The sequence below is a fragment of the Oceaniglobus roseus genome (assembly GCF_002869745.1).
GTDB lineage: Bacteria > Pseudomonadota > Alphaproteobacteria > Rhodobacterales > Rhodobacteraceae > Oceaniglobus > Oceaniglobus roseus.
In genome coordinates, this window is record NZ_PNOS01000039.1 from 1 (window position 1) to 46,648 (window position 46,648).

A 46,648-nucleotide genomic window follows, 5' to 3' on the forward strand; every position below is an offset into this window, starting at 1 on the left:
GCTGCGCGCCTGGCGGCCGAGGAAGAGGCCCGTGCCGAGGCCGAGCGGGTGGAGGCGGAAGCCGTGGCAGCGGCCGCGGAGGCTGCGCGCCTGGCGGCCGAGGAGGAGGCCCGCGCCGAGGCCGGGCAGGCGGAGGCCGAAGCGGCGCCGCGGAGGGTCACGCCGCAGCGGCCCCATGCACGCATCATCAAGCTGAAGCGGACCGAGTTCGAGGCGGCCCTCGCCGCAGGCGAGATCGAGGAGATCACGGACGACGAGGACGAGGGCGACGACGAGACCATCGCCCAGATCGACGTGGAGGACGAGGACACCGTCCCGACCGATGCCGGCGACGAGGAGGGTGTCGCCCTTGCCGCCACCCCGGAACCGGCAGAGGACGATGACACCGCCGCGACCGCGCAGCCGCTCGATCTCTCCGGGCTCGAACTGGCCGACGCCGCGGCCGGCGCGGAGGACGCGGACAGCCTGCGCGCCGACCAGGACACCCTCGCCGACCTCTCGGGCGACGATACGCTGGGCGAAAGCCCCGACCGCTCCAACGTCTTCGCCGGCGCCAGGGCGGCGGACGACTCGGCGGACGACGAGGAGTTCGAGGACGACGTCAGCCTGACCGCCGGGATCCGCGAGCTGATTGGCGACACCTCGCTCGACGAGGAAGACGAGAAGGACCTGCTGCGCGAACTGGCCGAGGTCGAGCGTCAGGCCGCGACCCGGGTCGAGGATCCCGAGACGGCCAAGCTGCGCGAGCGTTTTGCCGACCTGATCGAGGAACCCGCCGGGGACGACACCGCCGGGACCGCCGCCGGAGACACCGGCGCCGAGGTGCCGGAGGACTCGGACGAGAGCGCGCTGAACCGCCTGCTGGACGAGACCAACGCCAAGCTGAGCGACACCGAGGGCACCCGCCGCCGCTCTGCGATCGCGCACCTGAAGGCCGCGGTCGCGGCAACCCGGGCCGAAATCCAGGCCCTGGGCGGGCGGAAGGCGACGGACCACGAAGACGACGTGAGCCGCTACCGCGACGATCTTGCGCAGGTGGTCCGCCCGCGCCGCCCCGGCGCGGCGGGCGAAACCGCCGTGCCGACCCCCTCGCGTCCCCGCCCGAGCGAGCAGATCGCCGCCCGGCCCGCCCCGCTGATGCTGGTGTCGGAGCTTCGGGTGGACAAGCCGTCGGCGTCGGCCGGCCCGGTGCGCCCGCGCCGTGTCTCCGCGCCGCGCCCGGTTGCCGCGCAGGAGGCGCCGCAGGGCAGGACGCAGGACAGGACACCGGCCCCCGCGACCCCGGACCTGAGCTTCGAGGAATTCGCCGCCGCCCGCGGGGCGAAGGACCTGGACGCCGTGCTGGAAGCCGCCGCCGTCTACACCGCCGAGATCGAGGGGCAGGAGACGATGTCGCGCCCGCAACTGTTGCGCCGCGCGGCCAGCCTCGACCCCGAGCGGGAGATCGGCCGCGAGCAGGGGCTGCAGAGCTTCGGCCACCTGCTGCGCACGGGTCGCATCCGCAAGCTCGGCCGCGGGCAGTTCGCACTGGGCGACGGCGGCGCGGCCGAAGAGAAGGACGAGGACACCCGGCCGGAAGCCGAATCGAAGCGTTTCGTGGGCGAGTGACCGGACGGGGCGTAAGGCCCGGATCGAACGGGGCGGCCGGAGCATCTCCGCGCCGCCCTTTCCTTTTGCGCGAACGACCTCGTGGCCGGACCGGCGACGCGGGATCGGCCCGGCGCGCGGCCTGCGCTCAGCGATCCTTCAGCCGTTCGTTTCGCCGGACGAAACCCGCGCGTTCCCTGTCGTTCCGATGCCTGCGAAGGGGGCGAGGGCGAACGCGCCTGCGGACCGAAGCGCCGTCACGCACCAATCCCGGCCGAGCGGCAAGGCGCCCGGGGCCGGGTGCCGCAGGGACGATCCCCTGCCGCGCGCCCGTCAGCGGCGCGCGTCAGGGTCCGCCTGGCCGATGCCCTTGAAGATGAACCTGAACGGCAGCGCCCAGACCACGCCGAGAACGACATAGATCAGCAGTTCGACCAGCAGGTTCTGGCGGCCGAAGGCGGTGGCCAGCCAGCTTGCCACGAGGACATAGACCGGCAGGCCGATCAGCAGGATCACCAGCGCCCAGCGGCGCCGGGCCTTGTAGCTCAGGGTCATGGCGCCTCCGGGCCGTGTCGGGTCGGGCAGTCAGTCGGCGAAGGGGTCGGTCACGAGGATCGTGTCGTCCCGCTCCGGCGAGGTGGAGAGTAGGGCGACCGGGCAGCCGATCAACTCTTCCACCCGGCGGACGTACTTGATCGCGTTGGCGGGCAGGTCGGCCCAGCTGCGCGCGCCCTCGGTCGATTCCGACCAGCCCGGCATCTCCTCGTAGACCGGCGTGCAGCGCGCCTGCCGGTCGGCGGCGGTGGGCAGGTGGTCCAGCATCTCGCCGTCCAGCTCGTAGCCGGTGCAGATCTTCAGCGTCTCGAAGCCGTCGAGCACGTCGAGCTTGGTCAGCGCGATGCCGTTGACACCGGAGGTCGCGCAGGTCTGGCGCACCAGCACCGCGTCGAACCAGCCGCAGCGCCGCTTCCGGCCCGTGACGGTGCCGAACTCGTGCCCCCGCTCGCCCAGGCGCTGGCCGATCTCGTCGGTCAGCTCGGCCGGGAAGGGGCCCTCGCCCACGCGGGTGGTATAGGCCTTGACGATGCCGAGGACGAAGTCGATCGAACCCGGCCCGATCCCCGTGCCCGTGGCCGCCTGGCCCGCGATGACGTTTGACGAAGTCACATAGGGATAGGTGCCGAAGTCGATGTCAAGAAGCGCGCCCTGCGCGCCCTCGAACAGGATCCGCTTGCCGCCGCGGCGCGCCTCGTTCAGCACCTTCCAGACCGGCGCGGCGTAGTCCAGCACCGCAGGCGCGATCGCGCGCAGGTCGGCCAGCAGGCGGTCGCGGTCCACCGGCTCCAGCCCCAGGCCCTTCCGCAGCGCGTCGTGGTGCACCAGCGCCCGGTCGACACGCAGCTCCAGCGTGGCGTCATCGGCAAGGTCCGCGACCCGGATCGAGCGGCGGCCGACCTTGTCCTCGTAGGCCGGGCCGATGCCGCGGCCGGTGGTGCCGATCTTGGCGATGGAATTGGCGGATTCGCGGGCGCGGTCGAGCTCGCCGTGGATCGGCAGGATCAGCGGCGCGTTCTCGGCGATCATCAGCGTCTCGGGCGTGATCTCCACGCCCTGTCCGCGCAGCTTCTCGATCTCGCTGACCAGGTGCCAGGGGTCCAGCACCACGCCGTTGCCGATCACCGACAGCTTGCCGGGCCGCACGATCCCCGAGGGCAGCAGCGACAGCTTGAACACCGTGCCGTCGATCACCAGCGTGTGGCCCGCGTTGTGGCCGCCCTGGAAGCGGGCGATCACGTCCGCCCGTTCGGAAAGCCAGTCGACGATCTTGCCCTTTCCCTCGTCGCCCCACTGGGCGCCGACGACGACGACATTGGCCATGTTGGATCCTTTCCCTTGCTGCCCGTTCCGCATCCCCGGGACGCGGCCCGCGCCGGTATACGCGCAGCCATCACGGGCCACAAACATATTCCCGCAGCCGAAGGTCGCGCCGGGCAGGCGCGCATGCCGCGCGCGCGATAAGACTTTCTTCATCGCGGAGGTGCAGAGTGGCGCCATGGCCGCCACGCCGTCCGTGGACGGTCGCGCGATCTGAACAAGGAAAGCCTCGTGCAGAGAAAAGTCCGCGAATTCTGGACGTTGGGCAAGGAACCGATCGACCTGTTCCTCGCCGATGCGCCGTTGATGATGCATTCGATCGACCGGGACGGGATCCTGACCCGCGTCTCCGGCGTCTGGGCCGCCAAGCTGGGGTATGACCCCGGCGATATGATCGGCCGCCCGCTGGTCGACTTCATGACGCCCGACTCGCGGCACAAGGCCAGGCAACGCGTCCTGCCGCGATTCATGGCCGACGGCGTGGTCCACGACGTCGAGTACGACTTCCTCCACCGCGACGGCCACGCGATCCCGGTGCTGCTGACGGCCGTGGCGAACTATACCGAGACCGGGGAGTTCCACCGCTCGCTCGCCTTCCTGTTCGACAATTCCGGCGCCCGCAGGGCGACTGCGGTGATCGCGCAGAAGACCCGGCTGGAGGTGATCGGCAATCTCGTCGGCGGGGTCGCGCACGATTTCAACAACCTGCTGAGCGTCATCATGGGCAACCTCGAACTGCTGCAGGACATGCCCGACCATCCGGACCGCGCTACCATGCTGCGCGATGCCATCGGCGCCGCGCGGCGCGGCGCGACTCTGACCCAGCAACTTGTCGCCTATGGCCGCCGCGCGCAGCTGTCGCCGCGGCCCCATCCCGTCGGCGATATCCTGGACGATCTGGCGAAGATGCTGCACCGCCTGCTGCCCGCGAACATCCGGCTGGAATTCGGCGTCGATCCGGACCTGCCGCGGGTGATGATCGACCGGCCCCAGCTGGAGACGGCGATCCTCAACATCGTCGACAACGCGCGCGAGGCGATGCCCGAGGGCGGCAGCATCCGCATCTCGGCGCGGGCCCGTCGACTGGACGGACGGCTGCCCGGCATGGTGGGCGAGACGCCCGCCCCCGGTCCCTATGTCGAACTCGCGATCCGGGACGAGGGCAGGGGCATGGTGCCCGACGTCCTGGAACGCGCCTTCGATCCCTTCTTCACGACCAAGGCCGTGGGCCAGGGCTCGGGGCTGGGCCTGTCCATGGTGATCGGCTTCCTGCAACAGTCCGACGGGGCGCTCCGGATCGACAGCGCGCCGGGCGCGGGCACCGCGCTGTCGATCTTCCTGCCCGCGCTCCAGGTCAGCCGGAAGGCGATCCGGCGCGGTGCCGCGCCCGATCCCGGACACCACCTGCGCAGCGAGCGGCCGACGCAGATCCTGCTGGTCGAGGACGAGGCCGACCTGCGCCGTCTGCTGGCCCATCGGCTGCGCCTGTCCGGCCACGGCGTGGTGGAGGCGTCGAACGGCGACTCGGCCATGGCCCTGCTCGAGCACGGGCTGACGCCGCAGCTGATCCTGAGCGACGTCAGCATGCCCGGTCGCGTCCAGGGCCCGGAGCTGGTGCGGCTGGCGCGCGCGCGCCTCGGCGAGGTGAAGACCATCCTGCTGAGCGGCCACGCCCCCGGTGACGGCCCGGAGGAGGCCGACCCCGCCATCTGCCGCCTGGTCAAACCGGTCTCCCACGCCACCCTGCTCGCCACCATCGCCCGGCTGACCGAGGGCGGCGTCGCCCCCGCAAGCGGGGATGCGGCCGGCACTTTCGACGGTGCGGTGGGCATGGGATGACCCCGAGCGCACCCCTTCAATGCACCGCTCCGGGGCCGTGCGGCCCTGCGCATTGAGGGGTTGCGGCGCGCGGCGACCGCTTCTAGATACGCCCTGTCGCAACGCCAGGGGTCGTCACCATGGAAAACATCGTTCTCATCGTCCACCTGATCCTTGCGCTCTGCCTGATCGGTGTCGTGCTGCTCCAGCGTTCGGAAGGCGGCGGCCTCGGCATGGGCGGCGGCGGCGGTGCGATCTCCTCACGCGGGGTGGCGACGGCGCTGACCAAGCTCACCTGGATCTTCGCGGTCTGCTTCATCGGCACCTCGATCTTCCTGACGATCCTCGCCGCGCAGAACTCGGCCCAGACCTCGGTGGTCGACCGGCTGGGCGCGACGCCGCCCGCGACCGAAAGCGCCCCGGCGCTTCCCGGCGGCTCGGACCTGCTGCCGCCCGCGACCGACAGCGAACCGCTGACGCCGCCGCGCGCCGACTGAGCCGTCCCGGCGGCGCCCCGTCCGGGGGTGCCGCATGATTCTTCTGTAACCACAAGACCTTGCATGTCCGTGCGGATTTCTCTGCCGGATGTTGTGTCTGGTTGCGCCACGCCGGGGTTCGGACTATAGGTCAAATCCCGTGATACTGCGGATTCGGACCCTGCGCCGACCCGTAACCAATGATCAGTTCGCGGGAGAGACCCCACATGGCACGATACGTTTTCATCACCGGCGGGGTCGTTTCGTCGCTTGGAAAGGGGTTGGCCTCGGCCGCGCTCGGGGCGCTTCTGCAGGCCCGCGGCTTCTCGGTCAGGCTCCGGAAGCTGGATCCCTACCTGAACGTCGATCCCGGCACGATGTCCCCCTTCGAACACGGCGAGGTCTTCGTGACCGACGACGGCGCCGAGACCGACCTCGACCTCGGCCATTACGAACGCTTCACCGGCGTGGCGGCGCGCGCCACCGACTCGGTCTCGTCGGGACGCATCTACTCCAACGTGCTCGAGAAGGAGCGGCGGGGCGACTATCTCGGCAAGACCATCCAGGTGATCCCGCACGTCACCAACGAGATCAAGGACTTCCTCAGCATCGGCGCCGACGAGGTCGACTTCATGCTCTGCGAGATCGGTGGCACCGTGGGCGACATCGAGGGGCTGCCCTTCTTCGAGGCGATCCGCCAGTTCGGCCAGGACCGCCCCCGCGGCGAATGCATCTTCATGCACCTGACCCTGCTGCCCTGGATCGCGGCCAGCCGCGAGCTGAAGACGAAGCCGACCCAGCACTCGGTGAAGGAGCTGCGCTCGATCGGCATCGCCCCCGACATCCTCGTCTGCCGGTCCGAGAAGATGATCCCGCAGAAGGAACGCGAGAAGCTCGCCCTGTTCTGCAACGTCCGCCCCGACAGCGTGATCGCCGCCTACGACCTGAAGTCGATCTACGAGGCGCCCCTGGCCTATCACCGCGAGGGGCTGGACCAGGCCGTGCTCGACGCCTTCCAGATCTCGCCCGCGCCGAAGCCGAACCTGTCGCGCTGGGAAGATGTCTATGACCGGATCTTCAACCCCGAGGGCGAGGTGCGGGTCGCCATCGTGGGCAAGTACACGCAGCTGGAAGACGCCTACAAGTCCATCGCCGAGGCGCTGAGCCACGGCGGCATGGCCAACCGGGTGAAGGTCCGGATCGACTGGGTCGATGCCGAGCTGTTCGAGCGCGAGGATCCCGCGCCCTACCTCGAAGGCTTCCACGCCATCCTCGTGCCCGGCGGCTTCGGCGAGCGGGGCACGGAGGGCAAGATCAGGGCCGCCGAATACGCCCGGACGCGGAAGATCCCCTATCTCGGCATCTGCCTCGGCATGCAGATGGCGGTGATCGAGGCGGCGCGCAACCTCGCCGGCCTGCCCACCGCGGGCAGCGAGGAGTTCGACCACGAGGCGGGCAAGAAGCGGTTCGAGCCGGTGGTGTACCACCTGAAGGAATGGGTGAAGGGCAACCACACCGTCGCGCGCAAGGTCGACGACGACAAGGGCGGCACGATGCGCCTTGGCGCGTATACGGCGAACCTGGCCGAGGGGTCGAAGGTGGCCGAGGTCTATGGCACCACGGTGATCGAGGAGCGGCACCGCCACCGCTACGAGGTCGATACCCGCTATCGCAAGGCCCTGGAATCCCACGGTCTCTGCTTCTCGGGCATGTCGCCCGACGGCCGCCTGCCCGAGATCGTCGAGGTGAAGGACCACCCCTGGTTCATCGGCGTCCAGTTCCACCCCGAGCTGAAGTCGAAACCCTTCGACCCGCACCCGCTGTTCAAGGATTTCGTGCGCGCGGCCAAGGAGGTCTCGCGCCTGGTCTGAGCCGCGTCTGAGCCGCGTGTGAACCGCGGCCGATCCGCGCGCGGCGCCGAGGCGGCGCGGCCAGGACACCAGCCGCGGACCCGCGGTGCGGGGGGCGAGGGACAGGATGTCGATGTGGGGACAGTGGACGGGATCGCCCGGGAGGAACTTGAAGCCGTGGACCATCACGATCACCGGGGCCGCGGACGGAAGGGCCGCGAGGGCCGCGTCGAGCGCCGCGCCGTCGTCCTGGCCGCAGGTGTGGTGCAGTATGGGCATCGCGGGCTCCCCACATCTTGTGGGTGTCGGGTAGACGGACCATACGACAGGGTCGTGAAGCGGGTGTTACAGCCGCGTGACGATGCTTGACCCCCAAACGCAACGGGTCTACTCCGCTTTTCGTGGCGATTTGTACACCGGATTGCGGGCCACGTTAAAAATGCCGCTAAAGAGGTCGGGACAAGTGCCCCCGGCGTCGTCGACGGTGGGGGTTTTTTGTCGGGAGACACCCATGAGCGAGAACTGGAAGACACGGACGAAGCTGGTGCACGAGGGCATCCGGCGGTCCCAGTATGGCGAGGTGTCGGAAGCGATCTTCCTGACCCAGGGCTTCGTCTACGACAGCGCCGAGGCCGCCGAGGCGCGGTTCCTGAAGGCGGGGGAGGACGAGTTCATCTATGCCCGCTACGGCAATCCGACCGTGCGGATGTTCGAGGAGCGGATCGCGGCGCTGGAGGGGGCCGAGGACGGCTTCGCCACGGCCTCGGGCATGGCGGCGGTCAACGGCGCGCTGATGTCGATGCTGCGCGCGGGGGACCACGTGGTGAGCGCGCGGGCGCTGTTCGGCTCCTGCCTCTACATCCTAGAGGAGATCCTGCAGCGGTTCGGGGTCGAGATCACCTTCGTCGACGGGACCGACCTTGGCGCATGGCGGGACGCGGTCAGGGAGGACACGAAGGTGGTGTTCCTCGAATCGCTGTCGAACCCGACGCTGGAGGTGATCGACCTTCAGGCGGTGGCCGAGATCGCCCATGCGAAGGGGGCGAAGGTGGTGGTCGACAACGTCTTCGCCACCCCGATCTGGTCGCGGGCACTGGACCTTGGCGCCGACGTGGTGGTCTATTCCACGACCAAGCACATCGACGGACAGGGGCGCTGCCTTGGCGGCGTGGTGCTGGGAACGCGCGAGTACGTCAGGAAGACGCTGGAACCCTACCTGAAGCACACCGGCGGCGCGATGTCGCCGTTCAACGCCTGGGTGATGCTGAAGGGGATGGAGACGCTGGACCTGCGGGTGCGCGCGATGACCGAGGGCGCCACGATGATCGCCACGGCGCTGGAGGGCGACGCCCGGCTGGCGCGGGTGATCTATCCGCATCTCGACAGCCATCCCGACGTGGCGGTGGCGCGGCGGATTATGGAGAAGGGCGGCACGATGCTGTCGCTCGACATCGCGGGCGGGCAGGCGGCGGCCTTCCGGTTCCTGAACGCGCTGAAGATCGTCACCATCTCGAACAACCTCGGCGACGCGAAATCCATCGTCACCCACCCGGCGACGACGACCCACCAGCGGCTGTCGGACGATCAGAAGCAGGCGCTCGGGATCACGCCGGGGCTGGTGCGCATCTCGATCGGGCTGGAAGATGCCGAGGACCTGCTGGCCGACATCCGGCAGGCGCTCGACGCGGTGTGACGACGGGGGCCGCGCAATCGGCGCATGAAGTGCCGCTCCGGGGCGGGTGCCGGTGGACGGAATGTCGCAGGAACCAAACGAGATGATCCATGGTGTCCAGCGGGACGTAAATGCCGGGTAAATGGTGGAACGGTCCGCAGTGCATCCTACATGTCCGCCCGGATCGCGCCTGAGAGGAAGGGCCTGAGCATGAACATCCATTCTCCCGACATCGAACGCGAACCGACCCGCGAGGACGCGGCGCGCGCGCTGCGGCTTCTGAAGTCCTGGGCCGCCGGGGCGAGCGAGACCGAGATCGGCACCCTCGATCCGGCCATCGCGCGGCTGCTGCCCGAGGGGACGGGGACGGCCTATCCCGCGCTGTCGCGGGACTATCCGGCGGATTTCGCGGCCGATGCGGCCTACAAGGACACGCTGCCGGACCTGCAGAACGGCCCGCAGTCGCTGATCCGCGGCGCGCGGCGGCAGATCCAGCATGTCGGCATCTCGAACTTCCGCCTGCCGATCCGCTATCGCACCCGCGACAACGGCGACCTGACGCTGGAGACCAGCGTGACCGGCACCGTGTCGCTGGAGGCCGAGAAGAAGGGCATCAACATGTCCCGGATCATGCGCACCTTCTATCGCCGGGCCGAGGAGACGTTCAGCTTCGGCGTGATCGAGGCGGCGCTCGCCGACTACAAGAGCGACCTCGAAAGCTTCGACGCGCGGATCCAGATGCGGCTTTCCTTCCCGATGAAGGTCGAAAGCCTGCGCTCGGGGCTGTCGGGATATCAGTACTACGACATCGCGCTGGAGCTGATCGAGCAGGCGGGGGTGCGGCGCAAGATCGTGCACCTCGATTACGTCTATTCCTCGACCTGCCCGTGTTCGCTGGAACTGTCCGAGCACGCGCGGCAGTACCGCGGCCAGCTGGCGACGCCGCATTCGCAGCGCTCGGTCGCGCGGATCTCGGTCGAGCTGGATCCGGGAGCGCCTGTGCTGTGGTTCGAGGACCTAGTGGAGCTCTGCCGCTCGGCCGTGCCGACCGAGACGCAGGTGATGGTCAAGCGCGAGGACGAGCAGGCCTTCGCCGAGCTGAACGCGGCGAACCCGATCTTCGTCGAGGACGCGGCGCGGTTGTTCGCCGAGGCGCTTCAGCGGGATGGGCGGATCGGCGATTTCCGGGTGGTGGCGAGCCACCAGGAGTCGCTGCACTCCCACGATGCGGTGTCGGTGCTCACTGAGGGCGAGACCTTCGCGCAGGCGAGCCTCGACCCGCGGCTGTTCGCGAGCCTGTTCCACGTCGGCTGAGGCGGGCTCCGTTCGCAGATCCTGGAAGGCCGGGCAGGGATGCCCGGCCTTTCCTGCCGGGCGCGTGCCGGGCTGAGGACCGGCACCCCCGGCCCGGCGGCCGGCGGGGGGCGGGACATGGCGTGGCCACCGCTTCGCCATTGACTCGCATCGCGGGCGCGGCCAAGCCTCTGCCATGATCGACCTGCGCCCCGTCGGATATGTCATCGGCCTGCTCGTGGCTGCCCTGGGGGGGACGATGGTCGTCCCGATGCTGGTCGACCTTGCCGCGGGCAACGGGCACTGGCACGTCTTCCTGCAGAGCGCCACGATCGTCGGGCTGGTCGGCGGGCTGATGGCGCTCGGCTGCGCCAACGGGGTGGTCGAGCGGATCTCGATCCAGCAGACCTTCCTTCTGACCACTGCCGTCTGGGTCTTCCTGCCGCTGTTCGGCGCTGTCCCCTTCGTGCTGGGCGAGACCCGCGCCAGCCTCACCGACGCGCTGTTCGAGGCGATGTCGGGGATGACCACCACCGGCTCGACCGTGTTCACCGGGCTCGACGCGCTGCCGAAGGGGATCCTTTTGTGGCGCTCGATGCTCCAGTGGTTCGGCGGCATCGGGATCATCGTCATGGCGATGGTGTTCCTGCCGGAACTGCGGGTGGGCGGGATGCAGATCTTCCGCTCGGAAGCCTTCGAGACCATGGGCAAGATCCTGCCCCGCGCGGCCGAGATCGCCTCGCAGATCAGCGGCATCTACGTCGTGCTGACCTTCCTCTGCTTCCTCAGCTACCTCGCCCTCGGGATGACGTCCTTCGAGGCGGTGAACCACGCGCTGACCACGCTGTCGACCGGCGGCTTCTCGACCACCGACCAGTCCTTCGGCGCCTTCCAGGGCCTGCCGGAATACGTCGCGGCGCTGTTCATGATCTCGGCCTCGCTGCCCTTCGTGCGCTACGTGCAGCTTCTGGGCGGGACCGCGCGGCCGCTCTGGCAGGATTCGCAGGTGCGCGCCTTCCTCGCCATGATCGCCCTCGTCAGCCTGGTGCTGGCGATCTACCAGATGGCCGCCGACGAACGCGCGTTCGAGCCTTCGGTGCGCGAGGCCCTGTTCCACGTCACCTCCATCGTCTCGGGCACCGGGTATGCCAGCGTCGACTACCAGCTCTGGGGCAGCTTCCCGGTGGTGATCTTCTTCTTCATCGGCCTCGTGGGCGGCTGCGCGGGGTCGACCTGCTGCTCGGTCAAGATCTTCCGCTACCAGATCATGCTCTCGGCCATGGTCGCGCAGATCCGCCGCATCCACTCGCCCCACGGCGTCTTCTCCGCCCGCTTCGACGGCCGGCCCGTGTCGGAGGACGTGATGAGCTCGGTCATGGGGTTCATGGTGCTGTTCGTCGTCTCGCTCGGCGTGCTCTCGGTGCTGCTGGGGATGACCGGGCTCGACTTCGTGACGGCGCTGAGCGGCGCGGCGACGACCATCGCCAACATCGGCCCCGGCCTCGGCACCGTCATCGGGCCGGCGGGCACCTTCGCGCCGCTGAACGACGTGGCGAAGTGGCTGCTGACATTCGGGATGCTTCTGGGGCGGCTCGAGCTGATGGCGGTGCTGGTGCTGCTGACCTTCAACTTCTGGAGAACCTGATGACCGGACGACCCCTTGGCGCGCAGATCTCGCACATGCTGAAGGCGCGGGGCGTCGACACGATCTTCGGCATCCCGGGCGTGCACAACATCGAGATGTACCGCGGGATCGAGGAGGCGGGGATCACCCATGTCCTGGCCCGGCACGAGCAGGGGGCGGGGTTCATGGCCGACGGATACGCCCGCGCCACGGGGCGGCCCGGCGTCGCCTATGTCATCACCGGCCCCGGCCTCTGCAACGCGATGACGCCGCTCGGGCAGAGCTATTCGGATTCGGTGCCGGTCCTGATGCTGTCCTCCTGCCTCGACGAGACGGCGGCGGCGCGGGGGCAGCTCCACCAGATGCGGGACCAGCGGGCGGCGGCGGCAACGGTCTGCGACTGGTCGGAGGAGGCGCTGTCGGCGCAGGCGGCCTATGCGCTGATCGACCGGGCGCTGGGCGAGTTCCGCAGACAGCGGCCGCGCCCGAAGCACATCCAGGTGGGGATCCGGCGGCTGGGCGCCGCGGCGCCCGGTTTTCCCGCCGCGCCCGCGGTCCCGGACGGCCCGCCCTTCGACCGGGCGGTGGCGCAGCCGCGCCAGATTGCGCGGCTGGTGAACGAACTGGCGCAGGCCGAGCGGCCGGCGATGATCTTCGGCGGCGGCGCGCGCGAGGGCTGGCAGGCGGCCCGCGCGCTGGCGCGCCGGGCGGGCGCCGTGACCTTCACCAGCTACGCCGGGCGGGGGATCAGCGATCCGGACTCCGCGCTCGACTTCGGCGGCATGCTGGCGCGGCCCGGCAGCGCCGCGGTGCTGGGGGAGGCGGACGTGGTGGTGGCCGTGGGCACGACGCTGTCGGAGGTGGACCTCTGGCGCGAGACGCTGGGCCACACGGGCAGGCTGATCCGCATCGACCTCGACCCCGAGGTGCTGGGGCAGCCCGCGGCCGACATCGCCATCCTCGGCGACGCGGGCGACGCGCTGGCGCGGGCGCTGGAGGCTTTTCCCGCAGGCGACAGGAAGAGCGGCTGGAACGCCCGCCAGATCGCGGCGCTGAAGGCGCAGTGGCGCGCCGACGTCGCGGTCGAGCGCCCCTGCATCGTGCCGGTGGCCGACGCCCTGCGCGCCTGCCTGCCCGAGGACGCGATGATCTTTTCCGACATGACCCAGTTCGCCTACGGCGCGAAGGAGGTCTGGCCGATGGCGCGGCCCGGCCACTGGCACCACCCGTTCGGCTTCGGCACCCTCGGCTATGCCCTGCCCGCCGCCATCGGCGGGGCGGTGGCGCGGCCGGGCAGGCCGACCGTGGCGATCGCCGGCGACTACGGATTCCAGTACACGGTGCAGGAGCTTGGCACGGCGGTCGAGCTGGGGCTGCCGCTGCCGATCCTGCTCTGGGACAACGGCAAGCTGGGCGAGATCGAGGATGCGATGGTCGGCAGCCAGATCCGCCCCACCGCCGTGGTCGCCCGCAACCCCGACTTCCCGGCGCTGGCCCGCGCCTATGGCGCCCACGCCGAGACGCCCGACACGCTGGAGGCGCTTCGGCAGGCGGTCACGCGGGCCTTGGCCGCCGACCGCCCGACGCTGATCCGGATGACGCCCGCGCTGGCCGGGTGAGGGGCCGGGCGGCTACTGCCAGCAGCTGACCAGCACGGTCATGTCGGTGGCGATGTCGCTCAGCACCCCGGCCTTCAGGCGGGACGAGGCGTCCGACGCGGCGGCGGACAGGCCGTTGGCCGACAGGAACCCGGCGATCGCGTCGACGTCGGCCAGGAAGGACACGTCGTCGGGCAGGGCCTGGCCTTCGGGCGCGCGGCCCGGCACCAGCATGCCCAGCACCGCGCCCGTCTCGTCCAGCACCGGACCGCCCGCGTCGCCCGCCCGCGCGGCGAGCGCCAGGCGCTTGACCTCCTCCTCGCCCTGGAGGCCGCGCAGGTCGGCGAGGGTGCCGAAGGTCAGGGTCGGCGCGCCGAGGATCCCCTCGTAGGAGTAACCCGCCAGCACCACGTCGCTCTGGAGCCGCGGCACGCGGGGCTGGAACCGCGCCCAGGTGCGCGGCGCAAGGGCCTGCTTCGGCTTCAGCAGCGCAAGGCCCAGGCGGTCGTCGACCGCCGTCACCTCGGCCTCGATCTCCTCGTTGAGGGTGATCCGCTTGCACTGGCCGACCGCGGTGCTGGTGGTCAGGACGTTGCCGCGCGGGTCGATGTAGAAGCCCGAGCGCGAGGTTTCCGGCATCCGGATCTCGAGCCCGGCCAGCAGGTTCACGCTCTGGTCTTCTCCCGGTTCGCCCGCGAGGTCGCCCATGACGGTGCCGGGGATCGAGGTGAAGCTGCGGCGCATCTCCTCCAGAACCCGCTGGCGGCGCTTCTCGTCGCCGGTGGGCCAGATGAGGGTGAAGCCCTTCACCGCGCCGTCGTTCACCGACGCCTCGGTGTGGGAGATGAAATCGGTGCCCTCGCCGACCAGCACGAAGCTGTTGCGACCCTTCTCGCGCGCGCCGGTCTCGGGGACGATCTCGAGCGTCTGCATGATGTCGTAGAGGCCGAACAGGGTGTCGGTGTCGCCGCGCTGGCTGATCAGCAGGACCTTCGGAAACTTCGTGCCCCCGTCGTGGGGGCCGTAGTGGGCGAAGGGCGGTTCGTAGCTGTCGAAACCGACGAGGGCCGTCGGCATGCGGATCTCGATCCCGGCGGTGTCGTCGCGCACCTCCTCCATGCCGAGCCCGGCGAGGATCTCGTTGTAGGCCGCGAGGAGCGCCGTGCGCTGGCGCGTCGTCAGGATGCCGGTGACGTCGTAACCGTTCGCCGCCTGCCATTCCCCCATGGCCGAGCGGGTGCCGCGGCCGAAGTCGCCGTCGATCGCGGCGTCGTAGAAGCCCGCCCACTGGAGCGCGACCTGCAGGAGCTTGCGATCGCTCTCGCTCAGCTGGGATTCGCTCTCGCGCGCCTCGCGGGGGGTCTCCTGCACCGGCTCGGGATCGGGGGTCGGGGCGGCGGCCGTTTCGGGGGCCGTTTCGGAAGCCGCTTCGGGGGCCTCGGCCGCTGCCGTCGCCTCGGGCGCCTCGGGGTCCGCCGCGGGCGCGGCCTCGGCCGCAGGGGTGCCGCCTTCGGGCCAGAACTGCGCGCTGAAGGCGCCGCCGTCGGTGACGAAGCTGTCGCCCGGGATCAGGCCGCGGCCGCGCAGCTCGCTGCGCAGGTTCGCGGCCCCGGTCGCCGTCGCCGGGCCGATCACCACCGCGTACCAGTTGGTCGAACCCAGCCGGAACCCCGCCACATCCTCGATCCGGCGGGCATAGCGCGCGGCGCTGTCCTTCGCCCGCTCGAGGCTCGGCTGCGCCTCGATCTGGAGCCAGGCAGTGCCCTGGGCCACGACGGCCCCCGCCTGGACGACGAACAGCGCGACGGCTGCGATCCTGATAAAGACTTGCATACTGACGCGACGATCTCCTGGTGCGGGCGGTGGGGCCTTTCGGGCGCCGCCTATCAGATGCATGTCCGGGACAAGGTCAATAATCATTCCCGGGCACCCGGCCCGCAATTGACCCTTGTTGCCCTTCTGCCTATGCAGAAGCCGCCTGCCGGTCAGGTCATCACACAGAATTGACGGAGTTCCGCCGTGTCCCGCGACGCCCAAAGCCCCCGCAGCTTCCAGGAGATCCTCCTGCGCCTCTCGGCCTACTGGGCCTCGAAGGGCTGCGCGGTGCTGCAACCCTACGACATGGAGGTCGGCGCGGGCACCTTCCACCCGGCGACCACCCTGCGCGCGCTGGGGCCGAACCCATGGGCCGCCGCCTACGTCCAGCCCTCGCGCCGCCCGACCGACGGACGCTATGGCGAGAACCCGAACCGGCTCCAGCACTACTACCAGTACCAGGTGCTGATCAAACCCTCGCCGCCGGACATGCAGGAGCTCTACCTCGGCTCGCTCGAGGCCATCGGCATCGACATGGCGCTGCACGACATCCGCTTCGTCGAGGACGACTGGGAAAGCCCGACGCTCGGCGCCTGGGGGCTTGGCTGGGAAGTCTGGTGCGACGGAATGGAGGTGAGCCAGTTCACCTATTTCCAGCAGGTCGGCGGCCACGACTGCAAGCCCGTCTCGGGCGAGCTGACCTACGGGCTGGAGCGGCTGGCGATGTATGTCCTCGGCATCGACCACGTCATGGACATGCCCTACAACGACCCCGACGCGCCGATCCCGCTGAAATACGGCGACGTGTTCCGCCAGACCGAGGAGGAATACTCGCGCTGGAACTTCGACGTGGCCGACACCGCGATGCTGCTGAAGCATTTCGAGGATGCCGAGGCGGAAGCCGCGCGCATCCTCGCCGCCCCCGCCGAGGATCCAAAGACCGGCAGGCGCATCGTCATGGCGCACCCCGCCTATGACCAGTGCATCAAGGCCAGCCACCTGTTCAACCTGCTCGACGCCCGCGGGGTGATCTCGGTGACCGAGCGGCAGGCCTACATCGGCCGGGTCCGGGCGCTGGCGAAGGCCTGCGCCGACGCGTTTCTGACAACCGGAAGCGGGGGGTGGCGGGCGCCATGACCGAACCACGCAAGATGATCCCGTTCGACCTGCACCGCATGAAGATGGAAGAGCTTCAGGCGAAACAGCAGGAGCGGCTGGCGCAGCAGCGCCGCAACCTGTTCGCCCAGTTCCAGAAACGCCAGGGCGACTTCATCGAACAGGGTAAAAGGGCAGGCACGCTCGCCTATGTCGCCGCGACCGCAGCGCGGTTCATGCGCCCGGGCGATGTCGTCATCGACTGCGGCGCCAACATCGGCAGCTTCACCGACAGCTTCGCGCGCACCCCGGCGCGGGTCATCGCCTTCGAGCCGAACCCCGATTGCACGGCGTTCATGCGCAGCCGGTTTGCCGACCGGCCCAACGTCGTGATCGAGGAGGCGGCCGTGGGGGCGGCCGCCGGGGAGGCCGACCTCTATTATCACGGCCACTACACGAGCGACGTCGCCAACGACAAGAGCAGCGAGGGCAGCAGCATCGAACCGTCCATGGCCCGCCTTCTCACCGGCAAGTCCCACCGCGTGCCGGTGATCGACATCGTCGCGCGTATGCAGGAGCTTCTGGCGGAAGGGGCGAACATCGCGATCCTCAAGCTCGACATAGAGGGCTCCGAACTGGAAGTGCTGGAGCGGCTCTTCGAGCTGGACCTGTTCGCCCGGATCACCATGAGCCTCGTGGAGACCCATGAGCGCAACTTCCCCGACCGGGCCGAGCGGTTCGGCGCCATTCGTGCAAGGATCGCCGGACGGTACGATCCGATGCATGTGTTTCTCGATTGGGTATGACCGTGATGCGCCGCACGCCTTGCCCTTCCCGCCCGCCCGCGTGCCGCCGCTTCCGGCTCCCGGCCCGGACCGTGTCGACATGAAGGGAAAACACGTCGTGATCGCCATGCTCGCCCCCATCGCCCTTGCCGGGGCGGTGATGTATTACCTCCAGGTCTACGGCTATTACGAAGAGGTGACGCTGGACCCCGCCACGGGGATCGAGCTGACGGTCGGCGTCACGGGTGAGCCCGAGCCGATCCTCGCCGAGGGGATCGAGGCGATCGACGCCGACAGCTCGCCCCTGCGGTTCCGCGCCTGCTTCCACACGCCGATGAGCCAGGCGATGCTGACCGAGACCTACGAGGTCTACGAGGATCCGGTGCCGCTGACCGCGCCCGGCTGGTTCTCGTGCTTCGACGCCGGGAAGATCGAGGCGGCGCTGGAGACCGGCGAGGCCATCGCCTTCCTCGGGCAGCGCAACATCCACTACGGCGTCGACCGGGTGATCGCCGTCTTCGGCGACGGCCGCGCCTATGCCTGGCACCAGTTGAACAACTGCGGCGAAACACGTTACGACGGCACGCCCACCGGACCCGCCTGTCCGCCCCGCGAAGACTGAACAGCAAAGACATCCCATGCCCGACCTCCTGATCGAACTCCTGTCCGAGGAAATCCCAGCCCGCATGCAGGCCCGCGCCGCCGCCGACCTGAAGGCGCGCGTGACCGACGGGCTGGTCGAGGCGGGGCTGACCTATGCCTCGGCCGGGGCCTTCGCGACGCCGCGCCGCCTGACGCTGTCGGTCGAGGGGCTGCTCGCCGCCTCGCCCGCCCAGGTGGAAGAGCGCAAGGGGCCGAAGACCGACGCGCCCGAGAAGGCGGTGGAGGGGTTCCTGCGCTCCACGGGCCTCTCGAAGGACCAGCTGGAGGTCCGCGACGACAAGAAGGGGCAGGTGTATTTCGCGGTGATCCGCAAGCCGGGCCGTCCCGCCGCCGAAATCGTGGCCGAGGTGCTGGAGCGGGTCGTGCGCGGCTTTCCCTGGCCGAAGTCGATGCGCTGGGGCGCGGGCGAGCTGCGTTGGGTGCGTCCGCTGCACTCGATCCTGTGCCTGCTGTCCGACGATGCGGGGGCCGAGGTGGTGCCGCTGGAAATCGACGGCATCTGCGCCGGGGCGGTGACCCGCGGCCATCGCTTCATGGCGCCGGCCGCCTTTTCCGTAACCGGCTTCGACGATTACACGGCGAAGCTGAAGCGCGCCTTCGTGGTGCTCTCGGCCGAGGAGCGGGCCGAGCACATCTGGAACGACGCGACCAACCGCGCCTTCGCCTTGGGGCTGGAGGTGGTCGAGGACCGCGCGCTGCTGGCCGAGGTCGCCGGGCTGGTGGAATGGCCGGTGGTGCTGATGGGCGAGATCGGCGAACAGTTCCTGTCGCTCCCGCCCGAGGTGCTTCAGACCTCGATGCGTGAACATCAGAAGTTCTTCAGCGTCCGCGACCCCAAAACGGGCCGGATTGTTCGATTTGTGACAGTCGCCAACCGCGAGACGGCGGACGACGGCGCGACGATCCTGGCCGGGAACCGCAAGGTGCTGTCGGCGCGCCTGTCCGACGCGCGGTTCTTCTGGGAGAACGACCTGCGCGTGGCCAATGCCGACATCGGCCAGTGGCTCGCGAAGCTCGACAGCGTGACCTTCCACAACAGGCTCGGCTCGCAGGGTGAGCGGATCGCCCGCATCGCCGCGCTCGCCCGCGAGATCGCGCCGCTGGTCGGGGCGGATGCCGACATGGCCGAGCAGGCGGCGCGGCTGGCGAAGGCCGACCTGTCGTCCGAAATGGTCTACGAGTTCCCCGAGCTGCAGGGGCTCATGGGCCGGTATTACATCGAGGCCGCAGGCTTCCCCGCCGAGGTCGCGGCGGCGGCGCAGGAGCACTACTCGCCCCTCGGCCCCTCGGACGACGTGCCGACCGCGCCCGTCTCGGTCGCCGTGGCGCTGGCCGACAAGATCGACACGCTGACCGGGTTCTGGGCCATCGACGAGAAGCCGACGGGGAGCCGCGATCCCTTCGCTCTGAGGCGGGCGGCTCTGGGGGTGATCCGGCTTGTCTTGGAGAACCAGGTACGGGTAGAGCTGAACGGGTCTTCCGGCCCCTTCGCAAGCTCCGCAGCTTTGGTCGGCCCCCGCGACGCCAACGGCGGGGAAAGCACCGCGGACACGAACGAGTTGCTCGCCTTCCTCCACGACCGCCTCAAGGTCTATCTCCGCGACCAGAACATTCCGCACGACGTCATCGACGCCTGCCTCGCCATGCCCGGCAACGACGACATCACCCTGTTGGTGAAGCGGGCCGAGGCGCTGGCGGTGTTCCTGAAGACCGACGACGGGGAGAACCTGCTGCAGGGGTTCAAGCGGGCGAACAACATCCTGACCCAGGCGGAGACGCAGGACGGGGTGGAGTATTCCTTCGGGGCGGACGTGAAGTTTGCCGAGAACGAGGCCGAACGCGCGCTCTTCGCCGCACTCGATGCCGCGGATGCGAAGATCCGGCCCGCCATGGAGCGGGAGGATTTCGCCGCCGCCATGGCCGCGATGGCCGAGCTGCGTGCGCCGATCGACGCCTTCTTCGAGGCGGTGCAGGTCAACGCCGACAGTCAGGTTTTGCGGCGCAACCGGCTGAACCTCCTGTCGCGGATCCGCACGACCTGCCTTGGCGTGGCCGACCTGACGCGGCTCGAAGGCTGACGCGGCGGCGCAGCATCGCGGGCCATGTAAACCTTGCATGACACCGCGATGACGCTATCCTGCTGCACGACAGCGGGAGTTCCGCAGTGCAGAAACATGTCGATTTCGCGGGGGCGACCCCGATCACCCCGACCGCCCCGATCTCCGTGACCGTGCACGGCGGCCGGGCGAAGTGTCTGCAACGCCTGGTCCGCATGGGTCTGCCCGTCCCCCCGACCGTCGCGCTGGATTTCGAGACCGTCCGCTCGATCGCCGCCGGAGAGATGCCCGACCTCCAGCGCCTGCTGGCCGGGTTCGGCGAGGCGCCGCTGGTCTCGGTCCGACCCTCCGGCGAGGTGCCGGACTGGGGCGGGCCCGGCGCGATCCTGAACATCGGCATGAACGACGCCCGTCACGCGCGGCTGGCCAACCTGATCGGTCCCCCCGCCGCCGATGCGCTTTATGCGCGATTCATCCAATCCTATGCCGTCCATGTCGCCCGTCTTGAGCCGGACATGTTCGAATTGGACAAGTCCGCCAACACCGAAACCATCCGCGCCATGCAGGATGCCTTCGAGGCGGAGACGGAGGAGCCGTTCCCGCAGGACCCCGTCCGCCAGCTGACCGACGTCCTGCGTTCCATGGCGCGGGCCTGGGAGGGCACCTCGGCACGGCTGCTCCGGCAGGCCAAGGGCGCGCCGGCGGATGCGGGCCTCGGCCTTGTCGTGCAGGCGATGGTGCTGGGCGTCGGCGATCCGCGGCGGGGGGAAAGCGGCTCGGGCGTGATCCAGTTCGTCAATTCCGACACCGGCCTTCCGCAGGTCACCGGCCGTTACCTGAGCCAGAGCCAGGGGCGCGAGGCGCTGGTGGCCGAGGCGGGCGCGCTGTACCTGACCCGGGACCCCCGCGGCGCCGCGCTGGAGGATCTCTGTCCGGGCATCTTCGCCCAGCTCATGTCCTGCGGCGATCTCTGCCGCCTTCGCCTGCGCGAGGAGATGCAGGTCGAGTTCACCATCGACGCCGGGCAGCTTTTCATCCTCGACGCCGTGCGGGTGCCCCGCCGCGCCCGCGCCGCGGTCCGGATCGCGGTGTCGCTGGCGCTCGACGGGATCATCCCCGAGGCGGAGGCGGTGCTGAGGGTCGAGCCGACGGCGCTGTCGGACCTGTTGCACCGCCAGGTCGATCCCGCCGACCCGCGCGACAGCTTCGCCCGCGGCATCGCCGCCAGTCCCGGCGCGGCGACGGGGCGGCTGGTGTTCTCGGCCCAGGCGGCGCTCGACTGCGCGGTGCGGGAGGTGCCCTGCATCCTGGTGCGGCGCGAGACGAAACCCGACGACGTGCGCGGCATGCATGCCTCGGTCGGCGTGCTGACCGAAAAGGGCGGCGCGACCAGCCACGCCGCGGTGATCGCGCGCGGTTTCGGGCTGCCCTGCGTCGTCGGCGCCTCGGGCATCCGCATCGACCGGCGGGCGCGGACGCTGACGGGCGACCACGGCCGGGTGTTCCGCGAGGGCGACATCGTGACCATCGACGGCACCTCGGGCATGGCGCTGGCGGGGGCGGCAAAGCTGCTGGAACCCGCGCTGGACGACGCGTTCCAGAACCTGCTGGGCTGGGCGGACGAACATCGCGACATCGGCGTGCGCGCCAACGCCGACACCCCGGCCGAGGCGCAGGTGGCGCGCACCTTCAACGCCGAGGGCATCGGACTCTGCCGGACCGAGCACATGTTCTTCGAGCAGGACCGCATGACGGCGATGCGCGAGATGATCTTCGCCGAGCGTCCCGAGGACCGGGCGGCGGCACTGGAGACGCTGCTGCCGGTGCAGCGCGCCGATTTCACCGAGCTGTTCCGGATCATGGAGGGGCTTCCGGTCTGCATCCGCCTGCTGGACCCGCCGTTGCACGAGTTCCTGCCGACGACGCGGGAGGGGCTCCTGGACCTGGCCGAGGCGCTGGACCTGCCGCTGGCCAAGGTCACGGCGCGGGTCGATTCGCTGAACGAGGTGAACCCGATGCTGGGAATGCGGGGCGTCCGGCTCGGGATCGTGGTGCCCGAGATCTACGAGATGCAGGCGCGCGCGATCTTCGAGGCGGCGGTGGCGGTCGGCGGATCGGTGGTGCCCGAGGTGATGATCCCGCTGGTCTCGGCCCGCCGCGAGGTCGAGCTGGTCGCCGGCCGGGTCGAGGCGGTGGCGGCGGCGGTCCGGGCCGAGAGCGGGCATCACTTCACCTTCCGCCTCGGCGTGATGGTCGAGACGCCGCGCGCGGCGCTGAGGGCCGGGGACATCGCGCAGCAGGCGGCGTTCCTGTCCTTCGGGACAAACGACCTGACGCAGATGACCTATGGCCTGTCGCGCGACGATGCGGGGCGGTTCATGGGGCCTTACGTGGCGCAGGGGGTGTTCCCCGAGGATCCTTTCCTGAAGCTCGACCGCGACGGGGTGGGCGAGTTGCTGACCATCGGCGCCGAACGCGGGCGGCAGGGCAACCCGGAGGTCACGCTTTCGGTCTGCGGCGAACACGGCGGCGATCCCGCCAGCATCGCCTTCTGCCGCGCGGCCGGGTTCGACTATGTCTCCTGCTCACCGTTCCGGGTGCCCGTGGCGCGGCTGGCGGCGGCGCATCTCGCCATCCGGGGCGGGCGCGGCTGAAGGGGGCAGTGAACCATTAGGTAGGATGGGTGATATCACCCATCCTACGGTGCGCGGCGCGGCTGAAGGTCACGGTGCGGATCGGCCGGAATCCGTCATGCCGTGACGCAAACAGGCCGGAATCCGCCGAAATGCCCTCCGGTGCGGCCCGCGGCTTTTCTTTCCCGACGGTCAGGTCTTAGCCACGGGCCGCTTGCACCGGCCTGTCGCCGCCCGATCGGCGACGTCGGCCATCTGAAAACCGGAGGGGTTCATGTCCGCATCATGTCCGCGGTGGCCGACGGCCGCCGCCGTTCTGTCGCTGGCCGTCTCGGCCGTCGTTCCGCAGACCGTCGCCGCGCAGAACCCGAGGATGGACGCGCATCTGGTGGCGCTTCTTGGCGCGGGCAGCAGCGCCATCGACGAGACGCCCATGGTGCAGCCGGTCCTGTTCACGCCACCCGAAAGCGTTCCGTCGTTCTCCAATGCGCCCGACGCGTCAGAGGTTCCCGAGGCCCCGGAAATGGCGGACGAGCTGGCCTCGCTCCTCGGGCCGGGCGCACGGGCGCTGGCGGCGGAGCGGAGCAACCGGATGCGCGATCCCTTCGCCGTCCCGCGCGAGAGCGACCGCCCCTCCGTGACGGCGATCCCCGGCTATTCCCGCAGCTTCCTTGCCGGTCTGCCTAAGGCCAGCGGCAACGCCGAGTGGGAGTGCCTGACCGAGGCGCTGTATTTCGAGGCCCGGGGCGAGAGCGTGAAGGGCGTCTTCGCCGTGGCCGAGGTGATCCTGAACCGCGTCGACAGCCCCGCCTTTCCGGGCAGCGTCTGCGGCGTGGTGCGGCAGGGCACGGGGCGCAAGTACCAGTGCCAGTTCACCTTCACCTGCGACGGCTCGCCCGAGGTGGTGCACGAGCCGAAGGCCTGGACGCGGGTCGGCAAGGTGGCGCGGCTGATGCTGGACGGTGCGGCGCGGGTGCTGACGGACGGGGCGACCCATTACCACACGAAGGCGGTCAATCCCCGCTGGGCGCGGCGCTTCGACCTGACGGCGACGATCGGCGTCCACCGATTCTATCGTATGGGGTAGGGCGGTCTTCCCTTTCCCTCGCGGGGGCGCAGCGGTAACGCTGGGCCGAGATACCCTTGAGCGGAGCGGTCCCATGTCCCGCGATCTTCACCTGGCCTTCGGCCACCCCGAACTGCGCGCCACGGCGACCGAGCCCGCGGGGATGCCCGAGGGCATGTTCGACCGCATCTCCCTGCGCGACCACATCGTGACCGTGGACATCGGCGCCTTCCAGCAGGAACGCGGCGCGCCGCAGCGGATCTGCTTCAACCTGGTGGTCGAGGTGGCGCCCCACGGGGCGGCGGCGGACGACGACGTGGACAAGATCCTGTCATACGACACCCTGACCGAGGCCATCGCCCACGAACTGGCCGCCGAGCGGATCAACCTGCTCGAGACCCTGGCCGAGCGCATCGCGCTCCGGGTGCTGGCCGCGCCGCTCGCGCTGCGCTGTTTCGTCCGGATCGAGAAGCTGGACCGCGGGCCGGGCGCCCTCGGGGTCGAGATCGTGCGGGCGCGGGGCGACAGGCAGCGGCTGGCGGCGGCCGGGGTGGAGGTGGAGGTGCCCCACCCGGTGGTCGTGTACCTCGACAACGCCGCGCTGGCCTCTGACCGGCTGACGGGCTGGATCGACGAGCTGGAGGGGTCCGGCCAGCCCGCGATCCTCTGCGTCGGTGCGCCTTCCGTGGAGGTGCCGCGTTCGGCCTCGGCGGCGGCGCAGCGGCGGATCGACCTGCTGGCGATCGAGCAGAACGCCTGGGTGCTGGCGGGGCGTGACCGTCGCTGCGTCGTGGTCGGGACCCGGACCGAGCTCGACTGGGCGATGAAGCACGACGAGCTGACGGTCTGGGCGCCCTCGAAGCTGATCCTCGATTCGGCCCGCGGCCCCGCCGTGCTGCCCCGCAGCGGCCCGGCGCTCGCCCGCTGGTTCGCGACCGAGATGCAGGCGGCGCGGCTGATCTATGTCGGCACCGGCGGGGAGGGCGAGGGCGAGCATCTGCCCGCCGACACCCCGGCGCTGTTGCAGGCCTGAGCGCGCCGTGACCATCTACTGTCGTCCCATCGCGCAGGCCGGACCGCGGCCGGTCCCCGGTGCCCTCCCGCTCGCGGGCGGCTGGTGCTGGTTCGACCGGGTGGAGGTGCTGGAGCGCGGCCGTCCGCCTGCCTTCCTGTCCGCGTCCGAGCTGCCCGCGGAGGTGCAGGCGCGGCTCTGCGCCCCGCGCGCGCCGGTGCCGGGGCTCGGGGCCGGGGCGCCGCGACTCATGGGCATCCTGAACACAACGCCCGACAGTTTCTCGGACGGCGGGCTGTTCGACGCGCCCGAGCGGGCGCTGGCGCAGGCGCGGGCCATGGTGGCGGGCGGGGCCGACATCCTCGACATCGGCGGCGAGTCGACGCGGCCCGGGGCGGAGGAGGTGCCGGAGACCGACGAGATCGCCCGTACCGTGCCGGTGATCGAGGCGATCCGGGCGGAGTGGACCGGGGCAATCTCCATCGACACGCGCAAGGCGACGGTGGCACGGGCGGCGCTGGCGGCGGGGGCGGGGCTGGTGAACGACGTCTCGGGCTTCGGCCACGATCCCGCGATGCCGGGACTCGTGGCCGAAAGCGGCGCGCCGGTCTGCCTGATGCACACGCCGGGGCCGCCCGAGACGATGCAGAGCCTCGCGACCTACGACGACCTCCTGCTCGACGTCTACGACTGGCTGGCCGGGCGGGTGGCCATTGCCGAGGCGGCTGGCATCCCGCGCGATCGCATCCTCGTCGATCCCGGCATCGGCTTCGGCAAGACGGCGGAGCAGAACCTGACGCTTCTGGCGGGGCTGTCGCTGTTCCACGGGCTTGGCTGCCAGGTGCTGCTCGGCGCGTCGCGCAAGCGGTTCATCGGCACCTTCGGCGGGGCCGAGGCGCCGCGGGACAGGATGCCCGGATCGGTCGCCGTGGCGCTGCACGGCGTCGCGCAGGGGGTGCAGGTTCTGCGGGTGCATGATATTGGCGAGACGCGACAGGCCCTCTCGCTGTGGATGGCCTCTGTGAAGGGAATACCGGGATGACACGGAAGCTTTTCGGCACCGACGGCGTGCGCGGCACGGCCAACACTTACCCCATGACCGCCGAACTGGCGTTGCAGCTCGGCGCGGCGGCGGGGCGGTATTTCCGCCGCGACGACCAGCGCGCGCACCGGGTGGTGATCGGCAAGGACACGCGGCTGTCGGGCTACATGTTCGAGACGGCGATGACCGCCGGCTTCACCTCGACCGGGATGAACGTGTTCCTGCTGGGGCCGGTGCCGACGCCGGCGGTGGGGATGATCACGACCTCGATGCGGGCCGACGTGGGGGTGATGATCTCGGCCAGCCACAACCCCGCGGCGGACAACGGGATCAAGTTCTTCGGCCCCGACGGCTTCAAGCTCTCGGACGAGGCGGAGGCCGAGATCGAGCGCATGGTGGCCGACGGGGTCGAACCCGCGCAGGCGCAGAACATCGGTCGTGCGAAGCGGATCGACGACGGCCGCTTCCGCTATGTCGAGCGGGTGAAGGCGACCTTCCCGGCGGGGATGCGGCTGGACGGGGTGCGCGTGGTGATCGACTGCGCCCACGGCGCGGCCTACAAGACGGCGCCGGAAGTGCTGTGGGAGCTCGGGGCCGAGGTGATCCCGGTCGGCGTTTCGCCGAACGGGCACAACATCAACGACGGCTGCGGGTCCACCAGCACGGCCGCCGCGGCGGCGATGGTGGTCGAGCGGCGGGCGGATGTCGGGATCTGCCTCGACGGGGACGCGGACCGGGTGATGATCCTTGACGAGACCGGGCAGGTGGCCGACGGCGACCAGATCATGGCGCTGTTCGCGAACCGCTGGGCCGAGCAGGGGCGGCTCGCGCACCGCACCCTCGTCGCCACGGTGATGAGCAACCTCGGGCTGGAGCGCCACCTCGCCGACCAGAAGATCGCCCTGAGCCGTACCGGCGTCGGCGACCGCTATGTCGTCGAGGCGATGCGCCAGCACGGCTACAACCTTGGCGGAGAGCAGTCGGGGCATATCGTGATGACCGACTATGCCACCACCGGCGACGGCCTGCTTGCGGGGCTCCAGTTCCTCGCCGCCATGGTGCAGACCGGCCAGCCCGCCTCGGCCCTGCGCAAGCGGTTCGAGCCGGTGCCGCAGCTGCTGAAGAACGTCCGCTATGCCGTGGGGCAGGCGCCGCTCGAGTCCGACAAGGTGAAGGCGGCGATCGCGCAGGCCGAGTCGGACCTCAAGGGCTGCGGGCGGCTCCTGATCCGCAAGTCGGGGACCGAGCCGCTGATCCGGGTCATGGCGGAGTGCGAGGACGAGGCGCAGCTGAAGACCGTCGTCGACGGCATCGTGGCCGAGATCCGCAGGGCGGTCTGAGCGCCACCGCCGAACGTCGGCGTTGCCGGATCGCGACCCCGCGCTAGGCTCTGACGCGAACGTGAAGCGTGCGTGATGCAGGCGTGATGCGGGGAGCATGCGGAGATGACGAGGGTTCTGGTGCTCGGCGGCGGGTTCGGCGGGCTCTTTGCGGCGCGCGAGCTGCGGCGGCGCTTTGGCAGCGGTACCGAGATCGAGATCATCAGCGAGGAGAACTATTTCGTCTTCCAGCCGCTGCTGCCCGAGGTCGCGGCCGGGTCGATCACCGCCACCCATGCCGTCTCGCCCCTGCGCTTCCTGCTGGAAGGGGTGAAGGTGCGGAAGGCGACGATCGCCGAGGTCGATACCGACCGGCGCGTCGTCACGGTGTTCCAGGGGGTGCAGCGGCGGCCGACCGAGGTGAGCTATGATCACCTCGTCGTCGCGCTTGGCCAGAAGACGGACCTGAGCCGCACGCCGGGGCTGACCGACCACGCGATGACGATGAAGACGCTGGACGACGCGCGCAGGCTCCGCACCCACATGATCGAGAAGCTGGAACATGCCGACATCACCAACATGCCCGAGGTCAAGCGCGAGGCGCTGACCTTCGTCGTCGTCGGGGCGGGATTCTCGGGGATCGAGACGGCGGGCGAACTGTCGGAGATGATCGGCCGGTCGCTGAAGTACTATCCGAACATCAGGCCGTCGGAGGTGCGGATGGTGATCGTCGAGTTCGCCGACCGGATCCTGCGCGAGATGCCGCAGAAGCTGGCGGACTACGCGCTGAAGCACCTGGAGAAGCGCGGGATCGAGGTGATGCTGAACACCGGCGTCGCGCGGGCCACCGGCACCGCCATGGTCACGACCACCGGCGAGCGGATCGGCACCCGTACCATCGTCGCCACCATCGGCAACGCGCCCTCGGACGTGGTGAAGGCGATGCCGCTGCGCCTGAACCGCGGCAAGATCGAGGTCGAGCGGACGATGCGCGCCGTGGGGCACGAGAACGTCTGGGCCCTGGGCGACTGCGCGATGATCCCGATGAAGGAGGGAGCGGAGGGGCCCGCCGATTTCGCCCCGCCCACGGCGCAGTTCGCGGTGCGCGAGGCGCGGGCGCTGGCCGAGAACATCGCCGCGGTGCTGCGGGAAAAGGCGCCGAAGCCGTTCGAGTACGAATCGCAAGGCGCGCTCGCCTCGCTCGGGGCGCACCGGGGGGTGGCGCAGGTCTGGGGGGTGAACATCACCGGCTTTCCGGCCTGGCTTCTTTGGCGGGCCTATTACCTCGGCTTCGTGCCGGGGCTCTGGATCAAGAGCCGGGTGCTGACCAACTGGATCCTCGACGCGCTGTCGCCCCGCAGCATCGTGCAGGTGCACAACTTCCGCCCCTCCGCCGTGCGCTTCGTCCACTATCTCGCGGGCGACCGGGTGTTCGAGGCGGGAACGCGGGCCGACGGTGTCTATGCGGTGATCGAGGGGGCCCTGCAGCTGGTGATCGACGCGCCCGAGCATGGCGGGCCGACGACCCGGCGGATCGGCCCCGGAGAGCATGTGGGCGACAGGATGATCCTCGGCGACACCCGGCGCATCGGCACGGTGACGGCGCTGGAGGATACGAAGGTGCTGGTCATGGACCGCGAGGAGTTCCTGCGGGTGGCGAACGGCGTCTCGGCCTTTCGCAGCCATTTCCGCGAACACATCCGGTCGCTCTACGGCATCGACTGGGATCCCCCGAACGGCGGTAATCCGCCCGCCTGAGTCGCGCGTTCCCGTAATGCGGGAACAACCCGGCCCGCCGTCGATTGACGCTCCAACACCTCACATGGAGAGCGACAATGGACTTTTCCTTCATCGTTGGGCTTCTGGCCCTGATCACCCTTCTCGCCGTCTGCGTCCTGGGCATCCGCGGCAAGTACGACGTGGAGCGCCTGCGCAAGGATCCCCACGCACCGCGGTCGAACCTGGCCAAGGACGGCCCGCAAGGCGGTGTCGACCTGCTGCAGGAAGAGCGCAGGACGGCCTGATCCGCCAGAAGTGCCAGAAACGGGAAAGGCACCGCCGCGGCGGTGCCTGTCATTTTTCGCAAGCGATTGCGATCAGTTCTTCGCCTTGTCGACCATGCGGCCTTCCGAGATCCAGGGCATCATGGCGCGCAGCTTCTCGCCGACCTTCTCGATCTGGTGTTCGTCGTTCAGACGGCGGGTGGCCTTGAACATGGGCTGGCCGACGGCGTTCTCCTGCATGAAGTCGCGGACGAACTTGCCGGTCTGGATGTCCGACAGGACCTCCTTCATCCGCTTCTTCGTCTCGTCGTAGGGCAGGATGCGCGGGCCCGAGACGTATTCGCCGTACTCGGCGGTGTTCGAGATCGAGTAGTTCATGTTGGCGATGCCGCCTTCGTAGATCAGGTCGACGATCAGCTTCACCTCGTGCAGGCACTCGAAATAGGCCATCTCGGGCTCGTAGCCCGCCTCGACCAGCGTCTCGAAGCCCATGCGGATCAGCTCGACGAGGCCGCCGCACAGCACGGCCTGCTCGCCGAAGAGGTCGGTCTCGCATTCCTGGCGGAAGTTCGTCTCGATGATGCCCGAGCGCCCGCCGCCGATGGCCGAGCAGTAGGAGAGGCCGAGTTCCAGCGCCTTGCCCGAGGCGTCGTTGTGCACCGCGACGAGGCAGGGGACGCCGCCGCCCTTGGTGTATTCGCCGCGCACGGTGTGGCCGGGGCCCTTCGGCGCCATCATGATGACGTCGACGCCGGGCTTCGGCTCGATCAGGCCGAAGTGGACGTTCAGGCCGTGGGCGAAGGCGATGGCGGAGCCTTCCTTCAGGTGGTCGTGGACGTACTGCTTGTAGGTCGCGGCCTGGAGTTCGTCGGGCATGGTGAACATGATGAGGTCGCACCAGGCGGCGGCTTCGGAGATGCCCATGACCTGCAGGCCCTGCGCTTCGGCCTTCTTCGCCGAGGGCGAGCCTTCGCGCAGCGCCACGACGAGGTTCTTCGCGCCGCTGTCGCGCAGGTTCAGCGCGTGGGCGTGGCCCTGGCTGCCATAGCCGAGGATGGCCACCTTTTTGTCCTTGATCAGATTGATGTCGCAATCCCGGTCGTAATACACGCGCATGTCGGTCTCCCTTGGCGTCCCTAGTGTCTTTGTGGCGCGGACCATAGGGGGGTGATCCGGCGGCGGCGAGGGGGTATTTCGGTTGATCCGGCGCGTTCTTGCGGAATATCATGCGCGGATCGTCATTGATCCGGAGAATTCATGCTCGACGATCTCGACCGCCGCCTGCTGCGGCACATGATGGCGGACCCCGGGATGGCGGTGTCGGCGCTGGCGCAGCGGGCAAACTGCACCGCGGCGGTGGCGGCGCGGCGGCTGGAGAAGATGCGCGCGACGGGGGCGTTCCGCGGAACGCGGGCGGTGATCGACTGGCCCGCGCTCGGCTATACCGTCGAGGTGTCGCTGCGCTTCACGCTGGACAAGACGGTGGCGACGGCCTTCGACGATTTCCTCGCCGCGGCGCGGGACATTTCCGAGGTGATCGAGATCCAGACCTTCCTTGGCCGGGTCGACGTGCGGCTGTCGATCGTCGCGCGGGACATGGCGCATTACCAGCGGATCTACCGCCACCGCATCCTCGCGCTGCCCCACATCGCCGACATTGAGTCGCTGATGGAGGTGGCGCGGCTCAAGCGGGCGGGGGCCTTGCCGATATGAGGCTTTCGACGTGATCGCGCTCGACGACATCGACCGGCAGTTGCTGGCGCTGCTGGAACGGGATGCGGGGCAGCCTGCGAGCGTGCTGGGCAAGGCCTTGGGCCTGTCGCAGCCTGCCGCGTGGCGCCGGGTGCAGCGGCTGGAGAAGGCGGGGGTGCTGCTGGGGCGGCGGCTGGATCTGGACCTCGAGAAGCTGGGGTTCGGCGTCACCGTGTTCCTCGGCGTGAAGCTCGCCACCAAGGGGCGGGTGAGCCTGGAGGATTTCGAACGGGCGGTGATGGCGATCCCGGAGGTGCAGGCGGTGAGCCATGTGCTGGGGCTTTACGACTACCGGCTCAGGGTCGTGGCGCGGGATCTGGCGGATTTCGAGCGGGTGCTCCGGCGGCGGATCATGACGCTGCCGGGGGTCGGCGACGTGGAGGCGAACGTGCTTCTCTCCGAGGAGTTGCGCCCCGGACCCATTGCCGCGGCGGGATAGACCTTGGCCCCTCTGGCCTTGGCGGCGGTTTCGGGGCAGTGTCGCGGCCAAACGCACCCAAGACCGGAGCCCGCCATGACCGCCCTTCTGCCCGATGTCGATCCCGATGGCCTGCTGGAGTATTCCGTCGTCTTCACCGACCGCTCGCTCAATCACATGAGCGCGGCGTTCCAGGGGGTGATGCGCGACCTCTCGGCGCTGCTGAAGGACGTCTACAAGGCAGACGCCGTGGCGCTGGTGCCGGGCGGCGGCACCTACGCGATGGAGGCCGTCGCGCGGCAGCTGGCGACGGACGCGAAGGTCATGGTGATCCGCAACGGCTGGTTCTCCTACCGCTGGAGCCAGATCTTCGAGGCCGGCGTGACGCCCTCGGAAGAGATCGTGATGCTGGCCCGGCGGATGGGCAACGCGCCGGATGCGCCCTTCGCGCCCGCGGCCATCGAGGAGGTCGTGGCGAAGATCGCCGCGGAACGGCCCGAGGTTGTCTTCGCGCCCCATGTCGAGACGTCGGCGGGGATGATCCTGCCCGACGACTACCTGAAGAAGGTGGCCGCGGCGGTGCACGAGGTGGGCGGGCTGTTCGTGCTCGACTGCATCGCGAGCGGATGCGCCTGGGTCGACATGAAGGAGACGGGGGTCGACGTGCTGATCTCGGCCCCGCAGAAGGGCTGGTCGGCCTCGCCCTCGGCCGGCTGCGTGATGATGAGCGCGCGGGCGGTCGAGAAGGTGAAAGCGCGCAAGTCCACCTCCTTCGCCGTGGACCTCGGCAAGTGGCTGGCGATCATGGAAGCCTACGAGAACGGCGGCCATGCCTACCACGCGACCATGCCGACCGATGCCCTGAGAGACTTCCGCGACACCATGCTGGAAAGCCGCGACTTCGGGTTCGAGAAGCTGGCACAGGCCCAGTGGGAGCAGGGGCGCGCGGTGCGCGCCGCCCTGGCCGAGCGGGGGGTGAAATCGGTCGCCGCCGAGGGCTTCGGCGCGCCGGGGGTCGTCGTCGCCTATACCGGGCGCGACGACGTGCAGAACGGCAAGGCCTTCGCGGCCGAGGGCGTGCAGATCGCCGCGGGCGTCCCGTTGCAGGTGGGCGAGGGGCCCGACTACAAGAGCTTCCGGATCGGGCTGTTCGGGATCGACAAGCTCAGGGATGTGCCCGCGAGCGTGGCGCGGTTGGAAGCGGTGCTCGACAAGGTGTTCTGAGCGCCTAGTCCGTCGCGCCGAGCCCTGCACGCATCACACCACGGCGGATCGGCGCGATGTCGTGGACGGCGCGCAGTCCCGCGCTGCGCAGCCGCACCACCGCGTCGAAATCCGACCGGCAGACCCGGTTGAACAGGTCGATCACCCCCGCGCGCACCGTCACGTCGCGGCCGCGGATCCGGGCATGGCGCTCCAGTCCCTCGGGCGCGCCGGGATCCTCGCCCAGGCAGTCGAGCAGGGTGGCGACATCGTGCAGCGAGGTGTTCAGCCCCTGCGCGCCGATCGGCGGCAGGACATGGGCGGCCTCGGCGATCAGCACCGTGCGCCGCGCGGTCAGCCGGTCGGCGGTGCGGGTGATGACCGGCCAGACCCGGCGCGGTGTCAGCAGGCGCATCTGGCCGAGAACGCCGACCGAGCGCAATGTCGCCTCGGCACCGCAGGCCTCGGGCGACATGGCGGCCAGTTCCGCCGAGCGGGCGTTGTCGTTCATCCAGACGATGGCCGAGGCGGGCCGGCCTTCGTGATCGTTCAGCGGCACGGTCGTGAAGGCGCCGCCGGCGTTGTAGATCTCGGTCGAGACGTCGTCGTGGGGCAGGTCGTGGGCGACCGAGAAGACGATGGCGGACTGGCCGTAGGTGCGGCTGTGGGCGCCGATCCCCGCCGCCTCGCGCACCGGCGAGTTGCGCCCGTCCGCGGCGACCACCAGCTTCGCGTCGACGCGGCTGCCGTCGGTCAGCGTGACGACGGCGCCCGCGGTGCGGGTCAGCAGGGCGGCGAAGCCCACCCCGAGGCGCAGGTCGACGTTCTCCAGCCCTTCGAGGTGGCGGGCCAGCACGGCGCGGCTGCGCCAGTTGGCGATGTTCCAGCCGAAGGTCGGCTCGCCCAGGTCGGCGGGTTCGAACTGGCGGCGGATGCGCTCCTGCGGCGGCCAGCCCTGGGTGTCGATGACGCGGAGCGCCCGCAGCGGCGTCGCCTCGGGCGACAGCGCCTCCCACAGCCCCAGCCGTTCGAACAGCGCGCGGGCGGGCTGGAGGAAGGCGGTGGAGCGGAGGTCGGCCTCGGGATCCTCTTCGGTCTGGACCGGGGGAACCGGGTCCACCACGCAGACGCGGAAGCCGCGATGCGCAAGGCCCGCTGCGGCGACGAGCCCGGCGATGCCGCCGCCGGAAACGAGGATGTCGGTGTCTGTCCGTGTCATGGCCCATACCTACCCCGCGGGGCGGCGGCGGCAATGGCAAACGCCTGCGGCAAGGTGCGCTTTCAGGCGGGCAGGTCGGACAGGAAGGCGGCGAGGTCGGTCGTGTGGTGGTGGATGTGGTCGCCCTCGGCTTGGGTTGGGGCGACGAGCACGGTGGTCAGGCCCATGGCATGGGGGACCATGAGGTTTCTCGGATCGTCCTCGAACATGGCGGCGGCGTGGGGCTCGACCTTTGCGGCGGCGAAGATGCGTTCGAAGGCGGCGGGCTGGGGTTTCGGGGTGAAGCCCGCGTTCTCGACCCCGTAGACGGCGTGAAAGGACTCGGCGAGGCCGCGCGCGGCAAGCACCCGCGCGGCATAGGGGGCGGAGCCGTTGGTGAAGACGATCCGCCGCCCCGGCAGCGCGGCGATGGCGCGGGCGAGCAGGGGATCGGGGCTCAGGTGGTCGAGCGTGATCTCGTGCACGTCGACGAGATAGGGGTCGGGGTCGGCCCCGTGTTCGGCCATCAGCCCGGCGAGCGTGGTGCCGTGGGTCTGCCAGTAGTGGCGGCGCAGGCGGTCAGCCTCGGCCCGGTCGACCCCCAGCGTGCGGGCGACCCAACCGGTCATCCGGACCTCGATCTGGTCGAAGAGCCGTGCCTCGGGCGGGTAGAGCGTGTTGTCGAGGTCGAAGACCCAGTGGCGGACGTGCTGGAACGAGGGCGCTTTCATGGCGCCACCGTTACGCCGGTGCCGGGGCGGGCGCAACGGCGCGCGTTTTCGGATTCCGCCCGCGGTTTGGCTGGTCTACGGTGGCGCCAGAGCAGGGAGAGCGCGATGACAGAGACGAGGTCCGGGCAGCGGGACGCCTATCAGCTGATCCTGGACGCGATCGACACCGGGATCTACCGCCCCGGCGACCGTCTGGTGGAAAGCGAGCTGGCCGAGCGCTTCGGCGTCTCGCGCACCCCGATCCGCGAGGCGTTGCAGCGGCTCGAGACGCAGTCGATGCTGACGCGGGACGGGCGCAGCCTGATCGTGGCCGCGCTGGACCATTCGCAGCTGGCCGAGCTTTACGTCGTCAGGACCGAGCTGGAGGGGCTGGCGGCGCGGCTCGCGGCGCGGCACGCGACGGCCGAGGAGGTGCGGGTGCTGCGCACGATGGTGGAGGACGACCGTGCGCTGCTGGACGATCCGGCGGCGCTGGCGCGGGCGAACCGGCGGTTTCACAAGCAGATCCACCTGGCCTCGCACAACCGGTATCTTGTTCAGCAGCTGGACCTCGTGCACCGGTTCATGGCGCTGCTCGCCACCACCTCGCTCGCCGTCGAGGGGCGCGGCCGGACGGCCCTGGCCGAGCATGACCGGATCGTCTCGGCCATCGAGGCGGGGGACGGGGATGCCGCCTACGAGGCGCTGAAACACCACATCTCGACCGCGTTCGAGACGCGTCTCAAGGCGGTGGCGGCGGCGTCGGAGGCGGGTTCGGACAGGGGGGCGGTCTGAACAGCCCGTGCCGGGTCTTGTCCCAGAAGAAGGGGCAGACCACCATCTCGACCCCCGCCTTCACGATCGAGAGCGACGCCAGCAGGTGATAGGGCACCAGCCACGGCGTCGCGCGGCCCAGCAGATTCGCGCCGCGCAGCCGCACCGCGATCAGCGCCAGGGCGAACTGGACCAAGAGCGCCGCCGCCATCGTCAGCGTGATCGCGAGGGTACCCCAGAAGCCGATCCACGGCCGCCAGGGATGGTCGAGCCCGAAGCCGAGCAGGAGGAAGGACCACAGGAACGGCGCCAGCGCCGCCGCGCCGAGGCTGCCGCAGAACAGCAGCTGCACCCCGAGGAACCGGCGCGGGCCGAGGTCGCGCCACAGCGCCGCCGGGTCGCGCATGTGGACGAGCCAGGTCAGCGCATATCCCTTCTGCCAGCGCGACCGCTGCCGGATCCAGGGCCAGATGCGGCAGGTCGCCTCCTCGAAGGTGGTGCTGTCCAGAAGCTCGGTCCGATAGCCCTGGCGCGCCAGCCTGAGGCCGAGGTCCGCGTCTTCGGTCACGTTGTGGGAATCCCAGCCGCCAAGCCGGTTCAGCGCGGCGCGGCGGAAGAACAGCGTGGTCCCGCCGAGGGGAATCACCAGCCCCAGCCGGGCCAGCGCGGGCAGGATCAGCCGGAACCACACCGCGTAGTCGAGCGTGAAGCAGCGGGTGATCCAGTTGACCTCGGTATTGTAGAAGTCGAGCCGCCCCTGGAGGCAGGCGACCTGCGGCGGGCTCAGCTGGAACTGTGCCACCGCGCGGGCGATCTGGTCGGGTGCGGGGGCGTCTTCGGCATCGTAGACGCCGATGATGTCGCCGCGGCAGAGCTCAAGGGCGAAATTCAGCGCCCGGGGTTTCGTCCGGACGCTGCCGCGGGGCACGACGACCCCGTGCATCCAGCTTGGCAGCGGTGTCCGCGCCAGGGCCGCACGGGTCGCGGTGTCGTCCTCCTCCACGATCAGGTGGATGTCCAGAAGCTCGGGCGGGTAGTCGAGCCGGCGCAGCCGCTCGACCAGATGCGCGACCATCTGGCCTTCGCGGAACAGGGGCACCAGCAGCGACACGCAGACGCCGCGGTCGGGCAACATGGTCACGTCGGACGCCTGGCGGACCGGAGGCGACCGGCGCAGCGCCAGCGCCGCGGCGATCAGGCCGAGCGCGGTGTTGGCGGTCAGGATCAGCAGGGCAGCCGCGGTGCAGAGCGTGAAGGCGGCCACCGGCGCCCGCGTCATTGCCAGCAGGGCCGCCGCGACCGCCGCCAGCGCCCCGGCGGTGAGGCGCAGCCGCGACAGGGACCGGCAGCTCATCGGGGCATCGACCATGGTTTCGGCCCGCCCCACCAGCTCCCGGCCGCGCAGCCGCAGCACCACGCTGCGGATCTGCCCGCGCTCGGCCATGGCGACCAGAACCTTGCCAAGCTGCGCCTCGACCGCGGGACGGAGACGGCCGAACAGTTCGGGGCGGGCCGTGACCACCAGCGTCGCCGAGCCCATGCGGCAGAGCGGCAGGACGTCGTGGCGCAGGCAGAAGGGCGCGCCGAGCCGGTCGAGAAGGGTGGTGTCGCAGGCGAACCGGGCCGGATCCAGCGCCACGGTGCCGTACTGGCGCGCCAGCACCGCGTTGAGGTCGGCCGCCGTGATCGCCCCCGCGGCCATCAGGATCTGCCCGAGCGGCGCCGCGGTCGTCCCCTGTCGGCCGAGCGCCCAGGCCAGATCCGCCGGGTCAAGTCGCCCGGCGCCCACGAGAAGGGCGCCAAGCCGTCCCGCCTTCGGGTCGCCCGGCCGAACCGTCAGCCCGGGATCCGGCTGCGCGGACGCCAACGTGAGGCTCGGCGGTGCCATCGATCCTCCCCGAGAGCAGGTTTCCGCTCCGAGGATCGTCCATAACGCTTAACGGGGTGTTAACCGCGGCTCAGGCGGCTTCGGACATCGCCTTCGAGAAGCGCTCGAACAGGTAATAGCTGTCCATCGGGCCGGGGCTCGCCTCGGGGTGGTACTGGACCGACCATACGGGGCGGTCGGCCATGCGGATGCCGCAGTTCGAGCCGTCGAAGAGCGAGACGTGGGTCTCCTTCACGCCGACCGGCAGGGTCTGGGCATCGACGGTGAAGCCGTGGTTCATCGACGTGATCTCGACCTTGCCGGTCTCCAGGTCCTTCACCGGGTGGTTGGCGCCGTGGTGGCCGTGGTTCATCTTCACCGTCTGCGCGCCAAGGGCGAGGGCCAGCATCTGGTGGCCGAGGCAGATCCCGAAGACGGGGATGCGGGAGCGGTCCAGCACCTCGCGGATCATCGGCACGGCATAGGCGCCGGTGGCCGCCGGATCGCCGGGGCCGTTCGACAGGAACAGACCGTCGGGCGACTGGGCCAGCACGTCCTCGGCCGTGGCGGTGGCGGGCAGCACGGTCACGTCGCAGCCCGCAGAGGCGAGCGAGCGCAGGATGTTGCGCTTGGCGCCGTAGTCGATGGCGACGACGCGGTGCCCCGGCCCCTCGCGGCGCACGAAGCCCTGGGGCCAGGCCCACCGCATTTCGTCCCAGCGGTAGGACTGGGTGCAGGTGACGTCCTTGGCCAGGTCGCGGCCGACGAGGCCGGGGAAGCCGCGGGCGGCGTTCACCAGCGCCTCGATGTCGAACCTGCCCTCGGGGTCGTGTGCGAGGGCGACGTGGGGCGCGCCCTGCTGGCGGATCGCCCGGGTCAGGCGCCGGGTGTCGACGCCGCCGATGGCGATGCGGCCGCGCCGGGTCAGCCAGGCATCGAGCGTGTCGGTGGCGCGCCAGTTCGACGGCTCGGTCGGGTCCCACTTCACCACCATGCCCTCGGCCACGGGATCCGCCGTCTCGTCGTCCTCGGGATTGACGCCGGTGTTGCCGATGTGTGGGAAGGTGAAGGTGACGATCTGCCCGGCATAGGAGGGATCGGTCATGATCTCCTGGTAGCCGGTCATCGCGGTGTTGAAGCAGAGTTCGGCCGTGGTCTGGCCGGTGGCGCCGAAGCCCTTGCCGAAGAAGAGCGTGCCGTCGGCGAGGGCGAGGCAGGCGGTGGGGGGCGTTTTCTGGGCGGTGGCGGACATGGCGGCGGCTCCGGCGGCAAATCTGCGCGAACCTAGAGGCTGCTCCGGCGGGGGTCAAGGGGGCGGGGGAAATGGATAGTCAAGCGGTTTCAGCATGTTACGCGGCGTCCGCCGAGTTGTCAGGGGCCGCGGCATGTTATAATCTGCCGCCTCGCAGACTGTGCATCCGGGAGATGGCCGCAATGGATCTGAGAAACCGCATCAGCGGCGAGCTGAAGACGGCGATGAAGAACAAGGACGCGGGACGGCTTTCGACGCTCCGCCTGATCAACGCGGCGATCAAGGACCGCGACATCGCCCTGCGCGGCGAGGGCGAGGATGGCGGCGTCGGCGATGCCGAGGTGCTCCAGATTCTCGACAAGATGGTGAAGCAGCGCCAGGAAAGTGCCCGCGCCTACGAGGAAGGCGGGCGGCTTGAACTGGCCGACCAGGAACGCTCGGAGATCACGGTGATTCAGGACTTCCTGCCGCGTCAGCTGAGCGACGAGGAGGTCGACCGCGCGGTGGCCGAGGCGATCGCCGAGACCGGGGCCGAGTCGATCCGCGACATGGGTCGGGTGATGGGCGCCCTGAAGGCCCGTTACACAGGGCAGATGGATTTCGGCGCCGTGGGCCCGCGGGTGAAGGCACAGCTCGGTTGACGACCTCCCCCGGAGACATCGGAAGGCTGCAGGAACAGGGGCGCGTCGGGAGACGCGCCCCTTTTCGTTGTCAGAGCGGTGCGGACGGTCGCGGCAGGCGGCGCAAAAGGCGGTCGATGTCGCGGTGCAGCGCCTCGCGTTCTTCGGGGCTGAGGAAGGCGCCGAGTTCCACCTCGCGGCCCGCACCGGAGAGGGTGATGTAGTTCTCCACCGGGCCGCCGGTTTCGTGCAGCGTCAGGCGGACCCAGAAGGGGTTGGCGTCCCACCGCTGCTCGGTGCCGCGAGAATTGGTACGCACGATCTCGATCCGGTCGGACCAGAGCGTCAGGTCCTCGCGCAACGCACCGCTGGCGTAGGAGCGTTCGAGGGCGAACCACAGCAGCCAGATCGCGCCCATGGTGAAGGGCAGCAGCCCCCAGAGGATCGGCGAGCCGAGCAGGGGGATCACCGGGATCATGATCATCGTGAAGGCGAAGGCGATGACGCCCGCCATGCCCCGGCGCGGCAGCGAGCGGTGCGGCCAGAGCACGGCATGGGCCAGCGCACCGTCCCCTGCGGCATGGGAGAAGGCGCCGTCGGGCAGGGGCGTGTCCTGCGGTCGGCGGTCCCAGGTCAGCGGCATCGGCGGGCTCTCGGCGGGGTCGGGGGCAGGGTGGATGGTGGCATCGGGAGGCGTTAGGGAAGTTCGGGTCCGGGCGCGATGCGGTCGATTGACCGGGCCGGGGACGGGCGACGCCCGGCGGCGCAAGGAAAAGGGGGCCCGGCGTGTCGCAGGGCCCCCTTCCGGTCGTCTCGTGAGGGGCGGGCGGGCCGACGTGGCGGCCGCATCCCATCCCGGAGTCTGGCCCTCAGTGGCCGTGGGCGCGGTCCCAGTCGCTCTGCTTCGGGAGCTGCTCGAACGTGTGCTCCGGCGGGGGCGAGGGCAGGGTCCACTCCAGCGTGTCCGCGTATTCGTTCCAGGGGTTCGCCCCGGCCGTGCGCGGCACCTTGGCGATCACCCAGAAGATCGCGCCGATGAAGAACAGGAACGACGCGAAGGACAGGAAGGCCCCCCAGGACGACACGTAGTTCCAGGTCGCGAAGGCGTCCGGGTAATCGATGTAGCGGCGCGGCATGCCCTGGCGGCCCAGGAAGTGCTGCGGGAAGAAGGTGAGGTTGGCGCCGATGAAGAAGGCCCAGAAGTGCACCTTGCCGATCCACTCGGGGATCATCTTGCCGGTCATCTTGGGGAAGTAGAAGTAGATCCCGGCGAAGATGGCGAAGACGGCCCCGAGGCTCATCACGTAGTGGAAGTGCGCCACGACGTAGTAGGTGTCGTGGTAGGCGCGGTCGATGCCGGCCTGGCTCAGCACGATGCCGGTCACGCCCCCGAGGGTGAACAGGAACAGGAAGCCGAAGGCCCAGAGCATCGGCGTCTTGAACTCGACCGAGCCGCCCCACATCGTCGCGATCCACGAGAAGATCTTCACGCCGGTGGGCACCGCGATGACCATGGTGGCCAGCATGAAATAGCTCTGCTGGGTCAGGGACATGCCGACGGTGTACATGTGGTGCGCCCACACGACGAAGCCGAGCGCGCCGATGGCGATCAGCGCCCAGACCATCGGCAGGTAGCCGAAGATCGGCTTCCGGGCGAAGGTGGCGATGACGTGCGAGATGATGCCGAAGCCCGGCAGGATCACGATGTACACTTCCGGGTGGCCGAAGAACCACAGGATGTGCTGGTAGAGGATCGGATCGCCGCCGCCCGCGGGGTCGAAGAAGGTGGTCCCGAAGTTGCGGTCGGTCAGCAGCATGGTGATGGCGCCGGCCAGCACGGGCAGGGACAGCAGGATCAGCCAGGAGGTGACGAAGATCGACCACGAGAACAGCGGCACCTTGAACAGGGTCATGCCGGGGGCGCGCATGTTCAGGAAGGTGGTGATCATGTTGATCGCGCCGAGGATCGACGAGGCGCCCGAGACGTGGACCGCGAAGATCGCGAGGTCGGTCGACCAGCCGCTTTCACGGGTCGAGAGCGGCGGATAGAGCACCCAGCCGATGCCCGAGCCGTTCTCGCCGTTGCCGCCCGGGGCGAAGACCGAGCAGATCAGCAGGGCCGAACCGGCGACGAACAGCCAGAACGACAGGTTGTTCATCCGCGGGAAGGCCATGTCGGGGGCGCCGATCTGGAGCGGCATGAAGTAGTTGCCGAAGCCGCCGAACAGCGCCGGGATGACGACGAAGAACATCATCATGAGGCCGTGGCCGGTGATCAGCACGTTCCAGAGGTGGCCATTCGGCGTGCAGTTCTCGGTTGCGGTCGGGAACAGGCGCGCGCCTTCCATGCACATGTACTGCACCCCGGGGTGCATCAGCTCCATGCGCATGTAGACGGTGAAGGCAACCGAGATGAAGCCGACGGCCCCGGCGGCGAAGAGGTACAGAATACCGATGTCTTTGTGGTTCGTGGACATGAACCAGCGGGTGAAGAACCCCCGCTCGTCGTGTCCGTGCTGGCCATGTACGGCTGCGTCCGCCATGTGTTGCCTCCTGGTTCCCGAAACTGTTGGCCCCCGCCGGATTGGAGTCGGCAGGGTTCGCTCCCGCTTTTAGCGGCATATCGGGGACGGGGGCAATGTTGCGATCCGCCGCAGCGGCGGAAAAAATGTCGCGCCTTGAATATGTGGTCGGGCGGCGCCGGGGGAAAGGTCGGGGCGTGAAAATCCCCCGGCCGCGGGAACGACCGGGGGGAGCTGCCCGATGGCGGGCGTGCGTCAGATAAAGAGCGCCGAGGCGGCAGCCATGCCGAAGGCGAGGCTGGCGAGGAAAAGGGAGGCAGTATACATTTCAGGTCCGAAGGGTTTGGTCACTCTGGTAATGATCAGAGGTTAACCCCGCCGCCGCCGCCCCGCGATGGCGGTTTTCCTTACCTTGGGTCAGCCCGTCGCAGCCGACCTGCCGAACACCTGGCCGAAGCTTCTGCGCAGGGCGAGGTCCAGATCCTCCATCGTCACCGGCAGGCCGAGGTCGACGAGGCTGGTCACGCCGTGTTCGCGGATGCCGCAGGGCACGATCCCGTCGAAATGGGAAAGGTCCGGCTCAACGTTGATCGAGATGCCGTGGAAGCTGACCCATTTCCTGAGGCGGATGCCGATGGCGGCGATCTTGTCCTCGCGCAGGGCGCCGCCGGGGCCGCGGGGCTTTTCCGGACGTTCCACCCAGACGCCGACGCGACCCTCGCGGATCAGCCCCGTGACGTTGAACTCGGCCAGCGCGGCGATCACCCAGGCCTCGAGGTCCTGCACGAACCGGCGAACGTCGCGGCCGCGCGCGGCGACGTCGAGCATGACGTAGACCACCCGCTGCCCGGGGCCGTGGTAGGTGTACTGCCCGCCGCGCTTCGCCGTGTAGACCGGGAAGCGGTCGGGATCGGTCAGGTCGCGGGGATCGGCGCTGGTGCCCGCGGTGTAGAGCGGGGGGTGTTCGAGCAGCCAGAGGGTTTCGGGATGGGTGCCCGCGCGGATGCCCTCGGCGATCTCCTCCATCCGGGCAAGCGCCTCGGGGTAGGGAACGGGAGAGTCGGAGGTGATCCAGAGCGGGCGGTCGCGGTCGGGGATCATCTCGGAAGCGCTCCTGCACGGCCGGAACGGGAAGGAAAGTCGGGTTGCCCATGATTTGGGCTTCGGAAAAGTTCCCGATCCATGTTACCTTCACGCAGATTTGTTAAGGTCCATCGGAGCACTGCCATGTTTCACAAAACCCTTCTCACCACCACCCTTGCCGCCTCCCTCGTCGCCGTCCCGGTGAGCCGCGTCCAGGCCGACGCCGGCGATTTCCTGGGCGGGCTCGCCGTCGGCGTCATCGGCAGCGCGGTCGCGCGCGACATCCAGCGCAAGAACCAGGCCAAGCGGTACTACCGCAGCAGCCCGGCGAAGAAGGTCTATCGCAAGCCCTCGATCCCGTCGACCGCGGAAGGGCGGCAGATCCAGTCGTCGCTGAACTACTTCGGCTTCAACGCGGGCACCGTCGACGGCCAGCTCGGCCGCAGGTCGCGCGAGGCGGTCTCGGCCTACCAGGGCTACATGGGCTATCCGGTGACCGGAGAGCTGACGAGCTTCGAGCAGAACCTGCTGATCTCGTCCTACAACCGCGCCCAGGCGGGCGGATACGCAACGCAGCAGCAGGTCGCGGCGACGCCGGACGGGGTGCGGGGGCTGCTGAAGACCTACCGCGCCGAGATGGCGGGCGGCGCCCCGGCCACCGTGCCGCAGACGACCGTGGTGGTCGCACCGGCGGCCCCCCCGGCGGTCGCGGCGCCGGTCGCCGCGGCGCCCAGCACGCTGACCACCACGACGACCACGGTGACGGCGCTTGGCGCCACCGCAGCCGCGGCCGCGCCGAAGGGCGGGCTGACCAACCTCTTCGGCGGGCAGAACTCGGCCAGGCTGTCGCTCGCCTCCCACTGCAACACGGTCAGCCTGCTGACCAGCACCAACGGCGGCTTCACGACGGTGTCGACCATGTCGGACCCGAACGTGGTGCTGAACGAGCAGTTCTGCCTCGCCCGCACCTACGCCATCGCCGATGGCGAACGGCTGGCCCAGGGGCTGCCCGCGACGCAGGAGCAGATCGCAGAGCACTGCGCCGCCTACGGCGAGCAGATGCGCCCCCATGTCGCCGCGCTGGCGGTGAAGAGCCGCGAGGAGGTGGTGCGCGACGTGTCCTCCTTCGTGCTCGGCACCGGCATCTCGACCCAGGACCTGGCGGCGACGGCGAAGGTCTGCCTGTCGAACGGCTACCGGATCGACGATCTGGACGAGGCGCTCGGCTCGGCCCTGATCCTGGTAAGCCTCGGGCAGGCCGGATATGGCGAGCTGATGGGACACCACCTGTCCCAGGGATTCGGCACCGCGAAGCGCGCCGACCTCGCGGCGGCCTGGTATGATTCGGGGCTGGAGGGCGCGACCACCCAGGCCGTCTTCGCCCCGGGCCAGCCCGAGCGGGTGGAACTGCTGCGCAAGGCGTCGACCACGCTCCAGTCCGGCGGCGCGGCCAGCCTGCCCGCGGCGATCGTGCCGCAGAAGGCATCGAGCCTGCCGACCTTCTCGGCCCAGCCCTGATCCGAGTGCATGCCGGGGCTTCGGCTGCGGCGTGCAAGAAAGCTCTTCACATTGGCGGCGGGTTATTCTAGACCCCCGCCATGCCAAGACAGTGCGGTCGTGGCGGAATGGTAGACGCGCAGCGTTGAGGTCGCTGTGGGGTAACTCCCGTGGAAGTTCGAGTCTTCTCGACCGCACCAAAAAAGATTGCTTGCTGCCTGTTTGAAGAAGACAGGCTCTCGATCCGCATAGACTTGATCCCCAAGGCGATCCTCCACCGGAAGTGTTACGAGGCGAACCGGGTACATCGACGCGAGTCGGTCGGCTGAGGACAGGTAATGTGGTGGGTCGCTCGACAGCAGCCTTAAGCGTGGTCTGGTTGGGCCGCACCCACAAGTCGGTAACTCCTGAGTTCATTTCGATGCAACGCAGACCCTTCGACTGCGGACCTCTCCATTTTTGCCACCCTGCTCGTCGTGCCGACTGCGGGTCGGAACGCAGCGGAAGACATTGGCTGTGAACAGGAATGCATAACTAGGGTCAGGACCTGCACCGGTCACGCCGCCGCCCCCGGGTCACGCAGAGATCAGGTGCGGTAAACGGAAAGCACCGGCGGGATGTCCCGCCGGTGCCGTGGTTGCCTTGTGGCGAGATGCGTTGCAGCCGTGAGCCGGTCAGAAGATGGAGATGTTGTCCACCAGGTCCTGCGTGCTGGTCTGGCCGTCGAGCCAAAGGATGTCACCGCCACCGAAGTCGAAGCGCACGCTGCCCGCGACCACCGACGCATAGGTGTCGACCACCTGCTGGGCGGTCAAGGTCCCGCTCCAGAGCAGATCGTCGAGTGCGATCACATCCTCGGCGTCGTTGTAATCGGTGACAAAATCAAGATCCGCGCCGAGAGAGAACGCGAAGCGGTCGCCCTGGTTGCCGCCGGTCAGCGTATCGTTGCCGCTATCGCCGGACAGGGTGTCCGCACCATTGCCGCCCAGCAGCACGTCGTTGCCGCTGCCACCAAACAAAAAGTCGCTGCCGCCGCCGCCGTCCAGCAGATCTCTGCCGTTTTCGCCGAAAATGAAGTCGTCGCCGAAATTGCCGATCAGTGTGTCGTTGTTGTTGCCTCCGAACATGAGATCGTTGTCGCCGCCACCATCCATGCTGTCGTTGCCGATGCCGCCGCTCATCAGGTCGTTCCCGGTCCCGCCCAGCATCGTGTCGGCCTGCTGGTCACCGTTCATCGTATCGTTGCCGCTGCCGCCATCCATGAAGTCGAACCCGAAGTTCCCGATCATGGAATCGTTGCCGGCGCCGCCGAGGATGGTGTCGTTGGCCACGCCGCCGTCCAGGGTGTCGTCGCCATTGCCGCCGTCGATGCTGTCGAAGCCGAACGACCCGTCGATGACGTCGTTCTGGTCGCCGCCGAAGATGGTATCCTGGTCGCCGCCGCCGTTCAGGTTGTCCTCGCCCGCGCCGCCATAGATCAGGTCGTTGCCCTGCTGGCCCAGAACGCTGTCCGCTCCCTCGTCACCGCTGATGGTGTCGGACCCGTTGAAGCCGCGCATGCTGTCGTCGCCGATGCCGCCCGACAGGCTGTCGCGGTCCAGGCCGCCATCCATCGTGTCGTTGCCGTTGCCGCCGATCAGCGTGTCGTTGCCGCCCTGACCCAGCAGCAGGTCGTCGCCGAAGGAGCCGTCCAGCACGTCGGCCTGATCGCCGCCGCGGATGTCGTCGTTCTGGCCGCCGCCGTTCAGGCTGTCGAAGCCCGCGCCGCCGACCAGCGTGTCCGCGCCGGCGTAGCCGAAGGCGGTGTCGTTGCCGTCGCCGCCGAACATCGCGTTGGCGCCGTCGCCGCCGAACATCGCGTCGTTTCCGGCCTCGCCGCTCAGGGTGTCGTTGCCCTCGTTCGCCGACAGCACGTCGTTGCCGACGCCACCCTCCAGCTTGTCGTCGCCGGCGCCCCCGGCCAGCGTGTCGTCGCCGCCGTTGCCGACGATGCTGTCGTTCGCGACGCTGCCGATGACCGTTGCCGCGTCATCGCCGCTGAGGATCCGGATCACGCTGGCGGGGTTGGTCGCGGCGGGCGGAACGTAGGCCAGGCCGCTGAGGTCCAGATCGGTCTGGTCCGACAGTTCGATGGTCAGGTCATATGCCGCACCTGTGCTTGAAACGATGGAGAGAGTGTCGAACTGCCATTGCGAGGCCAGGAAGATGGCGCTGACATTGCTCAAGCCCGGAACAATGGCCAGGGTTTCGAACCCGGTCACGACGGAGGTGCGAAAATCGTAGCTGGCGACCGGGGCGTTCTTGCCGTCTGGCCCGAAGATATCCCGCGGGGCGTTGCTGACTGTTGATTTCCAGTGAGAAGTGACCCGGGTGAGCGCCTGATTTCCATTGAGATTTGACCCATGTGACCCTTCCCCCACGGCACTGCGCCACGGGGGACAACGGAGTGATCCACATGGGACTTTTGAA

36 protein-coding genes, 1 tRNA gene, 1 pseudogene and 1 riboswitch are annotated in these 46,648 nt (G+C 69.4%); of the genes and pseudogenes, 26 read left to right on the forward strand and 12 right to left on the reverse strand.

Annotated elements, in window-relative coordinates; genetic code table 11:
- Nucleotides 1–1,608, forward strand: a pseudogene (locus tag A7B20_RS17110) (hypothetical protein); the annotation flags it as partial.
- Between the two features lie 312 nt (nucleotides 1,609–1,920).
- Here the strand turns inward: A7B20_RS17110 and A7B20_RS17115 are convergent.
- Entirely contained in the window at nucleotides 1,921–2,142 is a 222-nt protein-coding gene (locus tag A7B20_RS17115; RefSeq protein WP_102109802.1) for a DUF2842 domain-containing protein, read from the reverse strand.
- A gap of 30 nt (nucleotides 2,143–2,172) precedes the next feature.
- A complete protein-coding gene (locus A7B20_RS17120) occupies nucleotides 2,173–3,465 on the reverse strand; it encodes an adenylosuccinate synthase (protein WP_102109803.1) in 1,293 nt (430 codons plus the stop codon).
- Nucleotides 3,466–3,693: 228 nt separating this feature from the next.
- On the opposite strand from A7B20_RS17120, the gene A7B20_RS17125 reads away from it, so the two are divergent.
- The 7 genes from A7B20_RS17125 to A7B20_RS17155 all read left to right on the forward strand — a co-directional run bounded on the left by A7B20_RS17125 (nucleotide 3,694) and on the right by A7B20_RS17155 (nucleotide 13,814).
- Complete coding sequence (locus A7B20_RS17125) at nucleotides 3,694–5,301, forward strand: ATP-binding protein (protein ID WP_102109804.1); 1,608 nt, start codon at nucleotides 3,694–3,696, stop codon at nucleotides 5,299–5,301.
- Nucleotides 5,302–5,420: 119 nt separating this feature from the next.
- Complete coding sequence (secG, locus tag A7B20_RS17130; RefSeq protein ID WP_102109805.1) at nucleotides 5,421–5,777, forward strand: preprotein translocase subunit SecG; 357 nt, start codon at nucleotides 5,421–5,423, stop codon at nucleotides 5,775–5,777.
- A gap of 206 nt (nucleotides 5,778–5,983) precedes the next feature.
- On the forward strand, nucleotides 5,984–7,627 hold the full coding sequence (locus A7B20_RS17135) for a CTP synthase (RefSeq protein WP_102109806.1): 1,644 nt from the start codon (nucleotides 5,984–5,986) through the stop codon (nucleotides 7,625–7,627).
- Nucleotides 7,628–7,997: 370 nt separating this feature from the next.
- A riboswitch (SAM riboswitch) is annotated at nucleotides 7,998–8,076 on the forward strand.
- 41 nt (nucleotides 8,077–8,117) lie between these two features.
- A complete protein-coding gene (metZ, locus tag A7B20_RS17140; RefSeq protein ID WP_102109807.1) occupies nucleotides 8,118–9,299 on the forward strand; it encodes an O-succinylhomoserine sulfhydrylase in 1,182 nt (393 codons plus the stop codon).
- 189 nt (nucleotides 9,300–9,488) lie between these two features.
- Nucleotides 9,489–10,592, forward strand: a complete 1,104-nt coding sequence (gene folE2, locus A7B20_RS17145; protein WP_102109808.1) for a GTP cyclohydrolase FolE2 — start codon at nucleotides 9,489–9,491, stop codon at nucleotides 10,590–10,592.
- 175 nt (nucleotides 10,593–10,767) lie between these two features.
- The gene (locus A7B20_RS17150; protein WP_102109809.1) at nucleotides 10,768–12,216 is read left to right on the forward strand and encodes a TrkH family potassium uptake protein; all 1,449 of its coding nucleotides are present in this window, start codon (nucleotides 10,768–10,770) and stop codon (nucleotides 12,214–12,216) included.
- A complete protein-coding gene (locus A7B20_RS17155) occupies nucleotides 12,216–13,814 on the forward strand; it encodes a thiamine pyrophosphate-binding protein (protein ID WP_102109810.1) in 1,599 nt (532 codons plus the stop codon). The genes A7B20_RS17150 and A7B20_RS17155 overlap by 1 nt, the downstream gene beginning before the upstream one ends.
- Nucleotides 13,815–13,826: 12 nt before the next feature.
- Here the strand turns inward: A7B20_RS17155 and A7B20_RS17160 are convergent, their stop codons facing one another.
- On the reverse strand, nucleotides 13,827–15,626 hold the full coding sequence (locus A7B20_RS17160) for a trypsin-like peptidase domain-containing protein (protein WP_102109811.1): 1,800 nt from the start codon (nucleotides 15,624–15,626) through the stop codon (nucleotides 13,827–13,829).
- 186 nt (nucleotides 15,627–15,812) lie between these two features.
- On the opposite strand from A7B20_RS17160, the gene A7B20_RS17165 reads away from it, so the two are divergent.
- The 11 genes from A7B20_RS17165 to A7B20_RS17215 all read left to right on the forward strand — a co-directional run bounded on the left by A7B20_RS17165 (nucleotide 15,813) and on the right by A7B20_RS17215 (nucleotide 29,304).
- Complete coding sequence (locus A7B20_RS17165; RefSeq protein WP_102109812.1) at nucleotides 15,813–16,745, forward strand: glycine--tRNA ligase subunit alpha; 933 nt, start codon at nucleotides 15,813–15,815, stop codon at nucleotides 16,743–16,745.
- Nucleotides 16,742–17,509: an FkbM family methyltransferase gene (locus tag A7B20_RS17170; protein WP_216641220.1), complete on the forward strand. Its 768-nt coding sequence runs from the start codon at nucleotides 16,742–16,744 to the stop codon at nucleotides 17,507–17,509. The genes A7B20_RS17165 and A7B20_RS17170 overlap by 4 nt, the downstream gene beginning before the upstream one ends.
- A gap of 79 nt (nucleotides 17,510–17,588) precedes the next feature.
- The gene (locus A7B20_RS17175; protein ID WP_102109813.1) at nucleotides 17,589–18,110 is read left to right on the forward strand and encodes a DUF6446 family protein; all 522 of its coding nucleotides are present in this window, start codon (nucleotides 17,589–17,591) and stop codon (nucleotides 18,108–18,110) included.
- Between the two features lie 16 nt (nucleotides 18,111–18,126).
- The gene (gene glyS, locus A7B20_RS17180) at nucleotides 18,127–20,229 is read left to right on the forward strand and encodes a glycine--tRNA ligase subunit beta (RefSeq protein WP_102109814.1); all 2,103 of its coding nucleotides are present in this window, start codon (nucleotides 18,127–18,129) and stop codon (nucleotides 20,227–20,229) included.
- Between the two features lie 86 nt (nucleotides 20,230–20,315).
- Entirely contained in the window at nucleotides 20,316–22,862 is a 2,547-nt protein-coding gene (locus tag A7B20_RS17185) for a putative PEP-binding protein (RefSeq protein WP_245867051.1), read from the forward strand.
- A 253-nt stretch (nucleotides 22,863–23,115) separates the two neighbouring features.
- Nucleotides 23,116–23,928 (forward strand): cell wall hydrolase, encoded by an 813-nt coding sequence (locus tag A7B20_RS17190; RefSeq protein ID WP_245867054.1) that lies wholly within the window; start codon nucleotides 23,116–23,118, stop codon nucleotides 23,926–23,928.
- Nucleotides 23,929–24,001: 73 nt separating this feature from the next.
- The gene (locus tag A7B20_RS17195; protein WP_102109816.1) at nucleotides 24,002–24,940 is read left to right on the forward strand and encodes a dihydroneopterin aldolase; all 939 of its coding nucleotides are present in this window, start codon (nucleotides 24,002–24,004) and stop codon (nucleotides 24,938–24,940) included.
- A gap of 7 nt (nucleotides 24,941–24,947) precedes the next feature.
- Nucleotides 24,948–25,961, forward strand: coding sequence for a dihydropteroate synthase (folP, locus tag A7B20_RS17200; protein WP_425437182.1), 1,014 nt, complete (start codon nucleotides 24,948–24,950; stop codon nucleotides 25,959–25,961).
- Nucleotides 25,958–27,301: a phosphoglucosamine mutase gene (gene glmM, locus A7B20_RS17205; protein WP_102109818.1), complete on the forward strand. Its 1,344-nt coding sequence runs from the start codon at nucleotides 25,958–25,960 to the stop codon at nucleotides 27,299–27,301. Before folP ends, glmM begins: the two co-directional genes overlap by 4 nt.
- A gap of 105 nt (nucleotides 27,302–27,406) precedes the next feature.
- A complete protein-coding gene (locus A7B20_RS17210) occupies nucleotides 27,407–29,038 on the forward strand; it encodes an FAD-dependent oxidoreductase (protein WP_102109819.1) in 1,632 nt (543 codons plus the stop codon).
- Nucleotides 29,039–29,115: 77 nt separating this feature from the next.
- Complete coding sequence (locus A7B20_RS17215; RefSeq protein ID WP_102109820.1) at nucleotides 29,116–29,304, forward strand: hypothetical protein; 189 nt, start codon at nucleotides 29,116–29,118, stop codon at nucleotides 29,302–29,304.
- A 72-nt stretch (nucleotides 29,305–29,376) separates the two neighbouring features.
- Here the strand turns inward: A7B20_RS17215 and ilvC are convergent, their stop codons facing one another.
- Nucleotides 29,377–30,399 (reverse strand): ketol-acid reductoisomerase, encoded by a 1,023-nt coding sequence (gene ilvC / locus A7B20_RS17220; protein ID WP_102109821.1) that lies wholly within the window; start codon nucleotides 30,397–30,399, stop codon nucleotides 29,377–29,379.
- Nucleotides 30,400–30,540: 141 nt separating this feature from the next.
- Between ilvC and A7B20_RS17225 the strand changes: the two genes are divergently transcribed.
- The 3 genes from A7B20_RS17225 to A7B20_RS17235 all read left to right on the forward strand — a co-directional run bounded on the left by A7B20_RS17225 (nucleotide 30,541) and on the right by A7B20_RS17235 (nucleotide 32,677).
- Complete coding sequence (locus A7B20_RS17225; RefSeq protein ID WP_102109822.1) at nucleotides 30,541–30,996, forward strand: Lrp/AsnC family transcriptional regulator; 456 nt, start codon at nucleotides 30,541–30,543, stop codon at nucleotides 30,994–30,996.
- Between the two features lie 10 nt (nucleotides 30,997–31,006).
- The gene (locus tag A7B20_RS17230; protein ID WP_102109823.1) at nucleotides 31,007–31,474 is read left to right on the forward strand and encodes an Lrp/AsnC family transcriptional regulator; all 468 of its coding nucleotides are present in this window, start codon (nucleotides 31,007–31,009) and stop codon (nucleotides 31,472–31,474) included.
- Between the two features lie 75 nt (nucleotides 31,475–31,549).
- On the forward strand, nucleotides 31,550–32,677 hold the full coding sequence (locus tag A7B20_RS17235; RefSeq protein WP_102109824.1) for an aminotransferase class V-fold PLP-dependent enzyme: 1,128 nt from the start codon (nucleotides 31,550–31,552) through the stop codon (nucleotides 32,675–32,677).
- Nucleotides 32,678–32,681: 4 nt separating this feature from the next.
- On the opposite strand, the gene A7B20_RS17240 is transcribed toward A7B20_RS17235, so the two are convergent.
- Both A7B20_RS17240 and A7B20_RS17245 read right to left on the reverse strand, forming a co-directional pair.
- Nucleotides 32,682–33,875, reverse strand: coding sequence for an FAD-dependent monooxygenase (locus tag A7B20_RS17240; protein ID WP_102109825.1), 1,194 nt, complete (start codon nucleotides 33,873–33,875; stop codon nucleotides 32,682–32,684).
- Between the two features lie 62 nt (nucleotides 33,876–33,937).
- Nucleotides 33,938–34,585, reverse strand: coding sequence for a pyrimidine 5'-nucleotidase (locus A7B20_RS17245; RefSeq protein WP_102109826.1), 648 nt, complete (start codon nucleotides 34,583–34,585; stop codon nucleotides 33,938–33,940).
- A 105-nt stretch (nucleotides 34,586–34,690) separates the two neighbouring features.
- Between A7B20_RS17245 and A7B20_RS17250 the strand changes: the two genes are divergently transcribed.
- Nucleotides 34,691–35,359: a GntR family transcriptional regulator gene (locus A7B20_RS17250; RefSeq protein ID WP_102109827.1), complete on the forward strand. Its 669-nt coding sequence runs from the start codon at nucleotides 34,691–34,693 to the stop codon at nucleotides 35,357–35,359.
- Here A7B20_RS17250 and A7B20_RS17255 read toward each other — a convergent pair.
- Together A7B20_RS17255 and carA are read right to left on the reverse strand one after the other, a co-directional pair.
- Nucleotides 35,307–37,226, reverse strand: coding sequence for a glycosyltransferase family 2 protein (locus A7B20_RS17255; RefSeq protein WP_102109828.1), 1,920 nt, complete (start codon nucleotides 37,224–37,226; stop codon nucleotides 35,307–35,309). The two genes, A7B20_RS17250 and A7B20_RS17255, sit on opposite strands and share 53 nt — an antisense overlap.
- A gap of 70 nt (nucleotides 37,227–37,296) precedes the next feature.
- Complete coding sequence (gene carA, locus A7B20_RS17260) at nucleotides 37,297–38,457, reverse strand: glutamine-hydrolyzing carbamoyl-phosphate synthase small subunit (RefSeq protein ID WP_102109829.1); 1,161 nt, start codon at nucleotides 38,455–38,457, stop codon at nucleotides 37,297–37,299.
- Between the two features lie 182 nt (nucleotides 38,458–38,639).
- On the opposite strand from carA, the gene A7B20_RS17265 reads away from it, so the two are divergent.
- Nucleotides 38,640–39,098 carry a GatB/YqeY domain-containing protein gene (locus A7B20_RS17265; RefSeq protein ID WP_102109830.1) on the forward strand — a complete coding sequence of 153 codons (459 nt, stop codon included), beginning with the start codon at nucleotides 38,640–38,642 and terminating at the stop codon, nucleotides 39,096–39,098.
- Nucleotides 39,099–39,168: 70 nt separating this feature from the next.
- Here A7B20_RS17265 and A7B20_RS17270 read toward each other — a convergent pair whose 3' ends face one another.
- The 3 genes from A7B20_RS17270 to lipB all read right to left on the reverse strand — a co-directional run bounded on the left by A7B20_RS17270 (nucleotide 39,169) and on the right by lipB (nucleotide 42,700).
- Complete coding sequence (locus A7B20_RS17270; protein ID WP_102109831.1) at nucleotides 39,169–39,720, reverse strand: DUF2244 domain-containing protein; 552 nt, start codon at nucleotides 39,718–39,720, stop codon at nucleotides 39,169–39,171.
- Nucleotides 39,721–39,946: 226 nt separating this feature from the next.
- A complete protein-coding gene (gene ctaD / locus A7B20_RS17275; RefSeq protein WP_102109832.1) occupies nucleotides 39,947–41,620 on the reverse strand; it encodes a cytochrome c oxidase subunit I in 1,674 nt (557 codons plus the stop codon).
- Between the two features lie 396 nt (nucleotides 41,621–42,016).
- Nucleotides 42,017–42,700 (reverse strand): lipoyl(octanoyl) transferase LipB, encoded by a 684-nt coding sequence (gene lipB / locus A7B20_RS17280; protein WP_102109833.1) that lies wholly within the window; start codon nucleotides 42,698–42,700, stop codon nucleotides 42,017–42,019.
- Nucleotides 42,701–42,826: 126 nt separating this feature from the next.
- On the opposite strand from lipB, the gene A7B20_RS17285 reads away from it, so the two are divergent.
- The gene (locus A7B20_RS17285) at nucleotides 42,827–44,200 is read left to right on the forward strand and encodes a peptidoglycan-binding domain-containing protein (protein ID WP_157937716.1); all 1,374 of its coding nucleotides are present in this window, start codon (nucleotides 42,827–42,829) and stop codon (nucleotides 44,198–44,200) included.
- Nucleotides 44,201–44,293: 93 nt separating this feature from the next.
- Nucleotides 44,294–44,379 (forward strand) — tRNA-Leu (locus A7B20_RS17290).
- A 474-nt stretch (nucleotides 44,380–44,853) separates the two neighbouring features.
- On the opposite strand, the gene A7B20_RS17295 is transcribed toward A7B20_RS17290, so the two are convergent.
- Nucleotides 44,854–46,648: calcium-binding protein (locus A7B20_RS17295; protein WP_216641221.1), on the reverse strand; the 1,795-nt coding region annotated here is incomplete at its 5' end.

Excerpts from the sequence above, each read along its gene's own strand:
- secG (WP_102109805.1), top strand. The coding sequence starts at position 5,421 with ATGGAAAACATCGTTCTCATCGTCCACCTGATCCTTGCGCTCTGCCTG.
- metZ (WP_102109807.1), top strand. The coding sequence starts at position 8,118 with ATGAGCGAGAACTGGAAGACACGGACGAAGCTGGTGCACGAGGGCATC.
- ctaD (WP_102109832.1), bottom strand. The coding sequence starts at position 41,620 with ATGGCGGACGCAGCCGTACATGGCCAGCACGGACACGACGAGCGGGGG.
- A7B20_RS17120 (WP_102109803.1), bottom strand. The coding sequence starts at position 3,465 with ATGGCCAATGTCGTCGTCGTCGGCGCCCAGTGGGGCGACGAGGGAAAG.
- A7B20_RS17255 (WP_102109828.1), bottom strand. The coding sequence starts at position 37,226 with ATGGCACCGCCGAGCCTCACGTTGGCGTCCGCGCAGCCGGATCCCGGG.
- A7B20_RS17270 (WP_102109831.1), bottom strand. The coding sequence starts at position 39,720 with ATGCCGCTGACCTGGGACCGCCGACCGCAGGACACGCCCCTGCCCGAC.
- A7B20_RS17250 (WP_102109827.1), top strand. The coding sequence starts at position 34,691 with ATGACAGAGACGAGGTCCGGGCAGCGGGACGCCTATCAGCTGATCCTG.
- A7B20_RS17265 (WP_102109830.1), top strand. The coding sequence starts at position 38,640 with ATGGATCTGAGAAACCGCATCAGCGGCGAGCTGAAGACGGCGATGAAG.
- A7B20_RS17210 (WP_102109819.1), top strand. The coding sequence starts at position 27,407 with ATGACGAGGGTTCTGGTGCTCGGCGGCGGGTTCGGCGGGCTCTTTGCG.
- A7B20_RS17170 (WP_216641220.1), top strand. The coding sequence starts at position 16,742 with ATGACCGAACCACGCAAGATGATCCCGTTCGACCTGCACCGCATGAAG.
- folE2 (WP_102109808.1), top strand. The coding sequence starts at position 9,489 with ATGAACATCCATTCTCCCGACATCGAACGCGAACCGACCCGCGAGGAC.
- ilvC (WP_102109821.1), bottom strand. The coding sequence starts at position 30,399 with ATGCGCGTGTATTACGACCGGGATTGCGACATCAATCTGATCAAGGAC.
- A7B20_RS17195 (WP_102109816.1), top strand. The coding sequence starts at position 24,002 with ATGTCCCGCGATCTTCACCTGGCCTTCGGCCACCCCGAACTGCGCGCC.
- glyS (WP_102109814.1), top strand. The coding sequence starts at position 18,127 with ATGCCCGACCTCCTGATCGAACTCCTGTCCGAGGAAATCCCAGCCCGC.
- A7B20_RS17190 (WP_245867054.1), top strand. The coding sequence starts at position 23,116 with ATGTCCGCATCATGTCCGCGGTGGCCGACGGCCGCCGCCGTTCTGTCG.
- A7B20_RS17150 (WP_102109809.1), top strand. The coding sequence starts at position 10,768 with ATGATCGACCTGCGCCCCGTCGGATATGTCATCGGCCTGCTCGTGGCT.
- A7B20_RS17285 (WP_157937716.1), top strand. The coding sequence starts at position 42,827 with ATGTTTCACAAAACCCTTCTCACCACCACCCTTGCCGCCTCCCTCGTC.
- A7B20_RS17225 (WP_102109822.1), top strand. The coding sequence starts at position 30,541 with ATGCTCGACGATCTCGACCGCCGCCTGCTGCGGCACATGATGGCGGAC.
- glmM (WP_102109818.1), top strand. The coding sequence starts at position 25,958 with ATGACACGGAAGCTTTTCGGCACCGACGGCGTGCGCGGCACGGCCAAC.
- A7B20_RS17115 (WP_102109802.1), bottom strand. The coding sequence starts at position 2,142 with ATGACCCTGAGCTACAAGGCCCGGCGCCGCTGGGCGCTGGTGATCCTG.
- lipB (WP_102109833.1), bottom strand. The coding sequence starts at position 42,700 with ATGATCCCCGACCGCGACCGCCCGCTCTGGATCACCTCCGACTCTCCC.
- A7B20_RS17215 (WP_102109820.1), top strand. The coding sequence starts at position 29,116 with ATGGACTTTTCCTTCATCGTTGGGCTTCTGGCCCTGATCACCCTTCTC.
- A7B20_RS17160 (WP_102109811.1), bottom strand. The coding sequence starts at position 15,626 with ATGCAAGTCTTTATCAGGATCGCAGCCGTCGCGCTGTTCGTCGTCCAG.
- A7B20_RS17135 (WP_102109806.1), top strand. The coding sequence starts at position 5,984 with ATGGCACGATACGTTTTCATCACCGGCGGGGTCGTTTCGTCGCTTGGA.
- A7B20_RS17240 (WP_102109825.1), bottom strand. The coding sequence starts at position 33,875 with ATGACACGGACAGACACCGACATCCTCGTTTCCGGCGGCGGCATCGCC.
- A7B20_RS17235 (WP_102109824.1), top strand. The coding sequence starts at position 31,550 with ATGACCGCCCTTCTGCCCGATGTCGATCCCGATGGCCTGCTGGAGTAT.
- carA (WP_102109829.1), bottom strand. The coding sequence starts at position 38,457 with ATGTCCGCCACCGCCCAGAAAACGCCCCCCACCGCCTGCCTCGCCCTC.
- A7B20_RS17175 (WP_102109813.1), top strand. The coding sequence starts at position 17,589 with ATGAAGGGAAAACACGTCGTGATCGCCATGCTCGCCCCCATCGCCCTT.
- A7B20_RS17245 (WP_102109826.1), bottom strand. The coding sequence starts at position 34,585 with ATGAAAGCGCCCTCGTTCCAGCACGTCCGCCACTGGGTCTTCGACCTC.
- A7B20_RS17155 (WP_102109810.1), top strand. The coding sequence starts at position 12,216 with ATGACCGGACGACCCCTTGGCGCGCAGATCTCGCACATGCTGAAGGCG.